The 56,992-nt window shown below is 63.3% G+C and carries 51 protein-coding genes; 27 read left to right on the top strand and 24 right to left on the bottom strand.

The window, feature by feature from the left end; translation table 11 throughout:
• Positions 1-167: 167 nt before the first annotated feature.
• The 5 genes from L1071_RS15250 to L1071_RS15230 all read left to right on the top strand — a co-directional run bounded on the left by L1071_RS15250 (position 168) and on the right by L1071_RS15230 (position 6,276).
• Entirely contained in the window at positions 168-377 is a 210-nt protein-coding gene (locus L1071_RS15250) for a zinc ribbon domain-containing protein (protein WP_246899042.1), read from the top strand.
• Between the two features lie 162 nt (positions 378-539).
• Complete coding sequence (locus tag L1071_RS15245) at positions 540-1,142, top strand: peroxiredoxin (protein WP_246899040.1); 603 nt, start codon at positions 540-542, stop codon at positions 1,140-1,142.
• 162 nt (positions 1,143-1,304) lie between these two features.
• Positions 1,305-2,258 carry a thioredoxin-disulfide reductase gene (trxB, locus tag L1071_RS15240; protein WP_246976641.1) on the top strand — a complete coding sequence of 318 codons (954 nt, stop codon included), beginning with the start codon at positions 1,305-1,307 and terminating at the stop codon, positions 2,256-2,258.
• Between the two features lie 158 nt (positions 2,259-2,416).
• A complete protein-coding gene (locus L1071_RS15235; protein WP_246976638.1) occupies positions 2,417-4,654 on the top strand; it encodes a tRNA(Met) cytidine acetyltransferase TmcA in 2,238 nt (745 codons plus the stop codon).
• A gap of 149 nt (positions 4,655-4,803) precedes the next feature.
• A complete protein-coding gene (locus L1071_RS15230) occupies positions 4,804-6,276 on the top strand; it encodes an aminoacyl-histidine dipeptidase (protein ID WP_246976635.1) in 1,473 nt (490 codons plus the stop codon).
• 1 nt (position 6,277) lies between these two features.
• On the opposite strand, the gene L1071_RS15225 is transcribed toward L1071_RS15230, so the two are convergent.
• Both L1071_RS15225 and L1071_RS15220 read right to left on the bottom strand, forming a co-directional pair.
• Positions 6,278-7,312, bottom strand: a complete 1,035-nt coding sequence (locus L1071_RS15225; RefSeq protein ID WP_246976738.1) for an App1 family protein phosphatidate phosphatase — start codon at positions 7,310-7,312, stop codon at positions 6,278-6,280.
• A 152-nt stretch (positions 7,313-7,464) separates the two neighbouring features.
• On the bottom strand, positions 7,465-8,028 hold the full coding sequence (locus L1071_RS15220; protein WP_246976632.1) for a type 1 glutamine amidotransferase domain-containing protein: 564 nt from the start codon (positions 8,026-8,028) through the stop codon (positions 7,465-7,467).
• 280 nt (positions 8,029-8,308) lie between these two features.
• Between L1071_RS15220 and L1071_RS15215 the strand changes: the two genes are divergently transcribed.
• Entirely contained in the window at positions 8,309-9,787 is a 1,479-nt protein-coding gene (locus L1071_RS15215; RefSeq protein WP_246976629.1) for a DNA recombination protein RmuC, read from the top strand.
• A 57-nt stretch (positions 9,788-9,844) separates the two neighbouring features.
• On the opposite strand, the gene L1071_RS15210 is transcribed toward L1071_RS15215, so the two are convergent.
• Together L1071_RS15210 and L1071_RS15205 are read right to left on the bottom strand one after the other, a co-directional pair.
• On the bottom strand, positions 9,845-10,318 hold the full coding sequence (locus tag L1071_RS15210) for a Dps family protein (protein WP_246976626.1): 474 nt from the start codon (positions 10,316-10,318) through the stop codon (positions 9,845-9,847).
• Between the two features lie 175 nt (positions 10,319-10,493).
• Positions 10,494-11,636, bottom strand: coding sequence for a glycerate kinase (locus L1071_RS15205; RefSeq protein ID WP_246976623.1), 1,143 nt, complete (start codon positions 11,634-11,636; stop codon positions 10,494-10,496).
• A 238-nt stretch (positions 11,637-11,874) separates the two neighbouring features.
• Between L1071_RS15205 and L1071_RS15200 the strand changes: the two genes are divergently transcribed.
• Positions 11,875-12,420, top strand: a complete 546-nt coding sequence (locus L1071_RS15200) for a hypothetical protein (RefSeq protein WP_246976620.1) — start codon at positions 11,875-11,877, stop codon at positions 12,418-12,420.
• Positions 12,417-12,788 (top strand): hypothetical protein, encoded by a 372-nt coding sequence (locus L1071_RS15195; protein ID WP_246976617.1) that lies wholly within the window; start codon positions 12,417-12,419, stop codon positions 12,786-12,788. Before L1071_RS15200 ends, L1071_RS15195 begins: the two co-directional genes overlap by 4 nt.
• A 168-nt stretch (positions 12,789-12,956) precedes the next feature.
• On the opposite strand, the gene L1071_RS15190 is transcribed toward L1071_RS15195, so the two are convergent.
• Positions 12,957-13,373 (bottom strand): HIT domain-containing protein, encoded by a 417-nt coding sequence (locus L1071_RS15190; RefSeq protein WP_246976614.1) that lies wholly within the window; start codon positions 13,371-13,373, stop codon positions 12,957-12,959.
• Between the two features lie 111 nt (positions 13,374-13,484).
• Here L1071_RS15190 and L1071_RS15185 point away from each other — a divergent pair, with 111 nt between their 5' ends.
• A complete protein-coding gene (locus L1071_RS15185) occupies positions 13,485-13,616 on the top strand; it encodes an entericidin A/B family lipoprotein (protein ID WP_246976611.1) in 132 nt (43 codons plus the stop codon).
• Positions 13,617-13,752: 136 nt separating this feature from the next.
• Entirely contained in the window at positions 13,753-13,884 is a 132-nt protein-coding gene (locus L1071_RS15180) for an entericidin A/B family lipoprotein (RefSeq protein WP_246899012.1), read from the top strand.
• Between the two features lie 87 nt (positions 13,885-13,971).
• Here L1071_RS15180 and L1071_RS15175 read toward each other — a convergent pair whose 3' ends face one another.
• The 4 genes from L1071_RS15175 to osmF are packed head-to-tail and all read right to left on the bottom strand — an operon-like array spanning position 13,972 to position 17,951.
• A complete protein-coding gene (locus L1071_RS15175) occupies positions 13,972-14,742 on the bottom strand; it encodes an ABC transporter permease (protein ID WP_246976608.1) in 771 nt (256 codons plus the stop codon).
• The gene (locus L1071_RS15170) at positions 14,739-15,788 is read right to left on the bottom strand and encodes an ABC transporter ATP-binding protein (protein ID WP_246976605.1); all 1,050 of its coding nucleotides are present in this window, start codon (positions 15,786-15,788) and stop codon (positions 14,739-14,741) included. The genes L1071_RS15175 and L1071_RS15170 overlap by 4 nt, the downstream gene beginning before the upstream one ends.
• A 12-nt stretch (positions 15,789-15,800) precedes the next feature.
• Positions 15,801-17,009, bottom strand: coding sequence for an ABC transporter permease (locus tag L1071_RS15165; protein WP_246976602.1), 1,209 nt, complete (start codon positions 17,007-17,009; stop codon positions 15,801-15,803).
• A gap of 9 nt (positions 17,010-17,018) precedes the next feature.
• Positions 17,019-17,951: a glycine betaine ABC transporter substrate-binding protein OsmF gene (osmF, locus tag L1071_RS15160; RefSeq protein WP_246976599.1), complete on the bottom strand. Its 933-nt coding sequence runs from the start codon at positions 17,949-17,951 to the stop codon at positions 17,019-17,021.
• A gap of 153 nt (positions 17,952-18,104) precedes the next feature.
• Between osmF and L1071_RS15155 the strand changes: the two genes are divergently transcribed.
• Both L1071_RS15155 and L1071_RS15150 read left to right on the top strand, forming a co-directional pair.
• Positions 18,105-18,416: an I78 family peptidase inhibitor gene (locus L1071_RS15155; RefSeq protein WP_246976596.1), complete on the top strand. Its 312-nt coding sequence runs from the start codon at positions 18,105-18,107 to the stop codon at positions 18,414-18,416.
• A 152-nt stretch (positions 18,417-18,568) separates the two neighbouring features.
• Positions 18,569-19,606 (top strand): hypothetical protein, encoded by a 1,038-nt coding sequence (locus L1071_RS15150; RefSeq protein WP_246976593.1) that lies wholly within the window; start codon positions 18,569-18,571, stop codon positions 19,604-19,606.
• A gap of 12 nt (positions 19,607-19,618) precedes the next feature.
• Here the strand turns inward: L1071_RS15150 and L1071_RS15145 are convergent, their stop codons facing one another.
• The 6 genes from L1071_RS15145 to L1071_RS15120 form a co-directional block, all read right to left on the bottom strand.
• Positions 19,619-20,623: an ion transporter gene (locus L1071_RS15145; protein WP_246976591.1), complete on the bottom strand. Its 1,005-nt coding sequence runs from the start codon at positions 20,621-20,623 to the stop codon at positions 19,619-19,621.
• 82 nt (positions 20,624-20,705) lie between these two features.
• Positions 20,706-21,218, bottom strand: coding sequence for an acyl-CoA thioesterase (locus tag L1071_RS15140; protein ID WP_246976589.1), 513 nt, complete (start codon positions 21,216-21,218; stop codon positions 20,706-20,708).
• A gap of 46 nt (positions 21,219-21,264) precedes the next feature.
• Positions 21,265-22,611: an MATE family efflux transporter gene (locus L1071_RS15135; protein WP_246976586.1), complete on the bottom strand. Its 1,347-nt coding sequence runs from the start codon at positions 22,609-22,611 to the stop codon at positions 21,265-21,267.
• A gap of 124 nt (positions 22,612-22,735) precedes the next feature.
• Positions 22,736-22,984: a YfhL family 4Fe-4S dicluster ferredoxin gene (locus L1071_RS15130; protein WP_246976583.1), complete on the bottom strand. Its 249-nt coding sequence runs from the start codon at positions 22,982-22,984 to the stop codon at positions 22,736-22,738.
• 11 nt (positions 22,985-22,995) lie between these two features.
• A complete protein-coding gene (gene coaD / locus L1071_RS15125; protein ID WP_246976580.1) occupies positions 22,996-23,499 on the bottom strand; it encodes a pantetheine-phosphate adenylyltransferase in 504 nt (167 codons plus the stop codon).
• Between the two features lie 86 nt (positions 23,500-23,585).
• Entirely contained in the window at positions 23,586-25,460 is a 1,875-nt protein-coding gene (locus tag L1071_RS15120) for a beta-ketoacyl synthase (RefSeq protein ID WP_246976735.1), read from the bottom strand.
• Positions 25,461-25,777: 317 nt separating this feature from the next.
• Between L1071_RS15120 and trmB the strand changes: the two genes are divergently transcribed.
• The 4 genes from trmB to dacB all read left to right on the top strand — a co-directional run bounded on the left by trmB (position 25,778) and on the right by dacB (position 29,729).
• The gene (gene trmB / locus L1071_RS15115) at positions 25,778-26,461 is read left to right on the top strand and encodes a tRNA (guanine(46)-N(7))-methyltransferase TrmB (protein ID WP_246976576.1); all 684 of its coding nucleotides are present in this window, start codon (positions 25,778-25,780) and stop codon (positions 26,459-26,461) included.
• 34 nt (positions 26,462-26,495) lie between these two features.
• On the top strand, positions 26,496-26,825 hold the full coding sequence (locus tag L1071_RS15110; protein WP_246976573.1) for a DMT family transporter: 330 nt from the start codon (positions 26,496-26,498) through the stop codon (positions 26,823-26,825).
• 139 nt (positions 26,826-26,964) lie between these two features.
• Complete coding sequence (locus L1071_RS15105) at positions 26,965-28,110, top strand: RNA-guided endonuclease InsQ/TnpB family protein (RefSeq protein WP_246976570.1); 1,146 nt, start codon at positions 26,965-26,967, stop codon at positions 28,108-28,110.
• A gap of 140 nt (positions 28,111-28,250) precedes the next feature.
• A complete protein-coding gene (dacB, locus tag L1071_RS15100; RefSeq protein ID WP_246976567.1) occupies positions 28,251-29,729 on the top strand; it encodes a D-alanyl-D-alanine carboxypeptidase/D-alanyl-D-alanine endopeptidase in 1,479 nt (492 codons plus the stop codon).
• Between the two features lie 13 nt (positions 29,730-29,742).
• Here dacB and L1071_RS15095 read toward each other — a convergent pair whose 3' ends face one another.
• Complete coding sequence (locus L1071_RS15095) at positions 29,743-30,720, bottom strand: MDR family oxidoreductase (RefSeq protein WP_246976564.1); 978 nt, start codon at positions 30,718-30,720, stop codon at positions 29,743-29,745.
• A 180-nt stretch (positions 30,721-30,900) separates the two neighbouring features.
• Here L1071_RS15095 and L1071_RS15090 point away from each other — a divergent pair, with 180 nt between their 5' ends.
• The 7 genes from L1071_RS15090 (at position 30,901) to L1071_RS15060 (ending at position 40,686) form a co-directional block, all read left to right on the top strand.
• The gene (locus L1071_RS15090; RefSeq protein WP_246976559.1) at positions 30,901-31,275 is read left to right on the top strand and encodes a diacylglycerol kinase; all 375 of its coding nucleotides are present in this window, start codon (positions 30,901-30,903) and stop codon (positions 31,273-31,275) included.
• 55 nt (positions 31,276-31,330) lie between these two features.
• Positions 31,331-31,510 carry a hypothetical protein gene (locus tag L1071_RS15085; protein WP_246976556.1) on the top strand — a complete coding sequence of 60 codons (180 nt, stop codon included), beginning with the start codon at positions 31,331-31,333 and terminating at the stop codon, positions 31,508-31,510.
• A gap of 2 nt (positions 31,511-31,512) precedes the next feature.
• Positions 31,513-32,991, top strand: a complete 1,479-nt coding sequence (locus L1071_RS15080) for a sodium:solute symporter family protein (protein WP_246976553.1) — start codon at positions 31,513-31,515, stop codon at positions 32,989-32,991.
• A gap of 100 nt (positions 32,992-33,091) precedes the next feature.
• Positions 33,092-36,130, top strand: coding sequence for a bifunctional [glutamate--ammonia ligase]-adenylyl-L-tyrosine phosphorylase/[glutamate--ammonia-ligase] adenylyltransferase (glnE, locus tag L1071_RS15075; protein ID WP_246976550.1), 3,039 nt, complete (start codon positions 33,092-33,094; stop codon positions 36,128-36,130).
• Between the two features lie 215 nt (positions 36,131-36,345).
• A complete protein-coding gene (locus L1071_RS15070; protein WP_246976547.1) occupies positions 36,346-37,926 on the top strand; it encodes a peptide MFS transporter in 1,581 nt (526 codons plus the stop codon).
• Between the two features lie 3 nt (positions 37,927-37,929).
• A complete protein-coding gene (locus L1071_RS15065) occupies positions 37,930-39,747 on the top strand; it encodes an aminopeptidase P family protein (protein WP_246976544.1) in 1,818 nt (605 codons plus the stop codon).
• A gap of 132 nt (positions 39,748-39,879) precedes the next feature.
• A complete protein-coding gene (locus L1071_RS15060) occupies positions 39,880-40,686 on the top strand; it encodes an ion transporter (protein ID WP_281504646.1) in 807 nt (268 codons plus the stop codon).
• Between the two features lie 469 nt (positions 40,687-41,155).
• Here the strand turns inward: L1071_RS15060 and L1071_RS15055 are convergent, their stop codons facing one another.
• The 5 genes from L1071_RS15055 to L1071_RS15035 form a co-directional block, all read right to left on the bottom strand.
• Complete coding sequence (locus L1071_RS15055) at positions 41,156-44,017, bottom strand: valine--tRNA ligase (protein WP_246976542.1); 2,862 nt, start codon at positions 44,015-44,017, stop codon at positions 41,156-41,158.
• A gap of 107 nt (positions 44,018-44,124) precedes the next feature.
• Positions 44,125-44,577: a DNA polymerase III subunit chi gene (locus L1071_RS15050; protein ID WP_246976539.1), complete on the bottom strand. Its 453-nt coding sequence runs from the start codon at positions 44,575-44,577 to the stop codon at positions 44,125-44,127.
• Between the two features lie 287 nt (positions 44,578-44,864).
• On the bottom strand, positions 44,865-45,605 hold the full coding sequence (locus L1071_RS15045; RefSeq protein ID WP_246976537.1) for an SDR family oxidoreductase: 741 nt from the start codon (positions 45,603-45,605) through the stop codon (positions 44,865-44,867).
• Between the two features lie 74 nt (positions 45,606-45,679).
• Complete coding sequence (locus tag L1071_RS15040; protein ID WP_246976534.1) at positions 45,680-46,780, bottom strand: branched-chain amino acid aminotransferase; 1,101 nt, start codon at positions 46,778-46,780, stop codon at positions 45,680-45,682.
• Positions 46,781-46,901: 121 nt separating this feature from the next.
• Positions 46,902-48,425, bottom strand: coding sequence for a leucyl aminopeptidase (locus L1071_RS15035; protein ID WP_246976531.1), 1,524 nt, complete (start codon positions 48,423-48,425; stop codon positions 46,902-46,904).
• A gap of 208 nt (positions 48,426-48,633) precedes the next feature.
• On the opposite strand from L1071_RS15035, the gene lptF reads away from it, so the two are divergent.
• Both lptF and lptG read left to right on the top strand, forming a co-directional pair.
• Positions 48,634-49,716, top strand: a complete 1,083-nt coding sequence (lptF, locus tag L1071_RS15030) for an LPS export ABC transporter permease LptF (protein WP_246976528.1) — start codon at positions 48,634-48,636, stop codon at positions 49,714-49,716.
• Positions 49,713-50,777, top strand: coding sequence for an LPS export ABC transporter permease LptG (gene lptG, locus L1071_RS15025; RefSeq protein ID WP_246976525.1), 1,065 nt, complete (start codon positions 49,713-49,715; stop codon positions 50,775-50,777). Before lptF ends, lptG begins: the two co-directional genes overlap by 4 nt.
• Before the next feature lie 94 nt (positions 50,778-50,871).
• On the opposite strand, the gene L1071_RS15020 is transcribed toward lptG, so the two are convergent.
• Positions 50,872-51,834, bottom strand: a complete 963-nt coding sequence (locus tag L1071_RS15020) for an AraC family transcriptional regulator (protein WP_246976522.1) — start codon at positions 51,832-51,834, stop codon at positions 50,872-50,874.
• A 225-nt stretch (positions 51,835-52,059) separates the two neighbouring features.
• Between L1071_RS15020 and exaC the strand changes: the two genes are divergently transcribed.
• Positions 52,060-53,580 (top strand): acetaldehyde dehydrogenase ExaC, encoded by a 1,521-nt coding sequence (gene exaC / locus L1071_RS15015; RefSeq protein ID WP_246898963.1) that lies wholly within the window; start codon positions 52,060-52,062, stop codon positions 53,578-53,580.
• 119 nt (positions 53,581-53,699) lie between these two features.
• Here exaC and fabF read toward each other — a convergent pair whose 3' ends face one another.
• On the bottom strand, positions 53,700-54,965 hold the full coding sequence (gene fabF / locus L1071_RS15010) for a beta-ketoacyl-ACP synthase II (protein WP_246976519.1): 1,266 nt from the start codon (positions 54,963-54,965) through the stop codon (positions 53,700-53,702).
• Between the two features lie 114 nt (positions 54,966-55,079).
• Between fabF and L1071_RS15005 the strand changes: the two genes are divergently transcribed.
• Entirely contained in the window at positions 55,080-55,727 is a 648-nt protein-coding gene (locus tag L1071_RS15005; protein WP_246976516.1) for a TetR/AcrR family transcriptional regulator, read from the top strand.
• A 194-nt stretch (positions 55,728-55,921) separates the two neighbouring features.
• Here the strand turns inward: L1071_RS15005 and L1071_RS15000 are convergent, their stop codons facing one another.
• Positions 55,922-56,887 carry an integron integrase gene (locus tag L1071_RS15000; protein ID WP_246976513.1) on the bottom strand — a complete coding sequence of 322 codons (966 nt, stop codon included), beginning with the start codon at positions 56,885-56,887 and terminating at the stop codon, positions 55,922-55,924.
• Positions 56,888-56,992 lie beyond the last annotated feature (105 nt).

Below are 56,992 nucleotides of genomic sequence, written 5' to 3'. Positions count from 1 at the left end.
TTTCAAGCGCGCCCATGTCACCAAGGTGGCAGGTGGATGTGGAGTGGTGCCTGAAGCGTGGCACGCCAATCTTGTGCGAGAATCTCGCTGCATTGGCTTGAAAGAGGGCGAGGACGACCCGACATCAAGCGATGAAGCGCCGTACTCTGAAGAGGCCAGGAGTCGGTATGAACGAAGAGATGTTGTTTCCCTGGCCGGCGACATGTCCTTATTGCGATGCGTCTTTCGAGATGCTGATCGATAGCAGTGTGGGTAGCCATGCTACTTGGGAAGACTGCCCTCAGTGTTGCGCGCCGATTCAAGTGCGCGTGTCGGTATCGCCATTCAGTGGCGAGCTTGAGGACGTCATGCTGGGGCAAGACGACGACGTATTTTGAGTGCTTCCTCATAGGGTATCGCTATGGCGAGAACGCCATGGCAGCCCGATAGGAAGCGCCTATGTTGCCCATTGGGGCAATCAAATTGGCATATGGTAAAGCCGTCTTTATCCTTGAGGCGTTTTTATCACAGTCATCCACTCGACTTTTCAGGAGAAAAGCATGAGCGTATTGGTTGGACGTCAGGTACCCGATTTTGAAGCGGCAGCGGTTCTGGGCGATGGCACCATCGTCGACGACTTCAAGCTGTCCGAAACCAACGGCAAGATGCGTGTCGTCTTTTTCTGGCCGTTGGACTTCACCTTCGTCTGCCCGTCCGAGATCATCGCCCACGACAACCGTCTCGCGCAGTTCCGCGATCTCGGCGTTGAAGTGATCGGGGTGTCCATCGACTCTCAGTTCACTCACCACGCATGGCGCAAGACTTCTCCCGAGAAGGGCGGCATCGGTGAAGTCGGCTTCCCGATGGTGGCTGACGTCAAGCACGAGATCACACAAGCTTTCGGTATCGAGCACCCGGAAGCCGGCGTCGCCCTGCGCGCGTCCTTCCTGATCGACGAAGACGGCGTCGTCCAGCACCAGACCATCAACAACCTGCCGCTGGGCCGCAACGTCGATGAGATGCTGCGCATGGTCAAGGCCCTCCAGTTCCACCAGAAGAATGGCGAAGTCTGCCCCGCTGGTTGGGAAGAAGGCCAGGAAGGCATGAAAGACACCGCCGAAGGCGTCGCCAAGTATCTGGGCACGCACTCCGACGAACTGTAAGCGTTGACACGTTTGCAACGAAGGGCGGCCAATCGGCCGCCCTTCGCCGTGTCGACAAGCGTTTACAGCGAATGGTGTGTGGCCTGCGCGTGATGCGTGCATGCCACACAGCATTTTCTTGGCCCGGCTGCTGGTCAGTGTATCCCGTAAACGAGGTTTCCCATGAGCGACGTGCGTCACGAACGACTGATCATTCTCGGTTCCGGCCCTGCCGGATACACGGCGGCCGTCTATGCGGCTCGCGCCAATCTCAAGCCGCTGCTGATTACCGGCATGCAGGCCGGCGGTCAGTTGACCACCACCACCGATGTGGACAACTGGCCGGGTGACGCCGAAGGCGTGCAGGGGCCAGAACTGATGGAACGCATGCGCAGCCATGCCGAGCGTTTCGAGACCGAGGTACTCTTCGACCATATCAACGAGGTCGAGCTGCGTGAGCGTCCGTTCGTGCTCAAGGGCGAAAACGGCACCTATACCTGCGATTCGTTGATCATCTCCACCGGTGCCAGCGCGCGTTACCTGGGGCTGCCGTCGGAAGAGAAATTCATGGGCCAGGGTGTGTCCGCATGCGCCACCTGTGATGGCTTCTTCTATCGCGGTCAGGAAGTCGTGGTCGTCGGCGGTGGCAACACTGCCGTCGAGGAAGCGCTGTATCTGTCCAATATCGCCACCAAGGTCACGCTGGTGCATCGCCGCGATAGCCTGCGCGCCGAGAAGATCCTGCAGGACAAGCTGTTCGACAAGGTTGAGAACGGCAACATGGAAATCGTCTGGAATCACACCCTCGAGGAAGTGCTGGGTGACAACACCGGCGTCACCGGGGTGCGGTTGATCTCCACCGTCGATGGTGCCTCGCGTGAGATTCAGGCGCCGGGGCTGTTCGTCGCCATTGGTCACTCGCCGAATACCGGTATCTTCGAAGGCCAACTGGACATGAACAGCGGCTATATTCGAGTCAAGTCCGGCCTCGACGGCAACGCCACCATGACCAGCGTGCCGGGCGTCTTCGCCGCTGGTGACGTGATGGATCACGTCTACCGTCAGGCGGTGACCTCTGCAGGTACCGGATGCATGGCGGCCCTCGATGCTGAGCGTTACCTCGACGGCCTTGAGTGAGCCTGGATAAGGCCGTTTCGCCGCGCCGCGCGGTGACAGCCTGACGCCGACGACCACGCCCGCGAAGCGATTCGCGGGCGTCTGTAGTTGTGAGAGTTCGTGAAAGTTCGTGAGAGCTTTGAGAGGCTGTCGAGGGCGATAACGCAAGGAGATGACGCATGAATGCCTCCTCGGATGACATGACGTCTTCCAGCGCATGGTTGGATGCCCTCGTCGATGCCTGTCGTGAACGGCGGCATCGCGGCGTGATCTGGATACCCGCGTCTCCCGAGATGGCACGGGCGCGGGCACTTTCTCTATGGCGAGCACGCACGTGGCATGCGCCCTTGTGGGTCGGTCAGACCGCGCCCGGAGACACCATCGACGCGCTTGCTCCGCGCCAGGCCCGCACCCGGCTGGGGCGCGAGCATGACTTGATCATCATCGATGCTGGCGCCGAGCCGGGTTTCGATCCTGACGCCTTCGGGGCGTTGAGCGGCACGCTGCGTGCCGGAGGGGTGCTCGTCATATTGACGCCCGCCGAGTGGGCTGCCGGTCAGGCCCGCCCGGATGATGACTACACACGCCTGGCACATTGGCCCCACGCGCCGACGACGCTGAGCGCCCATTACCTGGCGCGTCTGGCACGCGGCTTGCGCCGCGAGCCCAGCATCTGGCGCTGGCCTGATGAGCACGCCACGCCGCACCCCGGTCGCCTGCTCGAGGCGCGCGCGCGCGCTTCTACTCCCGCTCCCGTATCGCCCGATGATGACGCTTGTATTACGCATGATCAGCAAGAGGCCGTGCATCGGCTGACGCGGCTGCGCCGCCGCCGTCCGGTGGTCCTGAGCGCCGATCGCGGGCGTGGCAAGTCGGCCGCACTGGGGATCGCCGCCGCGCGACGGCTGGCGGCGGGCGAGACGACGCTGTGGGTCACCGCACCACGTCAAGCCGCGGTCGAGCCGTTGTTCGAGCGCTTGGCCGCGTTGTATCCCCATGGGCACCGCGATGCGGCGCGCTTTCAGATCACGCTGGAAGCGGGGGAGTGCGAGGTGCGCTTTCTCGCCCCGGACGCCGTCATGGCGGCCCTGAGCGAACCGGATGTGGATCGCCACGCGCCGCCGACCCTGTTCGTCGATGAGGCGGCGGCCATTCCCACGCCGCTGTTGGCACGTTGGCTGGAGGCCTTCCCGCGTCTCGCTTTCGCCACCACTGTGCACGGTTACGAAGGGACCGGGCGTGGCTTTCAGGTCCGCTTTTATGCGCGTCTTTCTCGCCGTACGCCCGACTGGCGCGAGATCCGTCTACGTGAGCCGGTGCGCTGGGCCGAGGGCGATCCCCTCGAGCGTCTGACCCGGGACATGCTGCTGCTCGATGCCGCGCCGGCCGACGATAGCGAGGCCGAGGCGGCGTTGGCTGCCGCGCCGCTGCGCATTCGCTGGCTCGACCGGGCGACGCTGGCCGACGACGAGCATGCCCTCGAGGCGTTATTCGGCCTGCTGGTGCAGGCCCATTACCGCACCACTCCGAGTGATTTGCGCCAATTGCTCGACGGCCCAGATGTGCGACTCGCGGTGGCTTATGCCGGCGATACTTGTCTCGGGGTATGCCAGGTGCAGGCGGAGGGTGGTTTTCCCGCCGATCTGGCCGAGCGTGTCGTGCTCGGCGAGCGCCGTCCGCGCGGTCATCTGCTGGCGCAGTCGTTGGCCGCGCACGGTGGCTGGCAGACGGCGCTGACATCGCGCTGGTGGCGCATCATGCGCATCGCCGTGCATCCCGTGGTGCGGCGGCGCGGTGTGGGACGGGCACTGGTCGAGGCCGTGGCCACTGCGGCCTGCACGCACGACGTCGCCCATCTGGGCGTGAGTTTCGGCGCCGAGGCGACGCTGATCGCCTTCTGGCGGCGGATGGGGTTCATCTCGCTACGCCTGGGACTGACCCGCGAAGCGGCGAGCGGTGAGCACGCGCTGATGATGGGGCAGGGACTGACGAGCCCGGCGGAAGCGTCGTTGGCGACCTGGGCGGATGACTTCCAACACCTGCTGCCAAGCTTGCTGACTTTCGAGCTGGCGCATCTGGAAACCGATGTCGTCACGGCATTGCTGCACGAGGGGTCGGCGCCCGAGGTGAGCGGTGATCTATACGCACGCCTGGAGCGCTTCGCGCAGGGCGGTGGCGAACTGGCGCTCGCACGGCCCTGGCTGTGTCGGGCGTGGCTGGCTTGGTGGCGCCGCCAGCCGCGGGAAGCCGCCGGTGCGATGCCGGACGAGGACGTGCAAGCGTTACTTGATTGGGCCGCGACGTTGTTCCAGGGACGTGATGTCGAGGCGACGCGCGCGATGGGGCGTCAGGCGCGACTCGCCCACTGGCGCCGTCTGGCGGGCCTCTTGGGTTGTCGCCTGAAGCCGACGCCCTGACTGTCGCTGTCGGTGGACTTGCGTTGCGCGATTCAGCGCGTAAGGTGTCATGACGCCCGACACGTGCTGCGTCGCCATTCCTTGATCGTGTGTCGTTACCGGGAGACGTGGCGCGCGATGTCGGCGGCTCCCAATAGGAACGATTTCCCATGAACGATCATCTTTTGCAACTCTCTCCCGAACCGCTGTGGCGCCATTTCCGCACGTTGTGCAATACGCCGCGCCCCTCCGGTCATGAACAGCGCCTGGTCGAGACGCTCACGGCCTGGGCCGACGAACGCGGGCTTGCGCATGAACGTGATAGCGCGGGTAATCTCAAGATTCTCAAGCCGGCCTCGCCGGGATGCGAAGCGCTCCCTGGTGTCATCCTGCAGGGGCACCTGGACATGGTCGCCCAGGCCAACGCCGATCACCCGCACGATTTTACCCGCGATGCCCTCGACACCTACGTCGAAGACGGTTGGTTGCATGCTCGCGAGACCACCTTGGGCGCCGATAACGGCATGGGCGTGGCCGCCGCGCTGGCGATCCTCGAGGACGACAGCCTGCGCCACGGTCCCCTCGAGGCGTTGTTTACGCTGGAGGAAGAAGCCTCCATGCGCGGCGCACTGGAGCTCGACGAGGGCTGGCTGCAGGGGCGTTATCTGCTCAATCTCGACTCCGAGGATCGCGGCCAGGTTTATATCGGCTGTGCCGGCGGGGCCGATGTGGTGGTCGGGGCGCGGCTGCCCACGCGGAATCTCGGCGAGGACGAGATCGTGCGTCGCGTCGCTTTGACCGGGCTGGTCGGCGGCCACTCGGGTGTCGATATTCACAAGGGACGCGGCAACGCCAATCGCTTGCTGGTGCGGGTGCTGCGCGCCCTGGAGCCGTTCGGCGCCTGCCTCGTCGCCTATCACGGCGGCACGCTGCGCAATGCGCTGCCGCGCGAGGCCTTCGCCAGCATCGCGCTGCCCGCCGACGAAGAGGACGCGGTGACGCAGCGGTTGGCCGAACTCCAGGCTGAGTTGGCCAGCGAGTTGGCGGGAATCGACGCAGATGTGCAGCTCGCCCTCGAGCCCGCCGAGCCCGCCGAGCCCGATGCGCCGCTCACCGAGGCGGCCAGTCGCCTGCTGATCGCGGCTTTACATGTGGCGCCGTGCGGCGTCGAGCGCATGAGTGTGGAAGTACCGGGTGTGGTGGAGACGTCCAACAACCTGGGCGTGATCAAGCTCGAGGCCGGATGTTTTCATCTTTGCGCCCTGGTGCGCTCGTTGCGCGATAGCGCCACGCAAGATCTTGCCGACCGCTTCCGGGCGTTGTTTTCGCTGATCGGTGCCGAGACACGGGTCGAGAACGCCTATCCCGGCTGGACGCCGGACCCCGAAAGCACGCTGCTGGCGCGCTTTCGTCGCCTGCACCTCGAACAGACCGGCGTCGACCCGGACGTGAAGGTCATCCACGCCGGGCTGGAATGCGGCATTCTCGGTGGCAAGTACCCACAACTGGACATGATTTCCTTCGGTCCCCTGATCCGTGGCGCCCACTCGCCCGCGGAGCGTGTCGAGCTCGACTCCGTGGGCGAGTTCTGGCAGGTGCTGCGGGCCGTGATCGAAGACTTGGCCACGACGCGGGCGGCGTGAATCATCGCGACGCCTGACGCACTGCTTCGAGGCCCGTCTCGGAGATATAGCCACGGTCGTGCGCATGCGCGGCCATGTCGGCGCTATCGTCGCTCAGCAGCAGCTCGCAGTCGGTGTGCTCGATCTCCTCGCGGAGTCGGGCGATGGCGGCTTCGCGGTCGGGTTTGCGGTCAACGCGGCGAATGTAGATCGTCTTCACGCGGTCCGGATTCTCCTTGACGATACGTGTGTAGATCTCGGGGTCGTGTTGGCCGCTGTCGCCGATCAGCACGCAAGGCAGGGTGTCGAACAGCGTGAGCATCTGGGTGATCAAGTCGTGCTTGTGATCTTCGGCGCGGCGCGGCCAGGGATGACGCCAAGAAATACCCCATTCGCGCAGGAACAAGATCGGCCCGACCGGAATATGGTTGAGCTGGAAGAACGCCTCGAGCACCTCGTAGATGCTCCACGGACCGCGTGAGACGTAGAGGATCGGCCGCCGTGAGTCGCCCGCCGTACCCGCGTGCAAGGCCTGATAGAATTCGGCAACGCCGGGAAAAGCTGTGCGTCGATGCGCCTTCTCGACGAATAAGCGATATAACATGCGTAGCTTGTCGGCGACGCCGGTGTACATCACCGTGTCGTCGATGTCGCTGATCACCATCAGGTCGGTATGCGGGGGTGGAATATAGACATCGGCGCGCGAGAGGACGTTATCGCGGTCGGCCGTAATGACCTCGAGCTCGGCGCGATGCCAGGAAATGTGCTCGTCGAGGGGAATATCGAGTGGCAGACGGACCTCGAAATAGCCGTCGTGGTCGGTGGTGACGGTGGCGCTATTGTCGCCCAGACGAATGCGTACCTCGGCATCGGCAAAGCCGCGTCGCGCCAGGCGTCGGGTTACGTCCGCAGCGTCGCGTAGCGCCCCGCGTCTGGGGATGACACGCGCCAACCCCACTTGACGGAAGACCCTCCCCATCAAGTATGCCTCGCGATGCGTGCCGTAACCACGGTAGGGGTGGACGACCGGGCCGCCTCGCCCGCTATCCGACTTCATCGGCCGCGCGAAGATCCGTAACAGGCTCTTGACGGCGAAATGCAGGCGGCGTGACAACATACGGATGCCGCCTTGCGGGCCGACGCTCTCGGCGGTACGCAAAACGTCCGCCTCACGTGAGGCGGACGTCGGGTGTGGTCGGTAGGGGGCCATCAGGCGTGCTGTCCGCTATGGCGACCTTCGGCCAGCTCCTCTATCAGTTTGGCGTTGAAGGCGTCCATGTCCTTGGGGGTGCGACTGGTGACCAGGCCGTTATCGACGACGACCGGCTCATCGACCCAGTGGGCGCCGGCGTTCTTGAGATCCTGTCCCACGGAGGCGACCGAGGTCATCTTGCGCCCGTCGACGACACCGGCGTTGATCAGGATCCACGGCGCATGGCAGATCGCAGCCACTGGCTTACCCGCCTCGAAGAAGCCGCGCACGAAGGCCAGTGCTTTTTCGTTGAGGCGCAGTTCGTCGGGATTGAAGAGCCCGCCGGGCAGCACCAAGGCGTGATAATCGCTGACGTCGACATCGCTCAAGGCCTTGTCGGCCTCGTAGGTGTCGCCCCAGTCGGTCTCGGCCCAGGCACGGATGCCCTTGCCTTCGGGGGTAACCACTTGCACCTCGACGCCCTGACTCTGCAAGGCGGCACGCGGTGCGGAAAGCTCGGATTCCTCGAAACCGTCGGTGGCGAGGATAGCGACACGTTTACCTGACTGTGCTTGACTCATCTTGACCTCCTGGTCGTGATGCTTCTTGGGTGACAGCAGCCACCGCCGGGCGATCCTAGTCCGGTATCAGGCGGCCTCACATATTGAGTTTGGGCCATCGCCGCGTGACTTCAAGCCCCGGGTAGCTTGCGTCGCGCCGCGCAGTGGGGGAAGGTGACGCGCTAAGTGTTTCATCGCGTATTTAATCGAGAGTTTTAAGCGCAAGTTTTCATCGAAAGTTTTCATCGAAAGTTTTCATCGAAAGTTTTCATCGAAAGTCTTCAATCGTCGGTATCCGCCCATGCCCAGCACGTTCTCTGCCGCTAATCTTCTCACCCTTGCGGGCGTCCTGGTGCTCGCCGCACTGATGCTCGGTGTCGCATGGCGGCGTGAGCGCACGCGTCGCGAGGCGGCCGAGCACGACGTCGAACGTGCCCAGCGTCATCATGCCGAGGCCGAGGAGACGCGTGTCCGGCTGGAGCGCGAGCTGGCCCAGAGCGATGCCCAACTGGACGCCGTGCGCGAGCAGAGCCTCGAGACCCAGCGACTGCTGGGGCAGCGTGAGCGCGATCTAGACGCTCGTCAGGAGCAGCTTGCGGCGCTGCGCGAGCGTCACGGTCGTTTGGAAACGCAACTCGAACAGGAGCGTTCCCATCATGCCGAGAAGCTCGCCCTGCTCGAGGAGGCGCGGACACGTCTCACCCAGGACTTCGAGGCGTTGGCGGGACGGATCTTCGAGGAACGTCAGCAAACCTTCAACACCCAGAGTCGCGAGAATCTCGAGGCCATGCTGGCACCGTTTCGCGAGCAGGTCGGTGACTTCCGGGCGCGTCTGGAGGAAATTCACGGCCAGTCGCTGCGCGAGCGCTCGACCCTCAAGACGCAGATCGAGCATCTGTCCACGCTGAACCGCCAGATCACCGAGGAAGCCGCCAACCTGACGCGGGCGCTCAAGGGCGACAAGAAGATGCAGGGCGATTGGGGCGAGGTGATACTCGAATCGGTGCTCGAGCGCTCGGGGCTGCGCCGCGACATCGAATACAAGCGCGAAGTCTCGGTGGAGGGCGAGTCGGGGCGTCAGCGCCCCGATGCGGTGATCTACCTACCCGACAACCGCCACCTGATCGTCGATGCCAAGGTCTCGCTCAACGCCTACGTGCGTTACGTCAACGCCGAAGACGAGGCCACGCGCGCGCAGGCGTTGAAGGCTCACGTTCAAGCCGTGCGCGCGCATATCGACGCGCTCTCCGGCCGCGACTATCCGCGCTTGCCGGGGCTCAACTCACCGGATTTCGTGTTCCTGTTCATGCCCGTCGAACCGGCGTTCGCGGTGGCCTTCCAGCACGACGAGACGCTCTTCCAGGATGCTTTCTCGCGCGACATCGTGGTGGTCACGCCGACCACCTTGCTGGCGAGCTTGAGAACCGTGGCCAGTCTCTGGACGCTGGAGCGCCAGAACGACAACGCCCGTGTCATCGCTGCACGGGCGGGCAAGTTGCTCGACAAGTTTCGCGGCTTCGTGGACAGCCTCGAGGACGTCGGCCGTCATCTGGAACGCGCCGATGGCAGCTATCGCCAGGCGATGGGACGCTTGTCGACAGGGCAGGGGAGCCTGGTCAGCCAGGCGTTGATGCTCAAGCGCTTGGGCGTGCGCATGAAGCGCGACCTGCCGGCGCATCTGACCGATCAGGTGGATGCTGAAGAACTGGACGACATGGCGGACGACGAGCCCGACACCGAGGAGGGCGCTTGCGGCGACGAAACGCGCGAGGAGCCCTAACGACACCGCCCGGCACAAGGCCGGGCGGTATTATCTTGCGGGACGACTTGGCGGGAATCAGCCCAGGTAGGCGCTGAGCATCCACACGGTCTTTTCCTGCTCGCGGATGTAGTCGCTCATCTGCGAGGCGGTGCCTTCGTCATCGGCATCGGCGGCCATGGAATTGAGCTCGCGCTGCAATTCGAGCAGTGCCTGATACCCCTGCACCAGACCGCGCACACACTCGGAGCCCTCGTGCACGTGGGTGTCTTCCTGAATGCGCGAGATCTTGGCGTAATCGCTGTAGGCATGCAGCGGCTCGTGGCCCAGCGTGAGGATGCGCTCGGCGACTTCATCGACCTTGGCGAGCAGGTCGGTATAGACTTCTTCGAACTTGACGTGAAGCTCGAAGAAATGCGGGCCTTTGACGTTCCAGTGATAGCCACGCGCGTTCATGTAGAAGATCTGGTAGTTGGCCAGCAGCTCGTTGAGCTTCTCGGCCAGCTGGTTGGCGCTGTCGGTATGCAAGCCAATGGCATTGATGTCGGACATGAAAGCACTCCCTCGTAAAGCAATGGACTGACGTTGTCAGGGGACGAAATCGTCGATGGCCCCTAGTCTAGAGTGTTGTCTGGGGCTTGGGTAACGAATCTTTCCCATCGACGGAATAGCGCCTGTATATGAAATGCCCATGATGCGCCGATTTTTCAAGGGCGGCAGGGAGATATCATGCCGAGGATCGGCCGAGACGCCATATACGCAGCAGCCCTTCGCTACGGTCTGCGAGTAGCTCGGGGGTGCGTGCCAGGGCCTCCGGCAGCGTAACGGGACCATCCGCTAAGGCGAAGGCGGCCTCGATCCCCTCGTCGTGAACGGCCTGCCAGCCAGCGCCGAGACGCCCGGCGAGCGCAAGCGTGGGCACGCCGTGTCGTCGCGCGCGCCGGGCGATGCCCACCGGCGTCTTGCCGGCAAGGCTCTGCCCGTCGAGTTGGCCTTCGCCGGTGATCACCAGGTCGGCATCTTCAAGCAGCCTATCAAAGTCGACCTGATCCATGACTAGCTCGATACCCGGCTTGAGCTGTGCCTCCAGAAAAGCGGCGGCCGCGAAGCCCATGCCGCCCGCTGCACCGGCGCCGAGTAGCGCGCGATGATCCTTGCCGAGTGTGCTGGCGACGTGGTCGGCGAAATGCGCCAGGGCCGCGTCGAGCTGGGTGACATCCGCCGACGTGGCGCCTTTCTGCGGACCGAAGATGGCGCTGGCCCCGCGTTCGCCGAGCAGGGGATTGTCGACGTCCACGGCGGTCTCCACCATGAGTGTCGCCAGGCGTGGGTCGAGGCCACTCAGGTCGAGTTCGGCCAGTTGCGCCAGCGCTGCGCCACCCGGCGGTAGCGGCTGGCCTTCGGTATCGATCAGTCGCGCACCCAGCGCTGCGAGCATCCCCGCGCCCGCATCGTTGGTGGCGCTGCCGCCCAGGGTAAGTATCAAACGCGTGGCCCCGGCGTCGAGCGCTTCGCGTATCAATTCCCCGACGCCGAAGGTGGTACTGTGCAGCGCAGTGCGTTCGACATCGGCGAGCGCTTGCAAACCGCTGGCCTCGGCAAGCTCGATATAGGCCGTGGCACGCGCGGCGTGCCACCCCCAGCGGGCGTCGATGGGCCGCCCCAGGGCGTCGTGAACCTCGGCGACGCGGCGTTCGGCTCCCGTTGCGGCGAGCAGGGCATCGAGGGTGCCTTCGCCGCCGTCTCCCATCGGGCACTGGATCATCTGCGCTTGGGGGAAAACGCGGGCGCAGCCTGCGGCGATGGCGGCTGCGGCCTCGCGGGCCGAGAGGGCATCCTTGTAGCTGTCCGGAGCGATGACGATCTTCATGAGCGAGCCTCTTGCGTGATCCAAGCCCGAGGGGCGGAGCGTGGCGGTCGAATGGCCAGTAGACTGTCAGCCTAACGCATGCTGGTGCTGGGCGGGAGTCACCCAGCATGCCACGCTGACGGAACCGTGGCGCTCAACTACGCTCTCAACGAGGTGCCCGAGCGATGCTAACGGTGAGGCGAGACGTGCGATGTCGCTCCCCGCTACGAGTGGCCTTTTCCTTTCAGGCGAGAACGCGATGATGAAACCTCTTTTGCTGGTAGTGGCATTGGTGGGGCTCGGCGGCTGTCAGAGCCTGGCTTCTTATGATCCGCTGGGCCGTGATGTGGCTTCGCCGTTGCCCGAGGCATGCCACTGGCCGGCCGAGGGCGATGCCAAGATACGCGTAAAGGCCACGGCCGATGCCTTGGAGGCACAGGGGTATCGTATCGAACAGACCGAGGTCGCGCTGGGGCTGGTGAGCGCCGAGCGGTCTCAGGCGCAGCCGGGGCTAGGCGCCGTGGACCGGACGCCCTGGGGGCGCAGCGGGTTCTGGGGATACTATGGCATGGGGAGTCGCCATGGCTATTCGCTGGGGTATTCCCAGCGCTTCGGCGGCGACCCGGTGCGCCTGCAACGGGTCTCGGTGGTCGCTGTCGAGGATGTCGTACGGGTGACGCGCGATTCGCGCGTGGTCGATGTCGACGGTTATCTGATCGATGCGCGTCCGGATAACAGCGCGGCATTCTGCGCCGCTCTACACGATGATATCGACGCACGCATGCGCGAGAGGAGCACATCATGAGGCGGCTGCTGGGCGTACTGCTCGTGACATCGTTAGTGGCCTTGAGCCTGGGGGGATGCGCGACCACATCGGCGCCACCGCAGACCCGGTCGTTGATCGTCGAGGCCGGGCCGTCGACCACATTGGAAGCGGGAGTGGCGATGCTCACGGCACGCGGCTTCGTGATTCGTCGTGCCGATGTCGACCTGGGCGATGTCGAGGCCGTGCTGGCCGCGCGTCCCACGCTTGCAGTGCGTTACCGGCTCGAGGCGACCGAGCAGGGCACGCGTATCACGCTATCGGGGCAGCGTGGCGGCCAGCCGGTGCCGCCGTATGTGTTCGATACGTTGTTGATTGATGTGCAGGAGAGGCTCGATGAGCTGCCCTAAGTCCTACGAAAATTGCCTGCGCTCGCCCATACGGCGTTAAAAATTGGCTTAAAGTACTCATTTACACCACGTAAACTCCGTCTTTTCGCCAATTTTTGCCTTGTCTGACCATCGCTCGCCGATTTTTCGTAAGGACTTAGAGTCCTACGAAAACTGCCTACGCGCGTATCACTTGCATGGGGCGAGGAGGTTGCGCAGTGTCGCCAGGTGGGTGTCCAGCATCATATCGTCATACGGCTGCGGCGTGCCGTGTCCCCATACCGGCCCTGGCCAGGCCGCGTCGCCCTGATGGCGGACGATGACATGTAGGTGCAATTGCGCGACCTGGTTGCCGAGCGTGGCTAGGTTGAGCTTGTCGCCGTCATGGTGCGCCATCAAGCGGCGTCCCACCTCGGTGGCCTCCTGCCACAGCGTGGCCTGATCGTCGGCGGAGAGTTCGTAGACTTCGCGGATATCGTCGCGACGGGGGATCAGTACCAGCCAAGAATAACGCGCGTCGCCGTTCAGCCGCACCTGACAAAGGGGCAGGTCGGCGACGTAATGTGAATCGGCGGCCAAGCGTGGATGCAGGGTGAAATCGGTCATGCGCGGCGCTCCTGAAAATCGTCGTAAAGTGGCGTGGCTATGCTAACGTTACGTTACACGGCATAGGGCCGTGCCTGCCGCTAAGTGAGCGGTGCCTTCCGGAGAAAACGCATGAAGCGTACATCGATTGCGATCTTGGGTCTTCTGTTGCTGGCGGTGCTGAGTGGCTGCAATACCATCCACGGTGCCGGCGAGGATATCGAACGTGGCGGTGAAGCGATGCAGGATGCTGCAAACGGCTGAGTCCTGGAAAGGATGCATAGCGCCGCTAGCTTTGCTACGTTGTGAGCGTGCCGCCGGTATGGCGGATAAGATTACCCAAGAATGGGTTTGGACCCGCGGGAATATTCCCGCTTGATACCGTGAAGGAGACACGACTATGAAACGCATGCTGGCTTTTTCCCTGCTACTGATGTTCACCGCTGGTGCAATTACCGGTTGCAATACCTTCGAAGGCGCTGGTGAAGACATCGAGCAAGGTGGCGAAGAAGTGCAAGACGCTGCCAATTAAGGTATTTAGCCCGCCGCCTTTGAAGGCGGCGGGCTTGTTTTTTCCCTCCCCGCGATGCCGCTTACCTTGGTTCGCTAGATGTCCCGCTCATGACGCCGCCCCGCTAGCGCCGAACGAGAAGCGTTGTTCCAGCCGTTCGAACGCCAGGTCGGTGACAATGGCCAGCAGACCCACCAGTACCGCCCCCTGAATCACATAAGGTAGATTGTTGCCCACCAGGCCGGCGATGATCGGCGTGCCCAGCGTCTTGGCGCCGACCGTAGAACCGATGGTGGCCGTGCCGATATTGATGATCACCGAGACGCGCACGCCGGCGATGATGACGCGCATCGCCAGAGGCAGTTCGATGCGCCACAGGATCTGCCAGGCACTCATGCCATTGCCGCGCGCGGCCTCGAGCGTTTGCGAGGGCACCGTGCCGAGCCCGGCGACGGTATTCTGCACCACGGGCAAGAGGCCATAGAGCACCAGTGCCACCAGCGTGGGCACGAAGCCGAAACCGGCAATGGGCACGACGATTGCCAGCACCGCCGCCGGAGGGAAGGTCTGGCCGATGGCGGCCAGCGTCGACACCAAGGGCTCGAACTCACGCCCCGCCGGCCGCGTGACGAAAAGCCCTGCTGCCACGCCGACACTCACCGAGATGAGCGACGACACCAGCACCAGGGCGAGGTGAGCGAGCGTCAGATTGAGAAAACTCTCGCGCTGATACATCGCTGGGTCCTGATCGGGAAACAGCGCCCGAAACAGCGGTGCCAACTGCTCCATGCCTAGGACCAGCGCGATCAGCAAGGCACTGAGCGCAATCAGCAGAACACGGCGCGAGGAAGGTGCACGGGACAGTGCGCTGACGCTCATGAACGGTGCCCCATGACGCCTGACATCGTCACTTCGCCCAGCAGGCGCCCTTCGTTATCAAGCACCGGCAAGGCCGTCACGCGAAACCACACCATGCGTGACAAGGCCTCCTTCATCGACATCTCCGGCGTGGCGATCCACTCGGGATTGACCACCGTGCGCGCTATATCGGATTCGCCCAGGCGGCCGCCCAGCAGCGCCATGGGGCGGTCGTCGGCGTCCACTTGCCAGGTGATCGGCGCGCTGGCGATGGCGTTGTTGCGCGTGCGCTGCGCGGGCCGGCAATACTCCTCGACCCGGCGCCGCGAGAGCAGCTTGAGGCCCAGGTCGGCGCGTCCGATAAAGTCGCGCACGAAATCGTTGGCGGGGGCGACGAGAAGCTCCGCCGGACGGTCGTATTGCACCAGTTGGCCGGCATTGAGCAGCGCCACGCGGGAGGCCAGGCGCAAGGCCTCGTCCATGTCGTGGGTGACGAAGACGATGGTCTTGCCGGTCTGACGATGCACGCGTGCCAATTCGGCCTGCAAGGTATCGCGCGTCAGCGGATCGACGGCGCCGAAGGGCTCATCCATCAGTAGCACGTCGGGATCGGCGGCCAGGGCGCGGGCCACACCGACACGCTGCGCCTGACCACCCGAGAGTTGATGCGGATACTTGTCGTGCAGTCCGTCAGCGTCGAGCTGGAACAAGGCCAGCAATTCGTCAACGCGTGCGGCGATGCGTGACGACGGCCACTTGAGCAGTCTGGGCACGGTGGCGATATTGTCCGCGACGCGCCAGTGCGGGAACAGCCCGATCGACTGGATGGCGTAGCCGATGCGGCGACGCAGGCGTTCCGGCGGCAGGGTGGTGATATCGTCGCCGCTCACCAGGATCTTGCCCTCGCTATGAGCGATCAGGCGATTGATCATCTTTAACGTGGTCGACTTGCCGCACCCCGAGGGGCCGATAAGCACGCAGAATTCGCCCTGTTCAACGGTCAGCGAGATATCGTCGACGACGCGTGTATCGCCATACCGCTTGGTCAATCCCTGAAGTTCGATCATCGGTGTTACCTATCAGCGGGTGCCGGCCGGCTTGCTCAGCACGACCAGCATCTGCAGCGTGAAATCGGCGATCACCGCCAGCACGATGGTGGGAATCGCGCCGAGCAGGACCAAATCGATGGCATATTGGCCGAGGCCCTGGAAGATAAAGGCGCCCAGGCCCCCGGCACCGATCAGTGCCGCCACCACGGTCAGGCCGATGGCCTGCACGGTGACGATGCGCAGCCCCGAAAGCATCACCGGCAACGCCAAAGGGATTTCCACGCGCCACAGCACCTGACGCGCGGTCATGCCCATGCCGCGTGCGGCTTCCACGGTGGCGGGCGGCACGCCCTTGAGTCCGGCATAGGTATTACGTACTACCGGCAGCAGCGCGTACATCACCAGTGCGATGATGGCCGGTGCGGCACCGATGCCTTTGACGCCCCATTCGCCGAGCAATGGGAAGGCGTTGCCGAGTGCCGAAAGCGGCGCGACGAGCAGGGCGAACAGGGCAATCGAGGGAATCGTCTGGAAGAAATTGAGCACGCTGAACAGCGTTCCCTGCAGGCGCACGTGGCGATGGGCCAGCAGGCCCAGTGGAATGCCGATGAGTAACGCTGGCCCTAGCGCGGAGCCCACCAGCACCAAGTGCGTGATGAACTGATCACTGAAGTTGTCGCGGATGTTGGCGTATTCGCGGATGATCGACAGATCGTCGAAATGGCCGCTGGCGAACAACATCGCCACGCTCCCCCCCGCGATCAGCATGTAACCTAGACGCAACAGCCAACCGCTGGCGGCGCGCTGAAAGGCATCGATGGCGGCCAGGGCGCAGCAGAATACCATCACCCAGAAGGCCGCCCCTTGCGAGACCCGCGCCGACGGCGATTTTTCGGCCAGCGTGCGTTGTGCGTAGTCGCCCAGGCTATATAGCGTGATCAGCAACAGCCCCAGGCTGGCCAGCAAGACCACGCCGTGGGCGAGCCCGCGCGGGAGCGGGCGTCTCAGCGCCGCTATGGCCAACACCGCGCACAGGACTAGAAGCGCGCTCATTTGCCAAGCTGATAACGCCGCGCTCAGGCCGACGGTTTGCCCGGAGGCCAGACGGTTGGGCGACATCGTGGCGAAGGGCAATAGCCAGGCCGCCAGGAGCCCCGCGCAAAGCAGCGTGACCAGGACGCGATTGGCCACCAAGCGAACGTTGGCCGCGTCGCTGGTGGGAACGTGAGAAACGGACACCGGCAGCCGTCAGTCGAGCAGGTCTTGTGATTCCAGGTAATCCTCGGCGACATCGCCGGCCGGTTCACCATCGACCTGAATGCGACGGTTGAGCGACTGCAGGGTTTCCCGGTCGAGCCCTTCGAAAACGGGCTTGAGCAGCTCAGGAATCTGCGGATAGGCATCGAGCGTGGCTTGGCGAATCACCGGCGCTGGCTCATAGACCATCTGGACGCCTTGGGTATCGTCCATGACTTTGAGATCGGCGGCGGGGATGGCGCCGTCGGTGGCATAGACCATCGCCGCATTGGTGCCGCTGGTATTTTCGGCGGCGGCGCGAATGGTGGCTGCCGTGTTGCCGCCTGAGAGCACCAGTAGCTGGTCCTGATCGAGGCTGAAGTCATAGGCACGCTGGAAGCTGGGCAGTGCGGCATCGCTTTCCACGAATTCGGCGGAGCCGGCGAGCTTGATCTCGCCGCCATCGCGTATCCAGGCGGCGAAATCCTCCATGGTGGAGAGATCGTGTTCGTCGGCGACGTCACGGCGCAACGCGATGGCCCAGGTATTGTTGGCAGGCGCCGGGGTGAGCCATGCCAGGTCGTTGTGTTCCTTGTCGTAGGCGCGAATTTTCTCGTAACCCTCGCCCGAGCGTTTCCACGCATCGTCATCGGTGGTCTGCGTGAAAAAGGCCCCGTTGCCGGTATATTCGGGATACAGGTCGATCTCATCTTCGAGCAAGGCACTGCGCACGATGTTGGTCGGGCCGAGCTGCAGCTTGTCCTCGACGGGAATGTCGGCCTGTTCCAGGCGCTTGACGATCATGTTGCCCAGCAAGGCGCCTTCGGTATCGATCTTCGATGAGACGCGCACCGGCTCATCGGCGAACGCCGGGGTCAACGACAACGCCGCGCCGGCGGCCAGGCCGAGCACGGCGGTGGAGAAATACTTGAATGTGCCTTGCATTATTCCTGACTCCTTGGAAATGACGGGCGTCGCGACGGTTCCAGCCTTGAGTCTAGCATTCTCGGCTCGCGCAGCGAGAGGGAATGCAGGTGGTCTCATGGGCGATGCTTGGATACGCTGGTTGCAAGTTGTATTGAATGAAGAGGAAACGACATGAGCAAATACGCACTGAGCGGTGTAATGGCGGTATTCCTGCTGGCGGGGTGTGCCGGCAGTTCGACACCGGATGAGGCGCCACCCCCGCCATCGATGTCGCAAGACGACGCCTGTGGTGCCAAGACACTGAACGACTACGTGGGTCAACGTGCCGATGGCGAGACAGTGGACCAATTGGAAACCGACAGTGCCGCCGAGCGTGTTCGCGTGATTCGTCCCGGCCAGGCGGTGACGATGGATTACCGCGCGGACCGCCTCAACGTCAAACTCGACGATCAGGACAATATTGTCGAGTTAACCTGCGGTTGAGCATGCCGGCCACCTAGCGGAGGATGAAAACACGCAGACGGCTACTTGCCGGTCGGATGCCACGATTACAAACTATCATGCTGCTTTGCGACCCTACGTGGATTTCGCGTTACGATGCAGTGGTTAAGCTATAACGCGATCAAGGAGACCTCATGGCCAATGCCGAGGTGCTACAAGAAGGAACGCTGCATTGTTTCCCCACCGGCCTGCGCGACGAGAACGGCAAGCTGGTCAATGTGGAGGTGTCTGCCGTTGTCTACGATGGTCAGCGTCTGATTTTGGCCAGCGACAAGCCAATTCCCGGTGACGCACGTTCGGCTGTCTTCTCTGTTCCGATCACTGCTGACGGCCCCGATGATAGCGGCCTGGAGTACTTCACGGCGGATGCCATCAAGCGGGCGGTCAAGTACGAGGACTTCGCGTTGACCGCCGACGGCCGCTACGTGCTGGCGACCACTGGGTTCGATCGCATCGATATGGAAAGTCATGCGCTCAATGCCTACAACCATCTACTGATCTGGCCGCTGGGCGAGCCCGAGCAGGTGCAAGTGGTCGACCCCGACCCGCGTGACGGCGTCGAAGGCTCACTGGAGCTGCGCAACAAACTCGACGGCGCCATCGGCTATCCGTATTTCAAGATAGAAGGGCTGGCGGCGATTCCGGGGGAACGTGGTGACGGCCTGCTGCTCTTCGGCGTGCGTGAACAAGGCTATTCCCACGAAGACTTCGACTATGTGTGTCGTGTCGTGGGGGCGCACTACAGCATCAATGCCGAGGGCAATCTGGTGTTCGTCGACAGGCTACGCGAGTTTTACCGCTTCTCGCCCCAGCAGCAGCCCGAGGTGCGCTATGACTGCGGCCTGTCCAGCCTGGAGTACGATCCCCATCACCAGCGCTTGTTCCTGTTGACGAGCTTCGAGGTCGAGGAGGAAGAAGAGGAACGCATCGGCGGCTACCTTTGGGTGGTATCGCTCGAGGAGTTCGCGGCGGGTAAAGCGCCGACGCTGGTTCGTACGATGGCCGGCGATGCCCTGGAGTTCGAACACAAGGCGGAAGGTTTGGCGATTCTGGATAGCGAGCGCTTGTTCGTAGCCTATGACAACGATCGCGACATGTCGTTGGGCAGCATCGATGAACGTGACGAGCGCCACGCCTGCGAGGCGCCGTACACCACCTTGCGGATAACCTGAGACCCTACTGATTCACCGGAGGTCGAGTTCGTCTCTCCAGCGCTGCACGGCGATCTCGTCCTTGAGCATTTCCAGCGTTTCGATCAACACCTGCTCGGTGACGCGGTCGGTGCGCTGGTCGACGTATAGCCAAGCGTCGATGCCGCTGCCCGCCAGGTCGCCGATGAGGCTCTTGAAACGCGGCGAGCGGAGTCCATCGATGGCCTCGTGGACCACGCGGCTGGCGACGTCGCTCAGGCTGCGTTCCATGGCATGGGCCATATGCTCGCCCATGGGCAGGCGTCTCAGCCGGGCGAGCTCCTGGTTTTCCTCGAGCGTGCGGGTGACCAAGGCCGCCACGTAGCGATGCACTTCCTGATGGTTTTCGGCGTAGCTCTTGTCGACGGTGGTCTCGAGACGCCGGGCGATCTCGTCGACCAGCGCCTCCTTGCGTGGCTGGATCACCTTTTCCGAGAGGCGCTTGGTGAAGTCGTCGCTGCGTTGGACTTCCTCTTGCAGGCTACTCAACAGGCGCGTCGCCACGCGGTCGGAAAGCTCCTCCATGAGTACGCGATAATAGCGTTCGAAGAAGGCGTATAGCTGCCAACGGCGAATATCGATGGCCCCCAGACGCTGCAACCGAATCAGCAGCGAGATGAGACGCAGCACACGCAGGATGCGGAAGCCGCTGATGGGAATGCACCCCAGCACGTCGTACCAGTGCACAAACGGATAGAAGAACCAGCGTGCGTAACGACGCTCGGCGATAGCGAATGCCCAGCCGGCCAGGACATCGAGCAGGAAGATGCTCACGAAGACCAGGTCGATGGCCATGAAACGCTGATGAATGGCGCTGTCATAGGCCTGGTGGAGGCTCGGTGCCAGCGCTTCGAGACCGGCATTCAAAGGCGGCAAGAGAAACAGGCTATCGACGAGCAGCAGCAACAGATTCGCCGAGACCAACACCACGATGGCGATGTCCCAGACGAGATAAAGGCGCTCGCGTCGTGGCGAGGGGGAAGCGGAAGGTGCGCTCATCAAGTTCTCCATCGGCGGCGCCGCGCCAAGGCGGCGGCATGCATCCTGCACATAGTCACGCTATCAGTTTCCAAATACCACGTCAGGATGTCTTGCGGGTCTCGTCGAGATGGGCCTGGGCGCGCTGTTCTTCCTGTTCCTCTTGCTTGCGCATTTTCTTGCGCAATTTGGCTTTTTCGAAGCGCAACTGCTGCAACGGCGTGTCGAGTTGCAGTTGTGGTACGGGGTTGGGATTGCCATCGCGATCGACTGCGACCATGGTCAGGTAGCAGCTGTTGGTGTGGCGAATCACGCGATCCTGGATCGATTCGGCGATGATCTTGATACCGATCTCCATCGAGGAGCGCCCGACATAGTTGACCGAGGCCAGAAACGTGACCAGCTCACCGACATGGATGGGTTGCTTAAAGCGTACCTGGTCCACCGACAGCGTCACGACATAGGAACCGGAGTAACGGCTAGCGCAGGCATAGGCGACTTCGTCGAGCTTCTTGAGAATCGCGCCGCCATGTACCTTGCCACTGAAGTTGGCCATGTCGGGTGTCATCAGCACCGTCATGGTGAGCTCATGCTGGCGGGGAAGGTCGTCGGTCATGCGGGCTCCATTGATCGATTCATGGCTGGGAAATGTTTACCACGTTTCATGCGTGATTGTCCGCCTGGCGGGAGATCTGGGACTCAGCCCAGCGCGTGCGCCGGTAGTGCAGGTAGACGGCGGCGAGACTTGCCGAGCGCACCAGGGTGAAGACGGTGAAGGCGAGCCACAGGCCATGATTGCCTAGCGGTTGCGTGAACCACCACACCGGCAGGTAGACGGCGAGCGCCAGGAGGATGGTATCGCGCATTTCGCGGGTCGCGGTGGCGCCGATGAAGACGCCGTCGAGCAGGTAGCTCCACACCGCGATGGCTGGCATGACGATCATCCAAGGCAGATAGTCACCTGCTGTGGCGCGCACGTCCGGAAGGTCGGTAAGCAGGGCGATCAGGTAGTCGCCGCCGAAGAAGAACGCCGCCATGGCGACGCCGGCGGTCATCAGCGAGAAGCGTGCGGCTGCGCGCACCGAGGCCCCGAACAACGGCCAGTCACGGCGTCCCACGGCGCGGCCGGTCAAGGCTTCGGCAGCATGGGCGAAGCCATCCAGCGCGTAGGAGGTGATCATGATGAATTGCATCAGCACGGCGTTGGCGGCGAGCACCGTATCGCCCTGGCTGGCGCCCTGGGCGGTGAAGAACGCCATGGCGAAAAGCAGCCCCAAGGTGCGCACGAACAGGTGCCGGTTGACCTGAAAAAGCTCGGAGTAGGCGCCAAGGCGTAGCAGGCGCTGGCGCAAGAACTTCCCCTGCAGCAGCTTCAATTGCCGCGCCACCAGCCACAGGCCAACCGCCAAGGCAGTGTAATCGGCGATCACTGTGGCCCAGGCCACGCCATCGCTAGTCATGCCCAGGCCCACCACGAACACGAGGTCCAGGACGATGTTGACGCTATTGGTCAGCACCATGATCGCCAGCGTGACCCGCGAATTCTGCTGGCCGAGGAACCAGCCGAGAATCGCGTAATTGGCCATCACCGCCGGGGCCGAGAGGATGCGAATATGCGCATAACTCGCGGCGAGTGACATGGCGGCTTCGCTGCCGTCGAGGAGGTAGAGGCCGAAGCTGATGAGCGGTTCGGCGAGCAGGATCAACATCACGCCGATGCCCAGTGCCAGCAACAACGATTGCCCCAGCAGATTGCGTATGTTGCTGTCGTCCTCGCGCCCCACGGCCTGGGAGGTGAGGCCGGTGGTGCCCATGCGCAGGAAGCCGAATCCCCAGTAGAGAAAGCTGAACAGCGTGGCGCCCAGGGTCACGGCGGCCATGTAGCGTGAATCCGGCAGGTGCCCGACCACGGCGGTATCCACCAAGCCCAGTAATGGCACGGTGATGTTGGAAAGGATGATCGGCCAGGCGAGTGGCCAGATGCGTGTCGGCGAGCGTGAAGTGGACACGGGGTTCCGTCGTTTGCGTTGGATGTTTACGCCTGGCGAGCCGCCCGCGAGACATGAGAAGAACACAGGAGCGTGGAGACTGCCCGTGTGGGCTGTCGCTGCTGCGTGGTATGTCTGACTGCGCTCAGGCGGCGGTAATCAGTTGATACTTGTGCATGAGCTGGTCGTGGGTTTCGCTGCGCTCGGGATCGAGGGGAATGCAGTCGACCGGGCACACCTGCTGGCACTGGGGTTCGTCGAAATGGCCGACGCACTCGGTGCACAGATTGGGATCGATGACGTAGATCTCCTCACCCGGGGAAATAGCGCCATTGGGGCACTCGGGTTCGCAGACATCGCAGTTGATGCACTCGTCGGTGATCATCAGGGCCATGGAAGTGTCCTCTACTGCGTATCGGGCGACGCGGGGTCTGAGGCGAAATGCCGGCTCAATGCATCGACCACGCAGGGATGCACGAGCTTGGAGACATCTCCCCCGAGACGCGCGATCTCGCGCACGATGGTGGAAGAAATATACGAGTTCTCGATTGCGGGCGTCAGGAACAAGCTCTCGATATGAGGTGCCTGGGCCCGGTTCATATTGGCCAATTGTAACTCATATTCGAAATCGGATACCGCTCTCAATCCCCGCAGGATGATGCGTGCCCCTTGCTGATCCAATAGCTGCGTCAGCAAGCCGCTGAAGCCGACGACCGTGACGTTGTCGAGATCGGCGGTGACCTCTGCGATCAGGGTGACGCGAGCCTCCAGCGACAATGCGGGCTGCTTGCGCGGACTCGCCGCCACCGCCACCACGACCTTGTCGAACATGCGTGCGGCGCGCTCGATCAGGTCGTAATGACCATGGGTGACGGGATCGAAGGTACCGGGGTAGACCACGATATTCATGGGTGCATCCTGTCTGTGCCGAGATACCAACAGGGTAGTGGTTGCCCACGGGCGGCGGCAATCATGCCGCCGTCCGGACGTGCCGATTACAGTCGGCCGTAGGGGTTGTCGACCGCCAGGGAAACCGGCTGATCGAAGCCGGGAATATGCAGCGTGTCGCGCGTCATCGAGAGATCCTGCCCTTCGAGAACGCCTTCGCCGAAGCGGTAGGTGACCTCGAAATGGCCGCTGTCGGATGTCGCCAGGTACGCCTTGGAAGCGGCCAGAGTCGTCTCGCGACGCTGCTTCCAATCGTCGATGGCGCGCTGGCCGTGGCGCTGAGTCAGCAGGCGCTCGGTGGCGGCCGGCGAGATGACCAGGCCGGTAGCGTTGTTGCCGCCGAACCCTTTGGCATTGATGAAAGCCGCATCGGCCTCGAAGGGAATCGGGTCGCGGAAGAAGCGTAGGCGCTCGGCGAAGACGTCATCGGCCACCGCATCGAGGGTGAAGATGCCGGGAATGATGCCATGGGCGAAAGTTCCCAGTGCGCTGGCCATCTGATCGCCTGCCGCGCCGCCTTGTGAGTGGCCGACAAATGCTTTGACGGCGGTCACCGGCCACGACTCGATACCATGCGCGCGCGCCACCATATCGAACACATGCGACTCGGTGGTGCGGTTCTGGGGCGTGCTGGTGCCATGCGCGTGCAGGTAGCTGCGTTGGCGCACGGATTCCTCGCCGAGCATGTCGCTGGCCAGACTGACCGCCTTGGCCAAGGTGATGTAATTGCCGATGCCCGGCGCGGAAATCGAGCGCTTCCAGCCGTCGGCGTTGACGAAGACACCCGGCACAGCGCCGAGAATCTGCGCGCCGGTTTCCAGGGCCAAGGCGTCATCCATCAGCAGCAGGAACTGGGTCGACTCGGCGATGGTGAAACCGCAGTTGCGCGCGAAGGGGCGGCACGCGCGTTGATAGTCACTGTCGGTGAGCAGCGTCAGGGCATCGAGTGCCTTGAGGCTTTCGTCGTCGGCCAGCGCTCCCATGGTGCGGAAGCCCTCGACGATCTCCGGGGTGATCGGTGCATCGCTGGTGCCCACCATGACCACTCGGCGCCGGCCACTGCGAATGTCCTCGAGGCCCAGGCGCAAGTTGTAAAGAAAGCTGGCGCAGGCGCCGAGTACCGCACCGGTAGCGCCGACGCTGCCCAGCACGTAGGCGTTGAGGAAGTCGGCGGGCATTTGCCCGTAGCCCAGCGGCATCTGCTTGGAGGTCGCCCGGTGGCCAGTCGCGAAGCTTTGCAGCAGCCCCCCCCAGCCTTCGGTATCGAGCTGGCCGATGGAGTTGCCGGCATACACGGCGATGGCGTCCGGATCAAGACGGTTACGCAGCGCCGCCCAGTCGAGGCCGCTCTGGCCGAGGCAATCGGAGGCACCGAAGATGGTCATCGCCAGGCCGCGCGGATGATGCACGCTGCGATACAGCGTGTCAGGCGAAAAGCCGCTGGGCAGTTGCCCCGCCGAGCGTACCTGGGCACTGCGACGTTCGGGGAGCAGCACATCGAGCGACCCTGGCGGGACCACGACTTCGACCATGCGTTTGTCGATCTCGCGCACCTGCCAGGTGGCCGGCACGTCGTCGGGAAGCTGGCGCCGGCGCACGCGAAAGGTCAGCGCGGCATCGAGATCGAGGTGTGCGGCGCGATTGGCGGGGATGCCCTCGCTGCCGAAGCGCTCGTCCTCGATGCGGCGAATCAGGGTATGATCGAGCACATGTTGGCGATAGCGTGCGACGACGTCGGCGTCGCCGAGAATCTCGCCTTGGGGCCCCTGCCAGCCGCCGCCTTCCAGGCGTGAGACGAGCTGCATCATGGCGGCCAGGGCGAGAATGGTTTGTGCCTGAAGGGTATCGGGCAAAGCGTCGAGAATCGTTCGGCGATAAGCCTGGTGGCCCGAGGTTCTGCCGGCGGCGTTCACTCCGCCCATGCCGACGATCACCGGTAACTGTGACAAGCCGCGTTCCTCGTAATGCTGTGGATGACGATGCGTCCTGATGTGTGACCGGCACGCGTCGGCCGGAGATGTAGCGCCCACCTGCGCGATATAGAATATAGAGAGTGCGCGAGGCGTTTTAATGAGCTTGGGAATGATAGCACCCGGGTGCGAGTGGCGTCATGCGAACACTGTCCGATAAAGGGTAAATGCCCCCAATTGCGATCCCCCGCGGGTCGATGTCGTGACGCTCGGTCAAGCTCGGGAGTCTGCTAGAATAGCGTGTCGTTCAGTCGTTTAAAGGGCCGCCCATGCATGCCAATTCCCGCGCCATCGTCACCCAGCAGACCGCGCCGCACGAGGATCTCTCGCGGCGTGTGTCGCGGGCGTTGACGTACCCTTGGCGAAAGCCGTTGGCATCGCACACGCGAATCGCGTTCGGCGCGGCGCGGACATGGCTGGATGAGCAGGACAAGCCGCTGATTCTCGACGCCGGCTGTGGCGTGGGGCTTTCCACCCGGCGTCTGGCCGCGCGTTTTCCCGATCATGCGGTGATCGGCATCGACCGCAGCGCCGACCGCCTGTCCCGCGAGCACGGCGAACTGCCGGACAACGCCTTGCTGGTACGTGCCGATCTGGTGGATTTCTGGCGTTTGGCGCTACACGAGGGATGGCAGCCGGCGCGTCATTATCTGCTCTATCCCAATCCGTACCCCAAGGCGGCACATCTCAAAATGCGTTGGCATGGCCACCCGGTGTTTCCGGCCCTGGCGGGACTCGGCGGCGAATTGGAAGCGCGCTCCAACTGGCGGCTCTATCTCGAGGAACTGGCCCTGGCGCTGGCGCAAGCCACGGGGCGCGAGGCGCATCTCGAGCCCTGCGAGCCGTCGGGCGAGTATCTCACGCCTTTCGAGCATAAATATCACGCCAGCGGCCAACTACTCTGGCGGCTGACGGTGACGCTGGCGCATCAACCCGCGTTGTTGCCCACCTAACAATCAGGCAGCACGGGCCTTCAGGAGAGAGAATATGGTGTATGTATTTCTAGCCATCGCGATTTTCGCCGAGGTGGTGGCCACCAGCGCGCTCAAGGCGTCCGAGGAGTTCACGCGGCTATGGCCGAGCGTAACCGTGGTCGTCGGTTACGCCTTGGCGTTTTACATGCTCACGCTGGCGCTTCGCGATTTGCCGGTGGGTATCGCCTATGCGTTCTGGGCCGGGCTTGGCATCGTGCTGGTCACGCTGATCGGGGTGGTCGTGTATGGCGAGAAGCCCGATTTACCCGCGATTCTCGGCCTGGGAATGATCATCGCTGGGGTTGCCATCATCCAGGTGTTTTCGCGCATGTCCGCGCATTAGGCGTTATCAGATTTTGCGCGAGATACCCCGTACTTCTAGTGCGGGGAGGGATAGCGCGTCGTCCGTAGGACGCCCCTACTTTCGCGGCCTCCTTCTCAGGTAGTTGCTATCTTACAGTTTTATTTATATTATGTGAGGTATGACGAAACGCGCTTATCGATACCGCTTTTATCCGACGCCTGAACAGGAGCAGCTCCTTGCTCGGACGTTTGGCTGCGTGCGTTTCGTCTATAACGCAGTGCTGCGCTATCGCACCGATGCGTTCTATGAACGCCGAGAGAAGATCGGCTACGTCGCCGCGAACGCTGAACTATCGCGGATGAAGAAGGCCGATGACACCGCCTTCCTCAACGAAGTCAGCTCGGTGGCGCTTCAGCAGTGTCTTCGCCACCAGCAGACGGCCTTCAAGAACTTCTTTGAAGGCCGCGCTCGTTACCCGAACTTCAAGAGTAAGCGGCACCGCCAATCGGCGGAGTTTACGCGCTCGGCGTTCAAGTACCGTGGTGGCCAGCTGTTCTTGGCCAAGTGCAAGGACCCGCTGCCGATGCGCTGGAGTCGTGAACTGCCCAGCGATCCGACCACCGTTACCGTTTCCAAGGACTCGGCGGGGCGCTACTTCGTCAGCTGCCTGTGCGAGTTCGACCCCGAGACGCTGCCCGTCACGTCCAAGATGGTGGGCATCGACCTCGGCCTGAAAGACCTGTTCGTCACCAGCGACGGGCATCGAATCGGCAATCCCCGCCATACGGCGAAGTACGCGACCCGTCTGGCCAAAGCGCAGCGCCGGCTGAGCAAGAAGACGCTCGGTTCGAAGAACCGTGCCAAGGCCAGGCGGAAGGTCGCACGCCTTCACGCCAAAATCTCAGATTGCCGGATGGACCGCTTGCACAAGCTGTCCCGCCAGATCGTCAACGAGAACCAAGTGATCTGCGTCGAGTCCCTCAAGGTGAAGAATATGCTGCGCAACCGCTCGCTCGCCAAGTCGATCAGTGATGCCGGCTGGGGCGAATTCGTCCGCCAGCTGGAGTACAAGGCCGCCTGGGCAGGTCGGCAACTGTCGGCCATTGACCAGTGGTACCCCTCCAGTAAACGCTGCTCTGGTTGCGGGCATGTGATGCCCGAGATGCCCTTGCAGATTCGCGCCTGGACGTGTCCCGAGTGCGCAGTCGACCACGATCGCGACATCAACGCCGCGCTCAACATTAAAGCCGCCGGGCTGGCGGTGTTAGCCCTTGGAGAGAATGTAAGCGGCATGGAGCAAGTCTCCATGTCCAGTTCTCGGTGAATTGGGAATCACCGTCCTTCAGGGCGGTGAGCAGTCAACTGACAAGTGTCTACGCTCGATTGGACATCGCCATCGCACGCGATGATGAGCCCTGCTAGCCTGGCGGACGATGGTCGTTCGTCCAGGGAAGGAAAAATTTCATGCTGAGTAAGTTGTTCCATCGTCGACGTCCGCGCGCCTCGCAGCGTGGCGGGTGTCGTATGTTCGCGTTTCTCGTCTTGATGGGCCTCCCGTTGGCCGCGCATGCCGAGGGTTTCGACAATCTGTCCTCGTTGGCCGACAAGGGCTTCGTGATCGGCGCCCAGGCGCAATTGCTGGGCAGTGGCGATAGTCTAGGCGCGCTCGATCCTACGCGGCGTCTTTCGCCAGCGTCGGTCACCAAGCTTTACACCGCCGCGGCGAGCCTCGACCGTTGGGGACCGCAGCATCGTTTCACCACGCAGTTGATGGCCACCGGCAATGTCGATGCCCAGGGCGTGCTGCATGGCGATCTGGTGCTCGATGGCGGCGGTGACCCGGCCCTGACCAGCGAAAACCTGTGGCGTCTGGTGCAACGCTTGCGCGAACGCGGCGTGCGCGCCGTCGATGGTCAATTGGTGGTCAGCCAGTGGCGCTTCGGCCCGGTGACCTGCGTGACCACCGACCGCTGCAAGGCGCGCTCGCGCTCCGACAATGCCTACAGCGCCTTGCTTTCCTCGGCGGCGGTGAATTACGGCAGCTGGTGCAATCGGGTCAAGCCCGGCGCGGCCGTGGGCGACGCGGCCTCCATCAGCGATTGCGCGACGGTGGCACCGCTCACGCGCCTCGACAATCAGGTCAAGACCGTGGCGCACGGTGGGGATTCACGCCTGAGTGCCGAGCGTATCAGTCGCGAGGGTGGCGATACGTTGCGCATCAGCGGGCAGATCGCCCGCGATAGCTTCTCGCGTGAAATCTATCGCGGCAGTTCCGACCCCGCCGAGCAAACCGCCAAAACCTTGATGGCATTGCTCGGGCAGGCGAGGGTCGAGGTCGAAGGCTACGCAACCAGCACGACACCGCCGCCGACCACCGCCAAACGCTTGGCGGCGGTGGATGGCAAGCCGTTGCAGGAATTGCTGCTACGCATGCTCAACTATTCCAATAACTTCATGGCCGATACCCTGGCTTTGGACCTCGTCGCCAAGCCGCGCGCCGAGCTTCAGGACGGCGCCGATGAACTGATGCGCTTCGCCCAGAATCTACCCGGCCATGGCGTGCCGACGCTTGCCAGCGGCAGTGGCTTGACCCCCGAGAACCGTGTCTCGGCGCGCGATCTCAATGCCCTGCTGGCAGCGATGTACCAGCGTTCGGCACTGTTCCCGACCTTCGTGGCGGGTCTGCAATTGCCGACCAACGGTCCCATGCACTTCATCCGCCGCGGCAGCGATACCTTCCAGCAGAGCGTCATGCTCAAGACCGGCACGCTCAACGAGCCGGTCACGGTGCGCGCGGTGGCCGGCTACTTCCGTACCCAAACCGGGCGTTGGGGCAGCTTCGCCGTACTGGTCAACGGCACCTCGCAAACGCCGTACCTCGCCTGGCGGCAGGTGCTGCCCCTGGTGGCGGCGGATTTGACGGAGATGATCGAGGCCCACTGAGAGATCATGCCTTCTAGCGCCGTGGGTCGATGAGCACGCGCCCATGGGTGCGGCCTTCGAGCATGGCCTGGGACCGGTCGGTCACGTCGTCGAGGCCAGCCTCCTCGACATGCATGTGCGACAGCAACGCGTTGGGCAGGGCGGCAATGCGTTGCCACGCCGCGCGGCGCCGGTCGAAGGGTATATACACGCTGTCCACGCCGAGCAACGACACGCCGCGCAGGATGAACGGCATCACCGTGGTCGGTAGCGCGGCGTCGCCCGCCAGACCCACGGCGGCGACCTTGCCTGAGTAGCGCATTTGCGCCAGGAGGTTGGCCAGGATCTGGCCGCCGACGGTATCCACGGCGCCCGCCCACTGCGTCGATTCCAGCGGCCGGCCGCGGGCTTCGAAGTCGGCGCGGGGCAGAATGGCGTGGGCGCCGAGCGCCTCGAGCCAGGCATTCTGCTCAGGCTTGCCGGTGATGGCGTGAACCTCGAAACCTTCATGGGCGAGGATCGACACCGCCCAACTGCCTACGCCGCCGCTGGCGCCGGTAACGGCGACCGGCCCATCGCCGGGAGCGAGGCCGGCTTCTTTCAGACGCATGACACTCAGCATGGCGGTGAGCCCGGCGGTGCCGAAGAGCATGGTTTGACGCGTGCTCAGCGGTTGCGGGCAGGGCACCAGCCAGTCGGCATCGACGCGCATGGCCTCGGCGAAGCCGCCCCAATGGCGCTCGCCGACACCCCAGCCGGTAAGGATCACGCGGTCGTCGGCGGCAAAGCGCGCATCCGTGGAATCCGTCACCGTGCCGGCGAAATCGATCCCCGGCACCAAAGGATAATCGCGCACGATCTTGCCCTGGCCAGTGACCGCCATGGCATCCTTATAGTTGAGATCCGAGTAATCGATGGCGACGCGCACCGCGCGCTCCGGCAACTGGTTCTCGTCGAGCGTTTCGAGGCGGGCGCGGGGGGTGTCGTCATGAAGCATGAGCGCGCGTGGCATGGTGAACTCCTGCGGATTAGGATAAGGCGCTGCGGCGAGCGCAGTTTCATCAGCCTAGCGTTGAGCCGCGAGTGTCGACAACGCGACCTTTGCGGGATACCGTCCGTCATTCGCGTGGCGTTGCCGTCCTGGCCGTTGCGTAATCGACCATCGAGACCCCTTCACTGAGGAACGAGTGCGATGAAATCCCGCCAGACCACCGGCTTGCGCCACTTGAGCGACTCCACGCACTACTCGCTCAAGGGGCTGCGCGCCGCGTTTCGCAATGAGACGGCGTTTCGCCAGGAGGTCGGCATCTGCGTGATACTCTTGCCGTTGGCGTGGTGGATCGGTGCTACGCCGGTGGAATGGCTGCTGCTGGTGGGCAGCTGCGCGCTGGTGCTGATCGTGGAACTGCTCAACAGCGCGGTGGAAACCGTCGTTGACCGCATCGGTCCCGAGCATCACGAGTTATCCGGCCGGGCCAAGGATATCGGCTCGGCGGCGGTGATGATCTCACTGATCATGGCGGGCCTGACCTGGGGCCTGTTGGCCTGGCAGAAATTCCTCGGCTGAGCCCGCAGTCGGTGACGCCTTGTTGGTTATCTTCAACGTCCGTGCGAGGTGCGCTATGTCCCGACGCATTGGTTTTGGATTGCTTGGCGTGCTGGTGGTGGCCGCCGTGATTGTTCCTTATACGTTGCTGCGCGATGTTCAGGCTTGGTACGGCAGTCTGCTGTTCTGGGGGCTGATCGGGCTTGCCGTGATCGTTCTCAATCTGCTGGTTACCGCCGATTTCAAGGAGAAGTGAGGATGTCGTCGACGCTCGTGTGGACGTCGGTGCTGGTGTATGTCGTCGTCGCCCTAGGCGTGGCCTGGCGCTCACGCGAGCGCAGACCCGGCGGGACGCCCGACATGGCGCACTATTTCCTCGGTGGGCGGCGCATGGGCGGGATGGTGTCGGCGCTCAGCTACAGCGCGACGACCTACAGTGCCTTCATGATGGTGGGGTTGGCCGGACTGACCTACGCCGGTGGCGTGGGGGCGCTGGGCTTCGAAATCGTCTACTTCGCTGGGGTCTCGTTGGTGGCAATCTTCGGGCCGCGTTTCTGGGCGGTGGGCAAGGCATTCGGTTTTGTCACCCCCAGCGAGATGCTGGGACACCGCTATGCGAATCGCGGCGTGGCTGTGGCCACGGCGCTGGTCAGCAGCCTGTTTCTGGTCCCCTATGCCGCAGTGCAACTGGCGGGCGTGGGGTATCTGCTGAGCGGCATGACCGACGGTGCCATCGGCTTTACCACCGGCGTGGCGGTGGCCACCGTGCTGGCGCTGGTATTCACCTTCATCGCCGGGATTCGCTCGGTGATGTGGACCGACGCGCTGCAGGCATTGTTGATGATCGTCGCCTCGACGGCCGTGGCGCTGCTGGTGGTGGCCTCGCTGGGCGGCTTCGAGGCGCTGTTCGCGACCCTCGCCGATGAGCATCCCGAGGCGCTCACGGTGCCGGGGTCGGGTCTGTTCACGCCGGCGACCTTCCTCGGCCTGACGATTCCCTGGTTCTTCTTCAGCCTTTCCAATCCCCAGGTCAGCCAGCGCCTCTTCATGCCCGCTTCTCTCCAGGCCATGCGCCGCATGTTGCTGGGGTTTCTGTGCTTTGGCCTGGTATATACCGCCGTCTCGGTGCTGTGGGGCTTTTCGGCGCTGATTGCCTTCCCCGACCTGGAGAATTCGGATCTCGCCACGCCGACCCTGCTGGCCTCTGCGCATGTGCCGCCGGTACTCGGCGTGCTGGTGATGGTGGGGATTCTAGCGGCGGCGGTCTCGACCATCGATTCGATCATGCTGACGCTGTCATCGATGCTGTCGCGGGACGTCTATGCGGTGGCCCGCAAAGGCAGCGATGAACGCCGCCAGCTGTGGGTCGGCAAGGCCGTGTTGCCGCTGATCGCGCTGCTCGCACTGGCCTTCGCCGAGCTGCGCCTCGATCTGATCGCGGTGCTCTCGGTCGCCGCCTCGACCGGCCTGGTGGTCACCGTGCCGGCGCTAGTCGCCGCTTTCTTCTGGCGCGGTGGCAGTGCGGTGGGCGCCCTGGCGAGCATTCTCGGTGGCGGTGTCTGCGTCGTGGCACTGTATATCACCGGCGCCAAACCGCTGGGCTGGCCGCCAGGCATCTGGGCGCTGCCGGTGGCGTGCGTACTGTTCGTGGGCGTCAGCTTGCTCAGCGCATCGCCGCGTCAAACCGCCGAGGCGTTCATCGCCGCCGCCGAGCGTGGCTTGCCATGGCGGCGCTGAGGTTTGCTCGCCTGTAGCTTCCAAGCGATTAGCTCCGCTAAGCTGGGGTCATATAACGCTTGCCCCGGCGCTAGCTGCCGGGACGTTCCAGGAGAGTACCATGGCCCTGCCCGAAGGATTCCTGCCCGACGCCGATATTCCCGCACCGCTGCATGAGGCGCTGGGCGAAGCCGCCGAGCGGCTCGACGATGCGTTGTGCCTGGCCGATCGCGTCGCCCAGGCGAAGCGCTCGACGCGCGATGTGGACGCCGACGCGAATGTCGAAGAGATGCCGAGTGCCACCTGGCTGGCGCTCTCGGAGGCGCGTCGCGCCGAGCTGGCGCGGGTGGTGGCGCTTTCCGACTTCGCCACCGAGACGCTGGCCCGCGATCCCGGCTGGCTGCCGGTTCTGGATGCCGAGGGCGAACTGGATGAGGCCCCGCCGCGCGAGACCTGGGAAGCGGAACTCGCCGAGCGGCTCGAAGCCGCCGAGGACGAGGCGGCCATGCAGGCTGCGGTACGCCGCTTCCGGCGGCTACGCATGCTGGGCATCGTGTGGCGCGATCTGTGTCGCGCGCCGCGCGGCCAGGCCGGCGAGGCGGGCATGTGGATCACGGCGCGCGACGTCAGCTACCTGGCAGAAATATGCCTCGACGGCGCGCTGGGCTGGCTCGAACATCATTATGCGCCCCGCTGGGGGCAACCGGCGCTTCGCGCCGACGGTACGCCGCAACGCCTGGTGGTGCTGGGCATGGGCAAGCTCGGTGCGGGTGAACTCAATCTGTCCTCGGACATCGACCTGATCTTTGCCTTCGCCGAAGAGGGCGAGACCCAGGGCGGTCGGCGCGCGCTCTCGCATCAGGAATATTTTACCAAGCTGGGCCAGAAGCTCATCGGCGCGCTGGACGCGGTGACCGACGAAGGCATGGCGTTTCGTGTCGATATGCGTCTGCGCCCGCTTGGCGATGGCGGGCCGCTGGTCGGCAACTTCGCCACGCTGTCCAGCTACTATCAGGACCAGGGGCGTGAGTGGGAACGCTACGCCATGCTCAAGGCGCGCCCGGTGGCCGGCGATCTCGAGGCAGGCGCCGAGTTGCTCGCCTCGCTGCGACCGTTCGTGTATCGCAAATACCTGGATTTCGGCGCCATCGAATCGCTGCGTGAGATGAAGCGACTCATCAACCGCGAGGTCAAGCGCAAGGGCATGGCTGACAACATCAAGCTCGGGCCCGGCGGTATCCGCGAGGTGGAGTTCGTGGTCCAGGCGTTTCAGTTGATTCGTGGCGGCCGCGATACCGAGCTCCAATTGACCTCGCTGGCGGCGGCCTTGCGCTGCCTGACGCAGTTGGAGCTTCTGCCGGGCGAGGTCACCGAGGCCCTGCGCAGCGATTACGCTTTTCTGCGCGATCTCGAGCATGCCTTGCAGGCCCAGAAGGATCGCCAGACCCAGACGCTACCGGACGACACCCTGGGGCGCGAGCGCTTGGCGCTGGCGCTCGACATGGCCGACTGGCCGGCACTCGTGGCGCGTCTCGATGAGGCGCGCGGGCGGGTGCGCGAGCATTTTGATGCCATCATTGCCCCGCCCGAGGAGGAAGACGACGAGGACAGCGCCCCCGAGGACGCCTCGCGCGAAGAGCTGGGCGCGCTCTGGCGCGAGGAGCTGATCCCGGCGGAGGCCCGCGAGACGCTGACGACGCTGGGGTTCGAGGCGCCCGAGGCGACCCTCAAGCGACTTGCCGACGTGCATCGTTCGCGCGCCGTGGCGGCCATGCAGCGCATCGGTTTCGAGCGTCTCGATGCCTTGATGCCGCTGCTGCTCGAGGCCGTCGGCGAGAGTCGTGCGCCGGATGTCGCGCTCGAGCGCGTCCTGCCGCTGATCGAGGCGGTGCTGCGGCGTACCGCCTATCTGGCATTGCTGCGTGAGAATCCCGATGCGCTGCGTCAGTTGATCCGGCTGTATGCCGCGAGCCCGTGGATCGCCGAGCAATTGGCGCGGCATCCCGTGCTGCTCGATGAATTGCTGCATCCTGCCACGCTGTATTCGCCAGCCGACAAGGACGAACTCGCCGATGAGCAGCGCCAGGCACTGGCACGGTTGCCCGAGGACGACGAGGAGGGCCAGCTCGATGCGCTGCGCACCTTCAAGCATGCTCAGGTGTTGCACGTCGCGGCCTCGGATATCGTCGGCGCGCGACCGCTGATGAAGGTCAGCGATTATCTCACCTTCATCGCCGAGGTGATCCTCGAGCAGGTCCTGGCGATGGCCTGGAAGCAGGTGACACGCAAGTACGGGCGCCCCTCGCGCCGTGCCGGTGAGCGTGAGAGCGACGAGGCCAATTTCGCGATCATCGGTTACGGCAAGCTGGGTGGCATCGAATTGGGTTATGGCTCGGACCTGGACCTGGTGTTCCTGCACGATGCCGACCCTAAAGGCATGACCGATGGTGCCAAGGCTCTCGACAATGCGGTCTTCTTCACGCGCCTCGGTCAGCGCGTCATCCATTTGTTGACGGCGATGACGGCCAGCGGCGCGCTGTACGAAGTCGACATGCGCCTACGGCCTTCCGGCAATTCAGGGTTGTTGGTGACGACGCTCGACGCCTTCGCCGACTATCAGCACCACCAAGCCTGGACCTGGGAGCACCAGGCGCTGGTACGCGCGCGGGCCATCGCCGGCAACGCGGCATTGTGCGAGCGCTTCCAGACAGTGCGCTGCGAGGTGCTGGGGCAGGCGCGCGACCCTGACACACTGCGCGGGGAGGTCGTCGCCATGCGCCACAAGATGCGTAAGCACCTGGGCAGCAGCGATCAGGCCGGACGCCAGGGGACGTTTCATCTCAAGCAAGACCCCGGCGGCATGGTGGATATCGAGTTCCTCTGTCAGTACGCGGTGCTGCGACTGGGCACCGAGGCGCCGGAGATGCTCGCCTTCAGTGACAATATGCGCATTCTCGAAACGCTGGAGGAAAGCGGCCGGCTTCCCGCCGAGCAGGCACGTGAGCTGCGCGAGGCGTATCTCACCTATCGCGGTATTAGCCATCGTGCCTCGCTGGCCAAGGCCGGAAGCCAGGTCGAGATCGCCGATATCGACGACCATCGCCGCCGAGTCCGCGCCATTTGGGCGCACTGGATGCAGGATGATGACGCGTCTCGGTAAGTATCACTGGAAATAAACAGTTACTTTTCGCGCTCATGATAACTCGGTAAATGGTTAGTACGACAAAAGTTGGGGATTGATCATTCGCGTGGAAACTTTATAGTCCGCCTCCGGCGATGGCATGCATGCCATCGCCGTTTTGTTTCGTCGCGCGCCCACAAGGCACGGCGATCATCGGGCACAACCTGAAAGTTCTCAACGAGGCAGACACTCCAATGCGCTCTAACACGGATGTAGCATCGCCCCGCTCCGAGGAGGATCGAGGTTTCGCGGGCCACCCGCGTGCGCTGGGACCGCTATTTTTCACCGAAATGTGGGAGCGTTTTTCCTACTACGGTATTCGCCCGCTGCTCGTGCTGTTCATGGCCGCCACGGTGTTCGAAGGCGGACTGGGCTTCACGCGGGAAGCTGCGTCGGCCATCGTGGGTATCTATGCGGGGGCCGTCTATCTGTCGGCCTTGCCCGGCGGCTGGCTGGCGGATAACTGGCTGGGGCAGCGGCGTGCCGTCTGGTACGGCTCGGTGCTCATTGCACTGGGCCATCTTTCCATCGCGTTTTCCGCCCTCTGGGGTGCGACCTGGTTTTTTATCGGGCTAGTATTGATCGTGCTCGGCTCGGGGCTTTTCAAGTCCTGCATCTCGGTGATGGTGGGGAGCCTTTATGACCAAGGCGATGTGCGCCGCGATGGCGGTTTCGCGATCTTCTACATGGGGATCAACATCGGTGGCTTGCTGGCGCCACTGTTCACCGGCCTATTGATGCGTGAATACGGTTGGCATTGGGGCTTCGGCATCGGTGGGCTGGGCATGTTGGTGGCCTTGTTGATCTTCCGTTTGTCGGCGATTCCTTCCATGCGACGCGCCGACAGCCTACGGGGGCGTGCCGCTAGTTGGGATGCGCCTGCGGTACATCGTCGAGGTGTAGGTTATTACGTAGCGGGCTTGGCGATTGCGCTGGCGGGCTTCATCGCTCTGGTGGCCAACGGTGCGATTACCTTGAACGCCGTGGCGATTGCCGAGGCCATGACCACGGTCATCATCGTCTGCGCGCTGGGTTATTTCGTCTTTCTGTTCGGCTTTAACGGGCTCGACAAGCAGGAGCGGGCGCGTATCGTCGTGTGCTTCATCTTGATCATGGCAGCGGCGTTCTTCTGGGCATCCTTCGAACAGCAGCCGACGTCCTATAACCTGTTCGCCCACGACTACACCGACCGTACATTGTTCGGCTGGGAAATCCCCACCGTGTGGTTTCAGTCGTTCAATCCGGTCTTCATCATCCTGCTGGGGCCGCTCTTCGGCTGGCTATGGCCGGCACTCGGCCGCCGCCGCATGGAACCCGGCAGCCCGGTGAAGTTCGTCCTCGGCCTGTTGTTCGCGGCCGGTGGCTTTGCCTTGATGATGTTCGCGGCGATGCGCGTGGCTGGCGGCATCGATCAGGTCTCGCCGCTGTGGATCACCGCCAGCTTACTATTGCTGACGATCGGCGAGCTGTGCCTGAGCCCGGTGGGGCTGTCGACCATGAGCGCGCTGGCGCCGACCAAGCTGCGCGGCCAGTTGATGGGGTTATGGTTCACGGCCTCGGCGCTGGGCAATCTGGTGGCCGGCTTGATCGGCGGGCACGTCAACGCCGAGGAACTGGATCAGTTGCCGGAGTTGTTCGGGCGCTGCGCGGTGGCGCTGGTGCTATGTGCCATCGTGTTGGCGCTGCTGACGCCGCTCATCAAGCGTATGCTGAAGGGCAATCCCACCGTCGATCCCGCCGGTGCTTCGTCTTCCAACGCCACCACCGGAGCCTGAATCATGCCGTTGAGTGAATCTCCCCAAACGCCTGCCGCCCGCCTAGCCGCACTGCGCGATGCCATGCGTGAACAGGGCGTCGACGCCTGGTGGCTGCCGTCGTCCGATCCGCATAGCTCCGAATACCTGCCGCATCATTGGCAGGGGCGCGTCTGGTTGTCGGGCTTCGATGGCTCGGTGGGCACGCTGGTGGTTACCCAACAGGCGGCTGGGCTGTGGGTAGACAGCCGCTACTGGGTACAGGCCGAGCAGCAACTGGCGGGTAGCGGCATCGAGTTGATGAAGCTCCAGCCCGGCCAGGCGCAGCGGCCCATGCAGTGGCTCGCCGAGCAATTGTCGCCGGGCGCCACGTTGGGCTTCGACGGCGCCGTGGTGTCGACGGCCAGCGTGCGTCAACTGGAGGCCCATCTGGCGCCGAAGGAGATCCGCTGGGAAGGCCATCGGGATCTGCTCGATGCCATCTGGCCGGAGCGCCCCGCGTTGCCCGAGGCGCCGGTGCACGCCCACCCGAGCGCTTACGTGGATGCCTCGCGGCGCGACAAGCTGGCGACATTGCGCCAGGCAATGGAGGCCCAGGGCGCCGATACGCACCTGGTGTCGACTCTCGACGATATCGCCTGGCTGACCAACCTGCGCGGCTCGGACGTCGCCTTCAATCCGGTGTTTTTGTCGCATCTGCTCGTCGAGGCGACGCGGGCCACCTTGTTCGTCGCCCCGGGCAAACTGGATGACGCCGTGATCGGCGAACTCGCCGACGATGGTATTGATGTCGCCGATTACGCCCAGGTGGCGGAGCGTCTCGGCGGTCTTCCCGCCGCTGCGTGCCTGCTGCTCGATCCGGCACGGGTGAGCCTGGCGCTGATGCAGGCCGTGCCGGAGAGCGTGAGCGTCGTCGAGGCCTTTCAACCGAGCACGCTCGCCAAGAGCCGCAAGAGCGACCGCGACATTGAGCACGTACGCCACGCCATGGAGGAAGACGGCGCCGCGCTGTGTGCGTTCTTTGCCTGGTTGGAAGACGCATTGGCCAGCGACGCGACGGTGACCGAGCTGCACGTCGATGAGCGGATCACCGCCGCGCGCGCTGAGCGCGATGGTTTCGTCTCGCGGAGTTTCGCGACCATCGCCGCCTTCAATGCCAACGGCGCGCTGCCGCATTATCACGCCACCCCGGCGGCACATTCGGTGATCGAGGGCGATGGTTTGTTGCTGATCGACTCGGGGGGCCAATACCTGGGCGGGACCACCGACATCACCCGGGTGGTGCCGGTGGGCGAGATCGACGCGGCGCAGCGGCGCGATTTCACCCAGGTGCTCAAGGGCACCATCGCGCTATCGCGTGCCCAGTTCCCGCGCGGCATTCCATCGCCGCAACTCGACGCCATCGCTCGTGCACCGCTGTGGTCCGCGGGGATCGACTACGGCCATGGTACTGGGCACGGCGTGGGCTATTTCCTGAATGTTCACGAGGGGCCGCAGGTGATCGCCTGGTACGCGCCGCCGACGCCGCAGTCCGCCATGCAACCCGGCATGATCACCTCGATTGAACCGGGCGTCTATCGGCCGGGGCAGTGGGGCGTGCGCATCGAGAACCTGGTGGTCAATCGTTCGGCCCAGCCCAGTGAATTCGGCGAGTTCCTGCACTTCGAAACGCTGACGTTGTGTCCCATCGATACCCGCGCCATCGACATTTCTCTGCTCGATGATGCGGAAATCGCCTGGCTCAACGCTTACCATGACGAGGTCCGTCAACGCCTGATGCCCAAGGTCGAGGGCGAAGCCCGCGACTGGCTCGAGCAGCGTACGCAGCCCATCGCCCGCTAAATGCGCGTCGCACGTTGAGAAATGCCGAGTCCATGGACTCGGCATTTCGCTGGCAGTAACCATCTGCGGTCGATGTTAGAGAATGGATGACGCCCACCGCCATGAGCCATCCGGGCCACCAAGGAGACCCGCATGCCGATCAGTCAGGAACGTATCACGCCCTTTCAGCTCGTCGTGCTGGTGCTGTCCTTCTATGTGATTGGCGCCTTGTTGGCGGATCTTTTCCTGACTCTGCCTGAGGAAGTCTCGCGCCTTCTGACGTACATGGACTGGGTGGTGTGCGGGTTCTTCTTCGTTGACTTCTGCCTGCGCTTTCGTGCCGCTCCTAACAAGTGGCGCTACATGCGCTGGGGGTGGCTCGACCTTTTGGCCTGCATTCCGCCGGGGCCGTTCCAGGGCGCGCGCTTATTTCGCGTCGTGCAGATGCTGCGAGTGATCCGTGCGCTCAAATCCATGGAGATGATCTGGCGGGTGCTGTTTCGTAATCGCGCCGAGGGCGTGTTTGCCTCGGCGGCGACCGCCACACTGCTGTTGGTGGCTTTTGGCGCCATCACCATGCTGCTGGTCGAATCGCCCGACCCGGAAAGCCCCATCAACACGGCGGAAGAAGCGCTGTGGTGGGCCTTCGTGACCGTGACCACCGTGGGCTATGGCGACTATTATCCGATTACCACCTTGGGCCGGGTCGTGGCGGTGTTGTTGATGGTCGGTGGCGTGGGGTTATTCGGGAGTTTCGCCGCGTACATCGGCTCGCTGGTGGTGTCCGATGACAGCGAGCAGGAGTCGCGGCAACACAAGGCGGATCGCGAGATGATGCGCCATCTCTCGCGGCAGATCGATAGCCTGAACGCCGAGGTTACGTCTCTGAGAGCGCTGCTTGAAGCTCGGGAATCGGAGGAGGCCACGCGTCGGACGCCAGAGACGCGCGACAAGGAGTGAAGCAACGCGGATTGAAAAGCGCTATCGCTATCATGCTAACAATTTATTGGTGGCATGAGACGCGTAGGAATAAAGTAAGCGTCATCTGGTGCTCACCAGATGTTTTATCCCTGCATTGTTTCACGATGCACCCCTAGTAGTACTCTGCCTTGACCTGCGCCGCCCCCTGGCGCAGGTTTTTTTAGGTTCTTCGCACTTTGCCGGGAAATGCGGCACAGATCATCGCGAACAAGTTCGCTCCCACAACCTCTTGTCGGTTAGCACGTCATTGTGGGAGGGAATTTATTCCCGATAACGGTAAGCAAAGCCTCTTTTTTATGCCGTCGGCAGCGTCTTATACCGTTCTTTTGACATCATCATGCGTTTGACGCAGCGCCTTGGCTTCCCAGCGGGTGACGACATGCAAACGCCCATGCGGCGTGCACCGCATGGGCGTGATTGGCGTGCGCCAGCGTTTTGACAGCGGCGCTTACAACGCAGCGATCTTGTCGCGTTGCTCGCTGAGGTGCTGACGGCTGGCCTGGGCGTCGGCGAGCTTGCCACGTTCCTTCTCGACGACCTCGGCGGGGGCCTTGCTGATAAAGCCTTCGTTACCGAGCTTCTTCTCGATACCGCCGATGAACTTGTCCTGCTTGTCGATTTCCTTGGCCAGACGGGCAAGTTCGGCATCCTTGTCGATCAGCCCCGCCATGGGCACCAGCACTTCCATGTCGCCGACCAGTTGGGTGGCGGCGAGCGGGGCCTGGTCGGGGTCGTCGAGCCAGGTGATGCTGTCGAGCTTGGCCAGCTTGGAGAGGAACAGCCGATAGGCTTCCAGACGCTCGCGGTCGGCCTCGCCGCCCTTGGTGAGCAGTGCTTCCAGTGGCTTGCCGGGGGCGATATTCATCTCGGCGCGGATATTGCGCACGGCGATGATCACGCCCTTGAGCCACTCGATGTCGCGCGTGGCGTTCTCGTCGATGCGGCTCTGGTCGGCCTGCGGCCAGGGTTGAGCCATGATCGAGTCATCGCCGCCGGCATGCGTGCCGGCCAGGGGCGCGACGCGCTGCCAGATCTCTTCGCTGATGAACGGCATCATGGGGTGCGCGAGGCGCAGGACGGTTTCCAGCACCCGCACCAGCGTGCGCCGGGTGCCGCGCTTGGCGGCGGCAGTGGCGTTGTCGTCCCACAGCACCGGCTTGGAGAGTTCCAGGTACCAGTCGCAGTATTCGTTCCAGACGAAGTCATAAAGCGCTTGCGAGGCGTGGTCGAAGCGGAATTCCTCCATCGCCCGGGTGACCTGGGCCTCGGTCTGCTGCAGGCGCGAGACGATCCAGCGGTCGGCTAGTGAGAGCTCGATCGGCTCGTCGCCCTGCCCTTCGAGAGAGAGGCCGACATCTTCGCCTTCGGCATTCATCAGCACATAGCGCGAGGCGTTCCACAGCTTGTTGCAGAAGTTGCGATAGCCGTCCAGGCGGCCCATGTCGAACTTGATGTCACGTCCGGTGGTGGCCTGCGAGAGGAAGGTGAAACGCAGCGCATCGGTGCCGTGAGGCTCGATGCCCTCGGGGAATTCGTCACGCGTGGCCTTGGCGATGGCCTTGGCCTTCTGCGGTTGCATCATGTTGCCGGTGCGCTTGTCGATCAGCGCGTCCAGGTCGATGCCATCGATCAGGTCGATGGGGTCGAGCACGTTGCCCTTCGACTTGGACATCTTCTGGCCTTGGCCGTCGCGCACCAGGCCGTGCACGTAGACCTTCTTGAAGGGCACCTCGTCGGTGAACTTCAGCGTCATCATGATCATCCGCGCGACCCAGAAGAAGATGATGTCGAAGCCGGTGACCAGCACGCTCGAGGGATGGAAGGTCTCAAGCTCCGGCGTCTGTTCCGGCCAGCCCAGGGTGCCGAAGGTCCACAGGCCCGAGCTGAACCAGGTATCGAGAACGTCTTCGTCCTGGGTAAGGGCCACGTCGGCGGTGAGGCCGTACTTGTCGCGGGCTTCCTCGGCGCTACGTGCCACATAAACGTTGCCCTCGGCATCGTACCAGGCCGGAATGCGGTGTCCCCACCACAGCTGGCGCGAGATGCACCAATCCTGCAGGTCGCGCATCCAGGCGAAGTACATGTTCTCGTAGTTCTTGGGCACGAACTCGATGTCGCCGTTCTCGACGGCGGCGATGGCAGGCTTGGCCAACTGCTCGACGGCGACGAACCATTGATCGGTCAACAGCGGCTCGATGACGTCGCCGGAGCGGTCACCATAGGGCAGGGTGTTGTTGACGGTTTCGATCTGCGCCAGGAGCCCTGCAGCCTGCATATCGTCGACGATGGCCTGACGTGCCGCGAAGCGGTCGAGCCCGACGTAAGCGGACGGCAAGGCGGTGTCGATCTCGGCGAGCGCACGGCCCTGAATGTCGAAGGCCTCGGCGCGCGGCAGGATACTGGCGTCCGGGGTGAAGACGTTGATCAGCGGGAGATCCTGACGTCGGCCGACTTCGTAGTCGTTGAAGTCGTGCGCGGGGGTGATCTTCACGCAGCCCGAGCCTTTTTCCATGTCGGCGTGCTCGTCGGCGACGATGGGGATGCGGCGCCCGACCAGCGGCAGTTCGACGAACTTGCCGATCAGCGAGGCATAGCGCGGGTCCTCGGGATTGACGGCCACGCCGGTGTCACCGAGCAGCGTCTCGGGACGCGTGGTAGCGACGACGAGATGGTCCTGGCCGGCCTCGGTGGTCACGCCATCGGCCAGCGGATAGCGGAAATGCCAGAACTGGCCCTGCTGATCCTTGTTCTCGACTTCCAGGTCGGAGATCGCGGTGTGCAGCGTGGGATCCCAGTTGACCAGGCGCTTGCCGCGATAGATCAGCCCCTCGTCGAAGAGCCGTACGAAGACTTCCTGCACCGCCTTGTAGAAGCCGTCGTCCATGGTGAAGCGCTCGCGCGACCAGTCGACGCTGGCGCCCATGCGGCGCAGCTGCCGGGTGATATGGTCGCCGGATTCCTGCTTCCATTCCCAGATCTTGTCGGTGAAGGCGTCACGCCCCAGCTCGTGGCGGCTCTTGCCGTCTTCCGCCGCGACCTTGCGTTCCACCAGCATCTGCGTGGCGATGCCGGCGTGGTCGGTGCCTACCTGCCACAGCGTGTTGTATTGCTGCATGCGCCGCCAGCGGATCAGGGTATCCATGATGGTGTCCTGAAAGGCGTGGCCCATGTGCAGGCTACCGGTCACGTTGGGCGGCGGAATCATGATCGAGTAGGGCTCGCCCTGACCGGCGGGGGCGAAACGGTTGGCGTCTTCCCAGCGCTGATACCAGCGGGTTTCGATCTGATCGGGTTGGTAGGTCTTGTCCATGGGCGTCGGTCGGCTCTTGAAATACGGTCAGCACGGCGCAGCGCATGGCCGTGGCGAAAAATACCGACAAGTATAACCCCGCAAGCGGGGTGACGTCATGGCGGCGCTCAGCCTGCGGCGTTGCGTGAGGTGTTGGTCAGGTCGTTGGCTTTAACGGGGTAGCCGCGCTTCTTGTAGGTCTGCCAGCAGGCGCGCTTGGCGGTCAGCACGTCCTGATGCTGATTGATGATCTCGGCGACGCGCTCGAAACGCGAGAACCACTCGGGGATCTCGGGATGCAGGTTGAGCATCGCCTCGACGCCGGGCGCCGGCGGCGTTTCCCAGCCCAACGTGACGGGCGGTAGGGGCTCGACCTCGTCGGCCAGTACCGCATGGGGCAGATAGCTTTCGGGCTTGAAGGTCCACAGCCGCTCGTCGAGCTCGCGCGCCATGGCTTCATCCTCGGTATGAATATGCAGCCGATAGCCCTTGCGGTGGATGGTCTCCGCCAGCCGGCACGCGAAGTCCAAGCGCGCCTCCAGCGTGGTATCGGGCAAGATGTAGAAATCGACCTGGGTCATGAATATCCCCTTCGGGGAGCTATAAGCTGGAAGAGCGGCGCTGCGCGCCTGGAAGCTGGAAGAAAGACCATCCCGGCTACGAGCTACGAGCTACGAGCTACGAGCTACGAGCTACGAAAGGTAGAGTACCTGATTCTTTGGCTTACAGCCCAACACCCGAGCGATTGAGCGAGCTAGCCTCAGGCAAGGCGAATCCAGCTAAGCGAGCGCAGTTGAGGGTTCTTCAATGAGCATCGCGAAGCTGGATGCAACGCCGCCTGGGCGACGCGCAGCCAATCGATGGAGGGCTAAATGCCGCCGTCGATGTCGATCAATGCCCCGGTGGTGAAGCCGGCTTCAGCCAGCCATAGCACGCCGTTGGCGATTTCCTCGGGTTCGCCGATGCGGCCCATGGGGATCACCGAGCCGGCGATATCGGGTTTTTTGGGGTTACCGCCACTGGCATGAATGGTGGTGCGGATGACGCCGGGGCGCACGGTGTTGACCCGGATGCCTTCACCGGCGACTTCCTTGGCGAGGCCTTCGGTCATGGTGTCGATGGCGCCTTTGGAAGCGGCGTAGTCGACGTATTCGCTGGCGCCACCCAGATGCGAGGCGGCCGAGCCGACATTGACGATGGCACCGCCTTGTCCGCCGTGCTGGGTGGACATGCGTTTGATGGCTTCACGGGCGCAGATGAAGGGGGCGGTCACGTTGATGCGCATCATGCGATCGACGCGCTCGAAGCTCATCTCATCGACGCGACTGATCTGGTCGACGATGCCGGCGTTGTTGACCAGCACGTCGAGGCGTCCCAGTTCGCGATCGACGGTCTCGAACATGGCGATGATTGCCGCTTCGTTGGCGACATCGGCCTGGATGGCGATGGCGCGTCCGCCCGCAGCTTCGATGTCACTCACGACACTCTCGGCCGAGGCCTTGTCGCTGCGATAATTGACCGCAACGGCGTAGCCCTTTTGCGCGGCAAGTTTGGCAGTAGCGGCACCGATACCACGTCCGGCACCGGTGATCAGCATCACTTTCGACATGGGGCCTCCTGATAAGGGTCAAGGGTAAGGAAATGACACGGCGCGGGTCATGCCACCGTGTCGTTCGACGGGCGTTAGGCCAGACGCGTCAGCCAGTTGCGCGTGTCTTCGCTGCGGCCGTATTGCAGGTCGAGCAGTTCCTTGCGCAGGCGTTTGCCGACTTCGCCGCCGCTATCCGCTTTGAGACGAATGCTTTCGTCTTCGCTGCGCAGCTCGCCGACCGGGGTGATGACGGCGGCGGTGCCGCAGGCGAAGACTTCGGTGATCTCGCCGGAGGCGGCGCCGTCACGCCATTCGTCGATGCTGATGTGGCGTTCCTCGGGTGTCAGGCCCTGGTCCCGGGCGAGTTCCAGGATGGAGTCGCGGGTGACGCCTTCGAGGATGGTGCCGGTCAACTTGGGCGTGACGATACGTCCGTCCTTGTAGACGAAGAACAGGTTCATGCCGCCGAGTTCCTCAATCCACTTGTTCTCGGCGGCGTCGAGGAAGGCGACCTGGGCGCAATCGTGCGCTTCGGCTTCCTTCTGGGCTGCCAGCGAGGCGGCGTAGTTGCCGCCGCACTTGGCGAAGCCCGTACCGCCGGACGCAGCCCGCTTGTAATGCGAGGAAAGCCAGATGGAGACCGGATTGACGCCGCCCTTGAAGTACGCCGCCGCCGGCGAGGCTATGACGTAGTAATCGACCTCTTTGGAAGGCCGTACGCCGAGGAAGGTCTCGCTGGCGATCATGAACGGGCGCAGGTAGAGGCTCGATTCCTCGGCTTCACTGGCCGGCGTCGGCACCCAGACATTGTCCTGGGAAAGCAGTGCCTTGAGTGAGCCGATGAAGTCCTCGTCGGAGAGCTCGGGCAGTGCCAAGCGCCGCGCGGAGGCGCGGAAACGTTCGGCGTTTTTCTCGGGGCGGAAGGTCCATACCGAGCCGTCGGCATGGCGGTAGGCCTTGATGCCCTCGAAGATTTCCTGAGCGTAATGCAATACCGCTGCGGCCGGGTCCAGCGTCAACGGCCCGTAGGGGCGGACCTCGCGCCCATGCCAGCCGACATCGCTCGTCCAGCGGATATGAGCCATGTGATCGCTGAAATGACGACCGAAACCGGGGTTCTCGAGAATAGTCTCGCGCAGGGCGGCATCCTTGGGATGCGCGTTAGGCCGTATGTCGAAGCCTGAAGAGGTCACTGGAGTTCTCCGTCGAATCTGGCGCTCGGTTGGATGCCGAGAATGGCACAGGCGCGTCGGACGAGGAAAGGCCGGCGCGCCTGATACTTACGTTAGCATGCAAATTGTTTGCTGCGAAGGGTCACTCGACGCTGGGACGCGTCTCGTTGGCCTCGGTTTCGCGGTCGAGCAAGTATTGGGTCAGAAGCCCCACGGGGCGGCCGCTGGCGCCTTTCTTGTCGCCCGAGGCCCAGGCGGTGCCGGCGATATCCAGGTGCGCCCAAGGGTAGGCATCGGCGAAACGCGACAAGAAGCAGGCTGCCGTGATGGTACCGGCCGGGCGCCCACCAATGTGGGCCAAGTCGGCGAAGTTGGAATCGAGCTGGCTCTGGTACTCGTCCCACAATGGCAGGTGCCAAGCGCGGTCCCAGGCAGTTTCGCCCGCATCGAGAACGTCGAGCGCCAGATCGTCGTCGTTGGCCATTAGCCCCGAGGCATGATGGCCCAGGGCGATAACCGCGGCGCCGGTCAGCGTGGCGATATCCACGACGCTGGCGGGCTTGAAGCGCTCGACGTAGCTTAGCGCGTCGCACAGCGCCATACGTCCCTCAGCGTCGGTGTTGAGAATCTCGACGTTGAGCCCCTTGAGGGTCTTGACGATGTCGCCGGGCTTGATGGCGCGGCCATCGGGCATGTTCTCGGCGCTTGCCACCACGCCGATGATATTGATCTTGGGCTTGAGCGCGAGCACCGTTTGCATGGTGCCGAAGACGCTGGCGGCGCCGCACATGTCGAACTTCATCTCGTCCATGCCGGCCCCTCCTTTGAGCGAGATGCCGCCGGAATCGAAGGTGATACCCTTGCCGACGATGACGTGCGGGGCTTCGTCCGGGTCCTCGGCGCCGCGATACTGCATGACGATCAGGCGCGATGGTTCTGCGCTGCCCTGACCGACAGAGAGCAGGGCGTTGGCGCCCAGCGCTTGCAAGGCATCCTCGTCGAGGATCTCGACGCTCAGGGCGCCATCGGCATTCGCTGCCAGTGTTTGTGCCTGCTCGGCGAGGTAGCGCGGCGTGCAGACATTGCCCGGCAAGTTGCCCAGAGTACGCGTCAGCGCGACCCCTTCGCCGACGGCGGCACCGATGCGCGCTCCCAGTTCGGCTTGGGGCGTCTCGTCCTGGTCGCTGACCAGCAGCGTCAGGCTCTTGAGGCGCGGTGCGGGGGCCGGCTGCGACTTGAAGTCGTCGAAGCGATAGCAGGCGCGATGCGCGGCTTCCAGTGTTACGCGCGCCTTCCAAGCGGTGTCGCGCTCGCCGACCGGCACGTCGGTGAAAGCGGCGGCGACGTCATCGAGAGGCAATTTGACGATGGTCGCGAAGGCGGCGTCGAGGGCCTTGATGAGCTGGCCTTCGCCACACTTGGCGCGCTCGCCGAGGCCGACGAGCAGCAGGCGTTCGGCACCGAGTCCTGGTGCGAAGGGAATCAATTGCACACTGCCAAGGCTGGGGTCGAAGTCGCCCCGGTCGAGAAGCTGGCCGATCAGGCGTTCACTGGCGTCGTCGAGCTTGTCCGCCGCCGGCAGCAGGTCTCCATCCTGGAAGACGGGCACGATCAGGCATGCCGTTTCGACCTTGGCCGGGTTGACGTTGATTACGGGGGATTCCATGAAGTCTCCACACGACTTAGCTGACATGACTTGTCTCGTGGCGAGACAAGTGTCCGGGTATTCTGGATAATGCCGACAAGGATGCCGGCGCTGAACATACTCCAGTGTACGCAAAGCCGGAACGCAATGCATGGGGAGGGTGGTCGAAGGCTGCATTGGGCCCCACTAGGGGCGTCGTGGACCAGGGAACCGACCCGGGAGAAAACGCTTGATCGTATTCCGTTATCTGACGCGCGAGATCCTCGCCACCATGGCTGCCGTGGCCGGCGTGCTATTGCTGGTGATCATGGGCAGTCGCTTCATTCGCTATTTCGGCGATGCGGCGCAGGGGGATATTCCCGCCAATATCCTCGGCACCCTGATGCTGTTCCACCTGCCCGGGTTCATGGAGCTGGTGCTGCCGCTGTCGTTCTTTCTCGGCATTCTACTGGCGTTCGGGCAGCTTTATCTCAATAGCGAGATCACCGTGCTGGTGGCCTGTGGCATCAGCCCCAACCGGCTGTTGCGCGTCACGCTGTGGCCGGCGCTGCTGGTGGCGATACTGGTGGCGGTGTGCAGCTTGTGGCTGACCCCGAGCGGCGCCCGCCATAACGAGATGGTGCTCGAGGAACAGAAAAGCCGGCTCGATTTCTCGGTGCTGCAACCGGGGCGTTTCCAGGAGTTCGGCAGTGGGCGCACCGCCTATACCGAGAGCCTCAATGACGACCGCTCGCGCATGCAAAACGTCTTCATCAGCGAGCGTCAGGCACGTAACGATGGCACCCCGGAGACGGTGGTCACGCGGGCCGAGGGCGGCTATCAGACGGTTGACGAGGACACTGGCAGCCGCTTTCTGGTGCTCACCGATGGCGAGCGGTACAGCGTCGAACCGGGCAATCGCGTCGCCGAGCGGCTGGAGTTCGATACCTATGCGGTGCGCCTCTCTCGGGCCAGCGAGCGGGTCGATCTCGATTCCGCCGAGCTGACTTCGACCCCACAGCTCATCGAGCGCGGCGATGACGAGGCCTGGGCCAATCTGCAATGGCGGCTTTCCATGCCGTTGATGGTGCCGATCCTCACTCTACTGGCGCTGCCGCTGTCGCGGGTCAATCCGCGTCAAGGACGTTTCGCCAAGCTGATGCCGGCGATCTTCCTGCACATCAGTTACTTGAGTTTATTGCTAGCGGCGCAGGATGCCATCTCGCGTGGCTCGTTGGCGCCGTCCATCGGCATGTGGCCGATCCACCTGGGATATCTACTGCTGGGGATCTGGATGACACGCCGTGATCAGCGCCGCGGGGGCCGCACATGATTTTCGACCGTTTCGATCGCTACATCGCGCGCAATGTGCTGGCGGCCATGCTGGTCGTGCAGGTGATGATCCTGGGGCTGGACCTGGTCATCTCGTATATCAACGATCTCGGTGACGTCGAGGGTAACTACGGCGCTCTGGACGTCTTTGTGTACCTGTTGATGCGGCTGCCGTGGCGGTTTTATCAATATGCGCCGGTGGGCGTGCTGATCGGCGCGCTGATCGGTCTAGGCAGCATGGCATCGAGCAACGAATTGACGGTGATGCGCGCCTCCGGGCGTTCGCTGGCGCGCATTCTGTGGGGCGCCATGAAGCCCTTGGGCTTGGTGATCATCCTGACCATGGCGATCAGTGAGTGGGTTAGCCCGGTAACCGAGCAACATGCCGAGGCCTGGCGGCTCGAGCAACTCGAAGGCGAAGGGGCGATTCTCTCCGAGCGCGGCGGCTGGCAGCGCGAAGGCGATGACTTCTACCGCTTCGGCACCATTCGCGCGGATGACGTGGTCATCGATATCACGCGTTATCACTTCGACGGTACGCGGCTGGAGAGTGCCGAGCATGCCGACCGGGCGGTCTGGGAAGACGGTAGCTGGCAATGGCAGAACATCGAGGAAACACGCTTCGAGGACGGGCGTACCGTTACCGATACCACCGACAAGCGTACCTGGGACACTGCGTTCACCCCTGCACAGCTCAATCGCTTGTTGCGTCCGTTGGATAGCCAATCGCCCAGCGACTTGTGGCGTTATGCCAGTTACCTGGGTAACCAGGGGCTCGAGGCCACGCAGCCGTTGCTGTACTTCTGGCAGAAAATGTTGCTGCCCTTCACCCTGGCGGGCCTGATGCTGGTGGCCGCATCGTTCGTGTTCGGTCCATTGCGCACCGTGGCCGCCGGCACGCGCGTGTTCTACGGCATCATCGTCGGTGTCTCGTTCAAGTACCTGCAGGACCTGTTGGCGCCGGCATCGATGCTGTTCGGCTTCTCGCCGGTGTTCGCGGTGCTGGTGCCCACCGTGGCCTGCTACGTGCTGGGCATCGTGCTGCTCAGGCGCACCGGCTGACGGAAACGACACGCAGGCCACAACGCTACGCCCCCGGCGCCATGACTTTGGCACCGGGGGCGTTGTCGTTCAGTGGTGCAATGCAGAAGGGGGTTCAGGCGATAAGAAGACGGCGGTAGTCGCCGGGTGTGAGGCCATAGGCTGCCTTGAAGCGCCGGGTGAAGTGGCTGAGGCTGCGATAGCCCAGCGAGTAGCAGATCTCGGTAATCGGCGCGTCGGCTTCGCGAAGCCACTGGCGAGCGCGTGCCAGGCGCAGGCGTTGCTGATACTCGCCGGGCGTACAGCCGACCTCGCGCTGGAATAGCCGATACAGGCGTGCCTTGCTCATACAGGCCTCGCGTGCCAATTGCGCGCCGTCCAGAGGCTGCTCGGGGTGGCGTTCCAGCCAGGCCAGCGCGGCCGCAAGCCCGTGACGCGGCGGCGTCTGGCGGGCGTCGGCGAGCAGCATTTCACGCGACTGGGTACGCAGCAGGCGCACGATCAGTTCGTCGATGCCCAGCCCGATCAGCGCATCGCGGTCGGGGTGGTTTTCGCGGAAGAGCCCCATCAAGCGTTCGATCAGCGCTTGGGTGGTTGGGCTATGCGGCACATGCAGGGCATGCGGATGATAGTGCCACTCGCCGAGCTCCCGTTCGCGTGGCTGGGCCTGGTTGAGGCGCTCGCTGAGGGCGTGAATGCGCGCGGGATCGAGATCGATGGTCAGGCAGGTAGTGGGTGCGTCGGGGCGCGCATCGGGGAAGTCGATGCGCACTTCCTGGTGCGGCGCCAGCACGAAGCTCTCGCCCGGCAAGAAGGTTTCTGGCGCGTCGGTGGCGCCATGCATCACCTTGCGCCCTTGCAGCATGCCGCAGTAGAGCACCCGCTCGGCGCTCAAGGCGACATCCTGCGCGGGCCACCAGGTATCGTAGATCGACAGCTCCGCATGCGGGCCCGCGTAACAGATGCGATTCTCGATCAAGCGCCGTGTGCGGGGCGTCTCCGCCAATTGCTCGAGCGTACGGGTGTTGTCCGCACGAGGGGCCCGGGCGCGCGAATCGGGAGGCGTGACGGCATGCATGGCGAACTCCTGAACGGTACCGACGGTGTGGGCGTGGATGTCGCCCGTTACCTCTCAGTGTAGGCAAATTCGCTATCTGAGACTGGCAGACAAACGTCGGAGACTGGCAGGCAAACTGACGCCTGGCTGACACGCCATGCTGAGGACGATGCGTACTCATTTTCCAAGGGGCAGGGTCGCACACCAGACGGCTCGCCCCGGCGCATTCGCCCAAGGAGACACGCCATGATTTACACACGTCCCGGCAACCCGGGTGCCGTCGTCGACTTCAAGTCGCGTTACGAGAATTTCATCGGCGGCGAGTGGGTGGCGCCCGCCGAGGGTCGCTATCTGGACAACATCACCCCGATCACCGGTGAGGTCTTCTGTCAGGTACCGCGTTCATCGGCGGCGGATATCGACCGTGCGGTGAAGGCGGCACAGAAAGCCGCCCCGGCCTGGGGCAAGATGCCGCCCGCCGAGCGCGCCAAGGTGCTGCTCCAGATCGCCGACCGCGTCGAGCAGAACATCGACAAGCTTGCCGTGGCCGAAACCTGGGACAACGGCAAGCCGATCCGCGAAACCAGCGGCGCCGATATCCCGCTGGTGGCGGACCACTTCCGCTATTTCGCCGGTTGCCTGCGTGCCCAGGAAGGCACCATCAGCGAAGTCGATGAGAACACCGTCGCTTATCACTACCACGAGCCCTACGGCGTGGTGGGCCAGATCATCCCCTGGAACTTCCCCATCCTCATGGCGACCTGGAAGCTGGCGCCCGCGCTCGCCGCCGGCAACTGCTCGGTGCTCAAGCCGGCCGAGCAGACCCCGGCCTCGATCAATATCTTCCTCGAACTCATCGCCGATCTGTTGCCGCCGGGTGTAATCAACGTGGTGCACGGCCTCGGTGAAGAAGCCGGCGAGGCGCTGACCACGCATGAAGGTGTCGCCAAGATCGCCTTCACCGGCTCCACCCCGGTGGGCAGCAAAATTATGGCTAATGCCGCCAAACGCATCGTACCGGCCACGCTGGAACTCGGCGGCAAGTCGCCTAACGTGTATTTCGAAGACGTGCTATCGCATGGCGAGGCCTTCGCCGAGAAATGCATCGAAGGCTTGTTGATGACCTTCTTCAACCAGGGCGAAGTGTGTACCTGCCCGTCTCGCGCGCTGGTGCACGAGTCGATCTACGACGAGTTCATGGCTCGCGCCATCGAACGCGCCAAGACCATTCGCCAGGGCAACCCGCTGGATACCGAGACACAGATCGGTGCCCAGGTCTCCAAGGAGCAGTTCGACAAGATCCTCTCGTACATGGATATCGGCCGCGAGGAAGGCGCCGAATGCCTGCTGGGCGGCGCCAAGGCCAGTCTCGAGGGCGAACTGGCGGGTGGCTTCTACGTGCAGCCCACCATTCTCAAGGGCCGCAACGACATGCGCGTCTTCCAGGAGGAGATCTTCGGCCCCACGCTCGCCATCACCACCTTCCGCGACGAAGAAGAAGCGCTGGCCATCGCTAACGATACCGAATTCGGGCTGGGCGCCGGGGTCTGGACCCGCGACATGAACCGCGCCTACCGCATGGGTCGAGGCATCCAAGCCGGGCGCGTGTGGACCAACTGCTACCACCAATACCCCGCGCACGCGGCATTCGGGGGTTACAAGAAATCAGGCATCGGCCGTGAGACCCACAAGCTGATGCTCGATCACTATCAGCAGGTGAAATGCGTACTGGTGTCCTACAGCGACGACCCCATGGGGCTTTATTGAGAGGGCCTGTAGTCAGTAACCGCCATCCACGAAACTGAGTCGCGTCCGACTCAACCCTTGCCGCTTCCTCGGGAAGCGGCATTTTTGTAGGCGCCAGCTAAGCCTGATCTGAAAAGCGCCTACACCTTACTAACGATCAGTGCGGCATTCACCCCGCCGAAGCCGAAGCCATTGCACAGTACATGCTGGCTGCGGTGTTCGCGTGCCTCGCCGGAGACGAAGTCTAGATCGCTTAGATCCTCATCGGCGTTTTCTAGATTCAGGGTCGGGGGGAGTTGGCCGTGAATGGCCGCCATGGCGGAGAAGATGCTTTCCACCCCGCCGGCGGCGCCGAGCAGGTGGCCGGTGGTCGCTTTGGTGGCGGAGATCGGGATGCCGGCGAGGGCGTCACCGAACGCATTGCGCAAGGAGGCGATCTCGGCCCGATCGCCGACCGGCGTCGAGGTCGCGTGGGCGTTGATGTGATCGATGGCGTCGGGCGCGAGCCCCGCCATCCGCAGCGCGAACCGAATGGCGGCTGCGGCACCGGCGCCGTCTTCCGGCCCGGCTGTGATGTGGTGGGCATCCGCGCTGGTGCCATAACCGCTGAGGTAGGCCAGCGGCGTTGCCCCGCGCGCCTCGGCGTGGTCCAGGGTTTCGATCACCAACAGCCCCGCGCCTTCACCCATGACAAAGCCGTTGCGGGCCTGATCGAAGGGACGCGATGCCTTGGCGGGGTCGTCTTGCTCGGTGGAGAGCGCCTTCATGGCATGGAAGCTGGCCAGCGAGAGCGGGTCGATACAGGCTTCGGCGCCGCCGACTAGGGCTACCTCGGCTTCGCCGCTGCGGATCATGCGCATGCCATCGCCAATCGCCTGCACGCCTGCCGCGCAGGCCGTGACCGGGCAGCCCAACGGCCCGCGCAAGCCATAGCGAATCGACACATTGCCCGCCGCCAGGTTGGCCAAAAAGGCCGGCACGGTGAAAGGCGAAAGCCGACGATGCCCGCGCGTCGTCAGGGTATTCTGCGCCTGGGTGATGGTGGGGAAGCCGCCAATGCCGGAGCCTACGATGGTGGCGGTGGCCAGCCGGTCCTCATCGCTTGCTGGGAACCAGTTAGCCTGGGTCAGCGCCTCATCGGCGGCGGCCATGGCATAAAGGCTGAACAGCTCCATCTTGCGGCGTTCCTTGGCATCGACCACACGGTCAGGGTCGAAGCCTGCTTCCGGGTCGCTCTCCATGCCGGGTACCGCGCCCGCGACCTTGATCGGCAGCTCGCCGGTATCGAAACGCGAGATCGAAGAAATGCCGGAGCGACCGGCCAGCAGGCGCTCCCAGTTGGCGTTCACGCCGCAACCGAGAGGGCTGACCATGCCCATGCCGGTGATGACGAGCGGTGATGACATGATAGTGTCCTGAACGAAATTGTATTCGTGCCACGCTAGCACCGAGCTTGATATGATCAAGATAATATTCAGCGTGTATTCAGCCCCTATTCTGAGCAGCAACGTGAGGTCGCCATGTCCGACTCGACGAATCGCAAAGCCAAATCGCGCGAGCGCATTCTCAAATCGGCCGTTGAACTGTTCAGCCGCCAAGGCTTCGAGAAGGTCTCCATCGGCCAGATCATGAAACTGGCCAAGATGACCCACGGCGCCTTCTATGCTCACTTCGCTTCCAAGGAAGCGCTCTACCACGCCTCGGTGCGCGAAACCCTGGAAAGTAGCCGCGCGGCCAGGCTGGTCAAGGGGCCGCTTTCGATGAAGCACCTCACGGAACTGGTCTCCAACTGCTGGAACCTTCAGGAGCTGGAACGCAAGCACAAGCCGGGGCCGGAAACGGTGCTGTTCAACGAGATCGGCAACGAGAACGCCGAGATCCGCACGCTCTTCGAAGCCTCGTACCTGCGCATGAAAAAGATGCTGGAAACTCGGCTCATCGCCCTCAGCCGCCTCAAGAAACTCCCCCTCGAACCCGACCGCGACGTCATCGCCGACAAATCCCGCGTCATCCTAGCCTCGCTGGTCGGCGCCGTCGCCATCGCCAAGAGCCTACCCGGCGAGCAGGAACGCCAGCACATCCTCGAAGCCGCCCAACGCAACATCCTGCAAATGCTCGGCGTCGACGAAAGCGAACTGGAAAACATGCTGGGTGAAGCCAGGCAGTAGCCCCTGCGTGATCCAATTTCCCCTCATGCTTTCGTGGGCATTGCTCTCCCTGTAACGGCTAGTTACGGTACAGCAAAGGCTACTTAAGAAGACTGATGACCAAGCACCACGCAGAGACTATCGCATGGATGACAGCCGCTCATCGCCGCATGCACAGGTAGGGGCGGTAGCGTGGCTGAAGCCCAGTCCAGTCCTCAGCCCAGCGGGCTACGTACGCCGGGAAAGCCTTTGCCCAGCACATGTGTATAGATCTGGGTGGTTTCCACGCTCTTGTGCCCCAACAGCTCCTGAACGGTACGAATATCTGTGCCCTGAGTCAGTAGCTGGGTGGCGAAGCTGTGTCGCAACGTGTGACAAGAACCGGGGCGCGGCAACGATGCCGCTTTCATTGCCTGCTTGACGGCCTTCTGTACCGCCGATGGATGGATATGATGAAGCATCACCTTGCCTGTCTCATCAAAACAGGGGCGGCTGGCCGGGAATAGCCACTGCCAAGCCAAGGAGATTCCGGCATTGGGATATTTGCGATCCAGCGCATGGGGAAGCGTCACGGGAACACTGCCATGATGCAGGCGGTGGTCAAGTTGCTGGCTGGCAATGGAGATTTGATGCTGCAAAGAAGGGATGCAGGTTGAAGGGAGCAGGGTGGTTCTGTCCTTGTCCCCTTTACCAGCCCTCACCGTGATGATTTTACGTTCGAAATCGATATCACGGACGCGTAAACGGCAGGTTTCGAGGACCCGCAATCCTGCGCCATACATCAAAGTTGCCATCAGATGCATAGGGCCGGATAGCTGATTCAGCACGCACATCACTTGTTCGTGACTCAGCACTACCGGCAACCGGCGCGGTTGCTTTGCATGCGAAAACTCCCCGATATCCCCCAAGGGCTGCTCAAGCACATGGCGGTAAAGAAAAACAAGAGCATTCAGGGCCTGATTCTGCGTGGCCGCAGCCACATGGCGCTGTACCGCAAGGTGCTCCAAAAAAGTTTTCACTTCGGGGCCACCCATGCTGGTGGGATGACGCAAGCCATTGAAGCGAATGAAATAACGTATCCAGTAGCAGTAAGTCTTTACGGTGCGCGGGCTGTAGCGTTTCACCCTCATGATGGCTTTCACGCGATCCATCAGCTTTGGCGGTTGGCTGTAAGCATTCATGGGCAAGCCTAGATTAGTGTATATACATACAGTATTATCAGATTCAGCAAAACGCGCAAGCACGCGCATCCTGCATAACGCGCCGAATTATTCTTAGTTCTATTC

The sequence above is a fragment of the Chromohalobacter sarecensis genome, assembly GCF_023061135.1.
Classification (GTDB): Bacteria; Pseudomonadota; Gammaproteobacteria; order Pseudomonadales; family Halomonadaceae; genus Chromohalobacter; species Chromohalobacter sarecensis.
The sequence above is the reverse complement of the archived record's forward strand: the minus strand, read 5'-3'. Positions and strand labels throughout refer to the sequence as shown.

Excerpts from the sequence above, each read along its gene's own strand:
- L1071_RS15250 (WP_246899042.1), top strand. The coding sequence starts at position 168 with ATGAACGAAGAGATGTTGTTTCCCTGGCCGGCGACATGTCCTTATTGC.
- L1071_RS15245 (WP_246899040.1), top strand. The coding sequence starts at position 540 with ATGAGCGTATTGGTTGGACGTCAGGTACCCGATTTTGAAGCGGCAGCG.
- trxB (WP_246976641.1), top strand. The coding sequence starts at position 1,305 with ATGAGCGACGTGCGTCACGAACGACTGATCATTCTCGGTTCCGGCCCT.
- L1071_RS15235 (WP_246976638.1), top strand. The coding sequence starts at position 2,417 with ATGAATGCCTCCTCGGATGACATGACGTCTTCCAGCGCATGGTTGGAT.
- L1071_RS15230 (WP_246976635.1), top strand. The coding sequence starts at position 4,804 with ATGAACGATCATCTTTTGCAACTCTCTCCCGAACCGCTGTGGCGCCAT.
- L1071_RS15225 (WP_246976738.1), bottom strand. The coding sequence starts at position 7,312 with ATGAAGTCGGATAGCGGGCGAGGCGGCCCGGTCGTCCACCCCTACCGT.
- L1071_RS15220 (WP_246976632.1), bottom strand. The coding sequence starts at position 8,028 with ATGAGTCAAGCACAGTCAGGTAAACGTGTCGCTATCCTCGCCACCGAC.
- L1071_RS15215 (WP_246976629.1), top strand. The coding sequence starts at position 8,309 with ATGCCCAGCACGTTCTCTGCCGCTAATCTTCTCACCCTTGCGGGCGTC.
- L1071_RS15210 (WP_246976626.1), bottom strand. The coding sequence starts at position 10,318 with ATGTCCGACATCAATGCCATTGGCTTGCATACCGACAGCGCCAACCAG.
- L1071_RS15205 (WP_246976623.1), bottom strand. The coding sequence starts at position 11,636 with ATGAAGATCGTCATCGCTCCGGACAGCTACAAGGATGCCCTCTCGGCC.
- L1071_RS15200 (WP_246976620.1), top strand. The coding sequence starts at position 11,875 with ATGATGAAACCTCTTTTGCTGGTAGTGGCATTGGTGGGGCTCGGCGGC.
- L1071_RS15195 (WP_246976617.1), top strand. The coding sequence starts at position 12,417 with ATGAGGCGGCTGCTGGGCGTACTGCTCGTGACATCGTTAGTGGCCTTG.
- L1071_RS15190 (WP_246976614.1), bottom strand. The coding sequence starts at position 13,373 with ATGACCGATTTCACCCTGCATCCACGCTTGGCCGCCGATTCACATTAC.
- L1071_RS15185 (WP_246976611.1), top strand. The coding sequence starts at position 13,485 with ATGAAGCGTACATCGATTGCGATCTTGGGTCTTCTGTTGCTGGCGGTG.
- L1071_RS15180 (WP_246899012.1), top strand. The coding sequence starts at position 13,753 with ATGAAACGCATGCTGGCTTTTTCCCTGCTACTGATGTTCACCGCTGGT.
- L1071_RS15175 (WP_246976608.1), bottom strand. The coding sequence starts at position 14,742 with ATGAGCGTCAGCGCACTGTCCCGTGCACCTTCCTCGCGCCGTGTTCTG.
- L1071_RS15170 (WP_246976605.1), bottom strand. The coding sequence starts at position 15,788 with ATGATCGAACTTCAGGGATTGACCAAGCGGTATGGCGATACACGCGTC.
- osmF (WP_246976599.1), bottom strand. The coding sequence starts at position 17,951 with ATGCAAGGCACATTCAAGTATTTCTCCACCGCCGTGCTCGGCCTGGCC.
- L1071_RS15155 (WP_246976596.1), top strand. The coding sequence starts at position 18,105 with ATGAGCAAATACGCACTGAGCGGTGTAATGGCGGTATTCCTGCTGGCG.
- L1071_RS15150 (WP_246976593.1), top strand. The coding sequence starts at position 18,569 with ATGGCCAATGCCGAGGTGCTACAAGAAGGAACGCTGCATTGTTTCCCC.
- L1071_RS15145 (WP_246976591.1), bottom strand. The coding sequence starts at position 20,623 with ATGAGCGCACCTTCCGCTTCCCCCTCGCCACGACGCGAGCGCCTTTAT.
- L1071_RS15140 (WP_246976589.1), bottom strand. The coding sequence starts at position 21,218 with ATGACCGACGACCTTCCCCGCCAGCATGAGCTCACCATGACGGTGCTG.
- L1071_RS15130 (WP_246976583.1), bottom strand. The coding sequence starts at position 22,984 with ATGGCCCTGATGATCACCGACGAGTGCATCAACTGCGATGTCTGCGAA.
- coaD (WP_246976580.1), bottom strand. The coding sequence starts at position 23,499 with ATGAATATCGTGGTCTACCCCGGTACCTTCGATCCCGTCACCCATGGT.
- L1071_RS15120 (WP_246976735.1), bottom strand. The coding sequence starts at position 25,460 with ATGGGCGGAGTGAACGCCGCCGGCAGAACCTCGGGCCACCAGGCTTAT.
- trmB (WP_246976576.1), top strand. The coding sequence starts at position 25,778 with ATGCATGCCAATTCCCGCGCCATCGTCACCCAGCAGACCGCGCCGCAC.
- L1071_RS15110 (WP_246976573.1), top strand. The coding sequence starts at position 26,496 with ATGGTGTATGTATTTCTAGCCATCGCGATTTTCGCCGAGGTGGTGGCC.
- L1071_RS15105 (WP_246976570.1), top strand. The coding sequence starts at position 26,965 with ATGACGAAACGCGCTTATCGATACCGCTTTTATCCGACGCCTGAACAG.
- dacB (WP_246976567.1), top strand. The coding sequence starts at position 28,251 with ATGCTGAGTAAGTTGTTCCATCGTCGACGTCCGCGCGCCTCGCAGCGT.
- L1071_RS15095 (WP_246976564.1), bottom strand. The coding sequence starts at position 30,720 with ATGCCACGCGCGCTCATGCTTCATGACGACACCCCCCGCGCCCGCCTC.
- L1071_RS15090 (WP_246976559.1), top strand. The coding sequence starts at position 30,901 with ATGAAATCCCGCCAGACCACCGGCTTGCGCCACTTGAGCGACTCCACG.
- L1071_RS15085 (WP_246976556.1), top strand. The coding sequence starts at position 31,331 with ATGTCCCGACGCATTGGTTTTGGATTGCTTGGCGTGCTGGTGGTGGCC.
- L1071_RS15080 (WP_246976553.1), top strand. The coding sequence starts at position 31,513 with ATGTCGTCGACGCTCGTGTGGACGTCGGTGCTGGTGTATGTCGTCGTC.
- glnE (WP_246976550.1), top strand. The coding sequence starts at position 33,092 with ATGGCCCTGCCCGAAGGATTCCTGCCCGACGCCGATATTCCCGCACCG.
- L1071_RS15070 (WP_246976547.1), top strand. The coding sequence starts at position 36,346 with ATGCGCTCTAACACGGATGTAGCATCGCCCCGCTCCGAGGAGGATCGA.
- L1071_RS15065 (WP_246976544.1), top strand. The coding sequence starts at position 37,930 with ATGCCGTTGAGTGAATCTCCCCAAACGCCTGCCGCCCGCCTAGCCGCA.
- L1071_RS15060 (WP_281504646.1), top strand. The coding sequence starts at position 39,880 with ATGCCGATCAGTCAGGAACGTATCACGCCCTTTCAGCTCGTCGTGCTG.
- L1071_RS15055 (WP_246976542.1), bottom strand. The coding sequence starts at position 44,017 with ATGGACAAGACCTACCAACCCGATCAGATCGAAACCCGCTGGTATCAG.
- L1071_RS15050 (WP_246976539.1), bottom strand. The coding sequence starts at position 44,577 with ATGACCCAGGTCGATTTCTACATCTTGCCCGATACCACGCTGGAGGCG.
- L1071_RS15045 (WP_246976537.1), bottom strand. The coding sequence starts at position 45,605 with ATGTCGAAAGTGATGCTGATCACCGGTGCCGGACGTGGTATCGGTGCC.
- L1071_RS15035 (WP_246976531.1), bottom strand. The coding sequence starts at position 48,425 with ATGGAATCCCCCGTAATCAACGTCAACCCGGCCAAGGTCGAAACGGCA.
- lptG (WP_246976525.1), top strand. The coding sequence starts at position 49,713 with ATGATTTTCGACCGTTTCGATCGCTACATCGCGCGCAATGTGCTGGCG.
- L1071_RS15020 (WP_246976522.1), bottom strand. The coding sequence starts at position 51,834 with ATGCATGCCGTCACGCCTCCCGATTCGCGCGCCCGGGCCCCTCGTGCG.
- exaC (WP_246898963.1), top strand. The coding sequence starts at position 52,060 with ATGATTTACACACGTCCCGGCAACCCGGGTGCCGTCGTCGACTTCAAG.
- fabF (WP_246976519.1), bottom strand. The coding sequence starts at position 54,965 with ATGTCATCACCGCTCGTCATCACCGGCATGGGCATGGTCAGCCCTCTC.
- L1071_RS15005 (WP_246976516.1), top strand. The coding sequence starts at position 55,080 with ATGTCCGACTCGACGAATCGCAAAGCCAAATCGCGCGAGCGCATTCTC.
- L1071_RS15000 (WP_246976513.1), bottom strand. The coding sequence starts at position 56,887 with ATGAATGCTTACAGCCAACCGCCAAAGCTGATGGATCGCGTGAAAGCC.